Origin of the sequence: Citrobacter tructae (genome assembly GCF_004684345.1) — a bacterium.
Classification (GTDB): domain Bacteria; phylum Pseudomonadota; class Gammaproteobacteria; order Enterobacterales; family Enterobacteriaceae; genus Citrobacter; species Citrobacter tructae.
Genome location: NZ_CP038469.1, coordinates 2524563 through 2582233 on the forward strand (window position 1 = coordinate 2524563; position 57671 = coordinate 2582233).

Sequence of the window (57671 nt, forward strand, 5' to 3'; positions counted from 1 at the left end):
ATATCTACCCGCAAGGGACAGATACCCAAACCTATGTAGAAGTTCCTGGGCTATCCACCATGCTGGAAGGCGCAAGCCGTCCTGGACACTTCCGCGGTGTTGCCACCATCGTCAGCAAACTGTTCAACCTGATCCAGCCGGATATCGCCTGCTTTGGTGAGAAGGATTTTCAGCAACTGGCACTGATCCGCAAAATGGTTGCCGATCTGGGCTACGACATTGAAATCGTCGGCGTTCCGATTATCCGCGCTAAAGACGGTTTAGCCCTCAGCTCACGTAACGGATACCTAACGGCAGAACAGCGTAAAATCGCCCCTGGCTTATTCAGCGTCATGAGCAGCATGGGTGAAAAATTACAGGCTGGTGAGCGTGACCAGGAAGAAATAATTGCCATTGCCGAGCAAGAACTGAATGAAAAAGGTTTCCGTGCCGACGATATTCAGATTCGCGACGCCGATACGCTGCTCGCTCTGACCGACACCAGCAAACGCGCAGTGATTCTGGTTGCCGCATGGCTGGGCCAGGCGCGTCTGATCGACAATAAAAGCGTTGAGCTTGCCTGATATTTTAAGCAATACCGGCAAATGCCGGTATTCATCATCAGCATCCTCCGCCCCAAAAAACATTCAAAATATCTATATTTTTATTTTTTCTACATTGTAAATTAAATTTCAGTGTCAGCACTTTTATTGCTCAAAACATATTTAAATGATATATTTTTAAGCTAAATATAATATTATATTGCCACAGCTATTTTCATTATTACTCAATACCTTTTTATTATTACACCCGCTATCAAGGATATATTAAGATGGATACGCAAAGAATAAAATTAGGACTTCTCTCTTCTGCAATTGGATTACTATTATCAGCACAGGCTTTCGCAGCCGATGTTGTCGTCACCGATGCAGGAAAGGTGCACTTTAAAGGCAATGTTGTTGACTCTCCTTGCGTTGTTTCTGCTGGCGATCAAGGTGCGGATTTAACCGTGATGCTGTCAGATGTCGCATTAACCCAATTCTATGGTGCCAGTTCTTCAACCAGCGCAGGTGTTGCAGGAAACCATAAAGAAACGTTTACCATTAATATGGAAAAGTGCAGCTCTGCTGACGTACAAAATATTACCTTTACCTTTAAAGGCACGCCAGATACTAAGGACCCCACCGTACTGAAAAACACCAGCATCGCGACACCTGCGGCGGTTGATGTGGGCATTGCCATCTTTGACGGCGCAACCAAACTCTCTCTCGGCACAGCCAGCGGTGTGCTGACTATTCCAGCTGGGGAAACCACAGGCCATAAAGATTTTCAGGCCGATTATTACACCACTGGAACTGGCGTGACTAAAGGGGCGGTTGACGCCGTAGCCACATTCGACGTCACATTCAGCTAATACAACCAAGCGAGATATACGTATTTATGCCAATTTTCCGGTAGTGCGATGTTTATTTACCAACATGGACAGGTAAGAAACATTTTTATATTCCGAAACAATTGTATAACAGCGCTATATCTCGTTTACTCACTGTCTATGGAATGGACATCCTATGATGCGGCAATTTTTAGACTTTATAACAAAAATATTTCTTAACGTTACATTACTTATTCTCGTAATATCTTTTTATTGTACCCAAGCCTACGCCGAAAACGGCGGCGTAGGTTTAAGCCACTCCCGAATCATTTTCTCTATCAATGAGAAGCAAGCAACGCTGGGAGTGCATAATAGTCATCAGAAAAGCCATTTTCTTGTTCAGTCATGGGTGGAAAATTTTCAACAAAAAAAGGTCAACGATTTCATCGTTACGCCACCGCTGTTTGTGATCAAACCGAAAAGCGAAAATACGCTACGCATCGTGCCAACGAGCAATGCTCTGCCGACCGATAGAGAGACATTGTATTGGCTCAACGTAAAAGCAATTCCGTCTTCTGAAGAAGATAAAAGTAGTAATACGTTAAAGATTGCGATCCAAAACCGCATTCGCCTGCTGGTTCGACCGGCGGACCTTCCCGTCACTCCCGGTGCAGCACCCAAAATGATGCGCTTTAAACGCGTGGGAAACTCGTTGGTTATCACCAACCCCAGCCCTTATTACATTAGCCTGGTCAACATTCAGGTCGGCACGACCAAGCTGGATAATCTGACCATTGCGCCAAAACAGGACACCGCTATCCCACTTCCAGCCAATGCTCAGGGAAATTTGTCACTGCAAACCGTTGATGATTACGGCTCGCAGATGCCAGTCATCCGGGGCGATCTATGAATCATTCGAAGGGGATCAGGCGTGATTATCTCTGCGAAGCAGCACGCCAGTCACTTTCCTTTTTTTTGCTGGCGTACTGCGCTATTCCAGCAGCAAGCCAGGCGGAGTCGCTGCACTTCGATCCTGCATTTTTATCTGACGATCCCTCTGCCGTCGCCGCGCTGGATCAGTTCGAAAAAGGCATTAGCCAACCACCGGGGCGCTATCGGGTCGACTTGTGGCTCAACAGTCAGCGTATCGATACCCGCGACGTGGTTTTCGTACTGCGCCAGGATGCGTTAGCCCCCTGCTTTACCGAATTACAACTGAGCGAAATGGGTGTTAATGTCGGGCAACTCAGTGCATTTCACGCCAGCGAAAAAACCGGCGAATGCCTTGCCCTGACGGATGCCGTGGCGGATTCCGTTGCTGATTACAACGTCAATCAACAGACGTTGAAAATCACCATTCCACAGGCGCTGATTAAACCCAACGCCCGTGGCTATATCGCCCCGGAAAAATGGGACAACGGTATTCCCGCTTTTTTGCTTAACTATCAATATCACGGAAGTTCAGGCTACGGTGCCTGGGCGGGCGATGATGGGTTTCTTAATATACAAAGCGGGCTGAATCTTGGCCCCTGGCGTTTGCGCGATTACAGCACTTATACCTACCAGCACGGCAATGACAGCGAATCACAAGCCGACTGGCAGCATATCAGCACCGCCATCACCCGCCCCATTATTGCACTACGCAGTGCATTAACCCTTGGCGATACCTATACCGACGGTCAGATTTTTGAGAGCGTGAACCTGCGTGGCGCGCAGCTTAGCTCTGATGACAGCATGTACCCGGACAGCCAGCGCGGCTTTGCGCCAACGGTTCACGGCGTCGCGAAAAGCAATGCGCAGGTGACGGTTCGCCAGAATAGCTATGTAATTTACCAAACGTATGTCCCTGCGGGAGCGTTCGTCATTGACGACCTCTACCCAACCTCTTCCAGCGGTGACCTGGAGGTGACGGTAAAAGAGGCCGATGGCAGTGAGAATCAGTACATCGTCCCCTACGCTGCGGTGCCATATTTGCAGCGCGAAGGTCATCTGCAATACAACATGGCGGTCGGGAAATACAACAGCAACGACAGCCAGCAGGAAACGCCAACCATCGCACAAGGGCAATTTTTCTGGGGGATGCCGCTCAATACCACGCTGTACGGTGGCGCGCAGTGGAGCGAAAATTATCGCGCAGAAGCCCTTGGCTTCGGTTTTAACCTGGGAATGCTCGGCGCAATTTCGCTGGATGCCATTCATGCCGACAGCATATTGCCCGACGATTCAAAACACAGCGGAGAGTCGTACCGTTTTCTGTATTCCAAAACGCTGGAGGCAACCAACACCCATTTCCAGTTGGCAGGCTACCGCTACTCTACGAAAAATTATTACACGCTCGAAGATACCACCTGGCGTCATATGAAAGGCGACAGAAGTTCGTTTAATGAAGACGACGATGACATCCGCACACTGCAGAATACCTACGATCTGTATCAAAACCAACGCGCGCAGGTACAGCTAAATATTTCACAGTCGTTTGATGAATACGGCTCGCTCTATCTCAATGCCAACCGTCAGGATTACTGGAACAGCGATGAGAAAAATACCAGCATCCAGTTGGGCTACAGCAGTTCGCTAAAATCCATCAACTACAGCCTGAACTACAGCTATTCCCATACCAGCGGTGCAGAAGATGACCGCATTTTGTCGTTAAATATCTCCATCCCGTTGAGCCAACTCCTGGCCGGCGATACACGCTATGACCGACGTAGCAACAGCGCCTGGCTCGGCTTTAACAACAGCTCAGATAACTCGGGTCGCGTCACCAATGCCATGACGCTTTCCGGCAATCTGCTGGACGATCATACCCTGAACTACAGTCTGCAACAGGGCATCGTTAACCAGGGCGTTGGCTACAGCGGCAACGCCAGCCTCAGCTATCGCGCCGCCAAAGCACAGGCCAACGTCGCCTACAGCTATGACCGAAACAGCCAACGCGTTAACTACGGCCTACAGGGAAGTTTGCTGGCGCACGCCAACGGTATCACCCTAAGCCAATCGCTGGGCGACACCAACGTGCTGGTAAAAGCCCCAGGTGCAGAAGGCGTGGCGCTGGAAAATGCGACCGGTATTCGTACCGATAGCCGTGGCTATGCGGTGATTCCGTGGGCCACCGCCTACCGTGAGAACCGGGTTGCCCTGCGTGCGACCGATCTGGGCGATAACATCGAGGTCGACAACAACATCGCCTATGTTGTCCCGACCAAAGGGGCCATTGTACGGGCAGAATTTACCGCGCGCGTCGGCTGGCGCGGTTTAATTACGTTAATCCACGATGGCCGTTCCGTACCGTTTGGTGCGACGGTGACTCTGGATAATGACGCAGGAACCAGCATTGTCGGCGACGAGGGGCAAGTTTTTCTCGGCGGCTTGCCCGCGACAGGACAACTGCTGGCGCGATGGGGAAACGATGCAAACCAACAGTGCAAAGCCACATTCACCTTACCCATAGATAACGCTGTTCCGGTTATACAAACGCAAGCGGAGTGCCTGTAATGTCACGCCTGATACCGACCACCCTATTATTTTTCACCGCGCTAATGATGACCTGCACAGCACAGGCCTATACCGGCTGGTGTACGTCAGTAAATGGCCCAACGGATTACGATTTTTACGTCGATGTCACACTACATAGCATTAATGACACCCATGTTAACGATACCTTTTCACGCTCCTGGAATAGCAGCACCACTTACCCCGCCATGTGCGATACCACACCGGGTAGAGGTTCAGATACCGTATTTAAAGCAGATCCAGGCCCAGCCAATATTGATCTGGGTATGGCGGGGAATGAACATTATTATCTGCTGGCCAATACCGATGGATTTCTGGCCATCACAACAAATATTGCTATTGTCGATGCGGACTCAGGGTCAGGCATGTCAACTTACAACGTGCCATTTAAAGATAAAAGCAATCACATGATATCCGTCCACCAGCCGGTCAGCGGAAAAATTGAGGATTGCCCGAACTGCCAACACTGGGGTTCAGGATCAGAAGGCAATATCAAGCTTCGCGTCGAGAAACGTATTACCGCCCCACTCATTGCCATTCCTGCTGGCACACTTATCGCGACTCTGTATGCCTCACACACAGACGGTTCATACGGGCCAGACCCTATCTCTTACGTCACCATTGGCGGCACCATTTCCGTGCCACAAGGCTGCGAGCTGAACGTGGGCGATACCATCACCATTAACCTTCCCGATGCCTGGGCCAACGATTTCAAAACCGTCGGGCAAATACCAGTGAACTACACCCCCGTGGCAAAAGATATCGAAATCCACTGTTCCAACGTCGAGATGACGCAAGAGTTACAGCTAGGCTTACGCGCTACCCCCTCAACCAGCCTGCCGGATGCCATTCAATCCAGTAACGACAATATTGGCGTGATGCTCAGCGTTCAGTCCGCCAGCGCACCGGAACACATAATCAGACCGAACGATAGCACTTCGCGCATTCCGTTTTACCTGGATAAAGATAACGGCTTCGCCCACGTCATGTTGCAGGCCTGGCCGGTAAAAACCAAAGACGTTGTTCCTGCGCCGGGGCTGTTTACCGCCCGCGCCACACTTGATGTGTATTACCCGTAAGGAGGAGCAAAATGCACCATCTCTTTATCGGCATCAGCCTGATACTAGTTTCACTTTTTAGCCATGCCGAGATACTGGAAGGCAGCGTAGATATCGAAATCAGCGGCAATATTCTGGCCCGTACCTGCGATATTGCCACGGCCGATGCGACAAAAAATGTCGATCTCCACGAGCACGATCGCCGGGCATTCAGCCAGGTCGGCGATACCTCCCCCACGGAATCTTTCACTATCCAGCTTGAAAACTGCGTGGTGAAACCGAACGACACCAACAGTGTGTATATGACCTTTTCCGGGCAGCCCGCCAGCGACGCGGAACTCTTAGCCCTGAGTCACGCCGGAAACGACGGCGTGGCGGGAGGCATTGCCGTGGAGATCCTCAATAGCGGTAATCAACGCATTCCACTCAATAGCGAGCAAACCTACCCTATCAGCGCCGGAGACAATCTCTATACATTCGGGCTGCGCTATTCCGCCATCGCCGTACCGGTCACCGCCGGGGACGCCAACGCGGTACTGTATATCGACTTACGCTATGAGTAAGACCATGCCCAAAAGATTATGGCTATATCTCAGTGTTATTCTGCCGCTCAACCTGTATGCGCATGATATCGAAGTACAAATTAGCGGCAAAATTAAGGACAGCACCTGCGATATTGTGCAAACTGACCGCGATAAAGAGGTGCAGATGGGCGATTATCGCCTGCAGGATTTACTGACAACGGGCATATCAACCAACCCGATCGGTTTTACCATTGGCCTCGAAAACTGCGGCCCGGAGACCAACAACGTCAAGATTGCCTTTACCGGTAACGCCCCCACCGCCAAACCGGAACTGCTGGCGCTCGATAGCGGTTCGGTGGCGCAGTTAGGCATCCGTCTTCTCGATAAAAACAAAAACGCACTGGCGCTCAATAACACCCAGGACGGCGGCGTGTCTTATCCGCTTCAGCCGGGGCAAGCGGCTTATTCACTACAATTTTATGCACAATACGTTGTGCTCACCACGCCAGTTCCCGCTGGCCCCGCCAACGCCACAGCGAACCTGATTTTGACATGGCCATGATGCGCAACCTGATTTTACTGCTCGCCGCACTGATACTCCCCGTTACCGCCACAGCGGGCGTGGTGGTCGGCGGGTTACGCTTTATCTACCCACAAAGGGCAAAAAGCCTGAGCGTATCATTACGCAATACCGCCAACGCACCGTATCTGGTACAAAGCAAAATTCTGCCGGACGACGCGCAGGACAGCCCCGGATTACTCACTTCCACGCCCAAACTGGCAAAAGTGCCCTTTATCGTAACGCCGCCGCTGTTCCTGATGCCTGGGCAAAACGAACATCAGCTCCGCATTATCGCCACGGGAAACATCCCGCAAGACCGGGAAAGCCTATTCTGGCTGAGCGTTTCGGCGATTCCATCGGTAAACGATGCAGAAAAATCCAGGGTGTTAATCGCCTTTCGCCAGCAGGTCAAACTGATCTGGCGGCCTGATGCACTGGCGGAAAAACAAGGGGAATTACGCTGGCAGCGTCACCAGCGTGACGTCATCGTCAGCAACGACAGCGCCTGGTATGTCACGCTGGCGGGAATGCAAATCAACGGCAAAGCGCTGACGGGCGGGATGGTTCCTCCATTTTCTCGTCGGCAACAGCCCTGGTGCCCAGCCACAGGGAAATGCACGATATCCTGGCAAGATATGGATGATATGGGGCAAAAAAAAACCGCGCGAGCATGTCACCTTATAAAGCACGTTCTCATATGGACAGGTTAGATAAATCGGGCAATACTGCCTGCGAAATTTCTCAAAGCAGGCCGCGTTGCCTGCGTCGTTATCGTAAAGGTTTAAAGGTAGACGTTATGATTCGCACCATGCTGCAAGGCAAGCTTCACCGCGTGAAGGTCACGCAGGCGGACCTGCATTACGAAGGCTCCTGTGCCATTGACCAAGACTTTCTCGATGCTTCCGGTATTCTGGAAAACGAAGCTATTGATATCTGGAACGTGACTAACGGTAAACGTTTCTCGACCTACGCAATTGCGGCTGAACGCGGCTCGAAAATTATCTCAGTGAACGGTGCTGCAGCGCACTGCGCTGAGGTTGGCGATATCGTGATTATCGCCAGCTTCGTGACCATGTCTGACGAAGAAGCTCGCAACTGGCGCCCGAAAGTGGCCTACTTTGAGGGTGACAATGAAATGAAACGTACCGCGAAGGCCATTCCTGTACAGGTTGCCTGATTTTGTGTACAGAACTATCCCTGCGGCTGGTTGCTGACCAGCCGCGACATGGTTTCCAACGAATCCGTCCTCAGTATATACAGCCGTTTTAGCAACATCGGATTATCTCCCGGCTTCACTTTCCCTTTCACCGTGGTTACAGCCATGTGGAATCCTGCATCATTCGCCGCCTTCACCGCCATGGCGTTATAACCACCAAACGGGTAAGAAAGGTACAACACATGCGGATTAAACTGGGTCAATGCCCGACGCGAACGCTGAAAATCAAACAGAATATTATGATAACTACGGCTGAGCAGAATGGGCCGGTGATGACCATCTACTCGATGTAAAAAATGGGTATGAGACTGGAAGTCAAACACATCCCTGACCTCATTCAGTTCAGAGATACTCATAAACTGTAGAGATTTCGGGTCCCACTTCTGTGGATGGCCCTTAATGCGTGACGAGATAATAAATGCTGTCGCTTTCATACCATACTGTTTCAGTACCGGATACGCATAGCGGTTCACCGACTTCAGACCATCATCAAAAGTGATCACTACCGCCCGCGCAGGCAAATTAGCGCGGTTATGTATGTAGTCTTCTAATTGGTACATCGTCAGCGTGGTATAGCCCCTATCCCGCAGCCAGGTCATCTGGTTACTGAAGGCTCGTACGGAAGTGGTGGTCGAGGTATGACGAAAACGAGTGTTCTCTTCATCACGCAGAATGTGGTGATACGTTAGCACCGGGATCCCGTTATCGGTCTGAGCATCTAAGGCACTGATATAAGCCAGTCGGTCGCCAATACGGATTTGAAACCAAGTCTGGTTCAGCCTGTCTTTCAACTTGTTAATAATGGGATAGCGCAGATTGTCCGCCAGGACACCAAACGGCGCGCTTCCGGCATCAGGGGCGTTGTAGACAGGCGTATCTTTCCAGGTCATCAGATTCTGATTACTCAGCGGCTTATTGAGATCGCCCAACCCATCTTCGACCTTCTGCCGTCCCTGCACGCGCTCCAGATGGCCTTTATCGATAAACCCCTTACCGAAGCCAAAGGTAAACGCGTAATAATCTTCACCACCTGGGAGAACCGAGAGGATCTGGCCCGCGCGAATATTTCCTACCGTCACCATTTTATTGCCAATCTGCGCCCAAACGGCAGCATCTTCGGTGGTTTGCATATAACGCGCAGGCAAAGCTGCAGCAGCAAAACCAGAAAACAGGAACAACAGAATGAGCAGAACACGCATAACCATATGGGATAACCGAGGTGAAAAACCTCGGCTATTGTAGCAAAAGCATCATCAATACCAATGCCTAATACTCATACAAATCATGCTTCAACACAAAGGGGGGATTTTTCTGTTGTTGATGCCAGAGGCTGGTGACATCGGGGCCTCCGAGGGAAACAATCCGATCGCGAAACGCCGTACTGCTCATCGATTCTCGCGACAAAAGCATTCGCTCAAGCAATGGATAAGTCACGCCGGAGATCACTTCACATTGAGAATGTTTATGGCTCATCAGCGACGCGACGCGGTATGGCGCAGAACCAGAAATATCCGTCAGGAATATCACGCCATCACCAGAATCTGTCGAGTGCAGAGCATCACACATCATCCGGCTTAACATATTCGCGCTTAGCCCACGCCAAAAACTTACCGCCCGACATTGCGCCTGCGGGCCGAACTTTTTTTCCAGACGATGCAGCATATCCTGTGCCGTATCGTCATGACAGGTAATCACCCAACCTAACATTGCCTACCTCCTTAGCAGGCAAGTAGTTTATCAATGTGATAAATACATAACGGTGATAAACATCAAAAGTCTTCCTCTCCCGGCCAGGAAGAGGAAGCAATAATCAGCTGCGTAATCCACGTCCGCGCTGAATCAGATACCAGCACAGTAAATAAAATGCAGCAATAAACACCACCAGCACACCAAACGTCGTGATCAGCGGCACATCATGAATGCCGAGGAAGCCGTAGCGGAAGCCGCTGATCATGTAGACAATCGGGTTCAGGTGCGACAGTCCCTGCCAGAACGGCGGCAGCAGCGTTAACGAATAGAAAACGCCACCCAGGTAGGTCAGCGGCGTCAGCACAAAGGTCGGGATCAGGCTGATATCGTCAAAGGTTTTGGCAAAGACGGCATTCAACAACCCAGCCAGCGAGAACAGAACCGATGTCAGCACCAGCGTGAGCGCCACAAAGACCCACGAGTGCACCTGAAACGGAACAAAAAACAGTGAGATAGCAGTCACCAGTATGCCTACGCATAGCCCGCGTGCGACGCCACCACCGACAAAGCCGGTAATAATGACGTGCGTGGGTACCGGTGCAACCAGCAGTTCTTCAATGTTGCGTTGAAACTTGGCGCTGAAGAATGACGACGCCACGTTGGCGTAGGAGTTAGTGATTACCGCCATCATAATCAGCCCCGGCACGATAAACTGCATGTAGCTAAATCCGTGCATTTCACCGATACGCGAGCCAATCAAATTACCGAAGATAATAAAATACAGCGTCATGGTAATAACTGGAGGGACCAGAGTCTGGACCCAAATACGCATAAAGCGGTGGATCTCTTTCGCCCAGATGCTTTTCAGCGCCACCCAATAAAGCTGCATCATGCGCGATCTCCTTGTTTTTCATGCACCAGAGAAACAAACAGCTCCTCAAGTCGGTTCGCCTTGTTACGCATACTCAATACTTGAATCCCCTGGGCACTTAGCTGGGAAAACACGCTGTTCACCCCCTGTTCACGCAGCACTTCAACTTCCAGCGTGGAGGTATCAACCAGACGGTATTGATAGCCTTCCAGTTTGGGCAGCGGGCTTTTCGCCGCCAGATCGAGAATGAAAGTTTCGGATTTCAGTTTGGAGAGCAGATTTTTCATCGACGTATTTTCCACCAGCTCACCGTGCTGGATGATGCCGATATTACGGCACAGCATTTCTGCTTCTTCCAGATAGTGGGTGGTCAGAATAATCGTCGTGCCTTTGTCGTTTAAATCCTTTAAAAAGCCCCACATTGAACGACGCAGTTCGATATCCACGCCTGCCGTCGGTTCATCAAGGATCAGCAGCTTCGGCTCATGCATCAAGGCGCGCGCGATCATCAAACGGCGCTTCATGCCGCCGGACAACATACGGGCGCGTTCATTGCGTTTTTCCCACAGATCGAGCTGTTTTAAATAAATTTCACTGCGTTTTACCGCCTCTTTATGCTCAACGCCGTAATAGCCCGCCTGGTTCACCACGATCTGCTGCACGGTTTCAAACGGGTTAAAGTTAAACTCCTGCGGTACTAACCCAAGCTGGCGTTTAGCGTTAACTGTATCTTTTTCAAGATCGTATCCAAAGACGCTAACCCGCCCAGAGGATTTATTCACTAGAGAACTAATAATGCCGATGGTGGTGGACTTACCTGCGCCGTTAGGACCTAAGAGCGCATAAAAATCTCCCGCTTCGACTTGTAAATCTATGCCGCGTAGCGCCTGAACGCCACCGGGATAGGTTTTTTTAAGTTGTTGAAGTTCCAGAGCAATGGTCATGGTTTTTTACTTACCTTACGTTCTGACATTTTATATATAGTTTAATTAATGCTGGAGTTACCCTATATTAGCCCCTCGCATTTATCTGGCTTCGGGTCATAAAACTCCATGAAAGACATAGATACACTCATCAGCAACAATGCACTATGGTCAAAGATGCTGGTAGAAGAGGATCCCGGATTTTTTGAAACACTGACGCATACGCAGAATCCGCGCTTTCTATGGATTGGATGCTCCGATAGCCGCGTTCCCGCCGAACGATTAACCGGTCTTGAACCGGGCGAATTATTTGTTCACCGTAATGTCGCCAATCTGGTTATTCACACCGATCTGAACTGCCTCTCAGTGGTTCAGTATGCGGTTGATGTGCTGGAAGTGGAACACATTATTATTTGTGGGCACTACGGATGCGGTGGCGTACAGGCTGCCATTGAAAATACGGAACTGGGGCTGATCGATAACTGGTTGCTGCATATCCGCGATATCTGGTTTAAACACAGTTCTCTACTGGGTGAGATGCCACCGGAGCGCCGTATGGATACGCTGTGCGAACTCAATGTGATGGAGCAGGTCTATAACCTGGGTCACTCAACAATCATGCGCTCAGCCTGGAAGCGCGGCCAGAAAGTCACGATTCACGGATGGGCCTACGGTATTCATGATGGCCTGTTGCGCGATCTGGACGTTACCGCCACCAGTCGTGAATCACTGGAGCAGCGCTACCGACAGGGTCTGTCAAACCTCAGCCAGAAACATACTAATCACAAGCAAACGCCGATGAGTGGAAGCGACGCGTAAACAGTATATTCGGTCTGCCGGTTAGAAACGTGCAGACCGAATAAGCGAAGCGCCATCAGGCACCTCTGCAATTACTCGTCCAACAGTACCACTTTGCCAACATACGGCAGATGACGATAACGCTGGGCATAGTCAATGCCGTAACCGACAACAAATTCGTCAGGAATGGAAAAGCCGATAAATTCGACCGGGACATTCACTTCACGACGAGATGGTTTGTCCAGCAGCGTACAGATCGCCAGAGATTTCGGCTCGCGCAGGCTAAGGATTTCACGCACTTTTGACAGCGTGTTGCCGGAGTCGATGATGTCTTCGACAATCAGTACATCTTTACCACGAATGTCTTCATCCAGATCTTTGAGGATTTTAACATCACGTGTGGTAGACATGCCGCTGCCGTAGCTGGAGGCGGTCATGAAATCGACTTCGTGGGAGACATGCACTTCACGGCACAGATCTGCCATAAACATAAATGAGCCGCGTAACAGACCAACCAGCACCATGTCGCTGCCGCTGTCCTTGTAACGTTCGTTAATTTGACGTCCCAGCTCAGCAATACGCGCTTTGATCTCCGCTTCCGGGATCATGACTTCTACAGTATGTTTCATAAACTATATAACTCACTGATTTTTATCAGTTAACACATCATGCAAATCGAAAGCTCGCGCTAACCACTACACTCGCGACAGCATACAAATAATTCAGTGGATGAAGTATACCAGTAAAGAAGCCGTGTTCCTCTGATAGTTAGCAGGATTGTCGGTAAGTTAAACGCCGGATGACAATTTCATCCGGCAATAAAGTGGTTAAACAGTAAAGCCGAGCATCATGCCGGTATCTTCATGCTCTAACAAATGGCAGTGCGCCATATAGGCATGTTCTTTTGGTGCATCGTGGTCAAACTTCACCAGCACTTCGCTGACGCCGCCTTCGACACGAACCGTATCTTTCCAGCCCGCACGGTGCGCGACAGGCGCTTTGCCATTCTCAGAGAGAATACGGAACTGGGTGCCGTGAATGTGGAACGGATGCAGCATCATGTCGCCCTGACCGGAAATCACCCAGCGTTCATGCTGACCTTTCGTCGCGGCAAACATCGGTTTATTCATATCAAATGCCAGACCGTTAATCCGGTTAGCGTTATGGAAATCAAACTTCCCGCCGTGGTCCATGCTGCCCATTTTGCCGTGATTCATGTTGCCATGATTCATTTTGCCGTGGCCCATCTCGCCATTATTCATATGCCCCATCATCTGCCCGCGCCCCATGCCAGCCATGGCCTGGTCGCCATACTTCTGCATCAGCATTTGCATACCCATCATGTCGAGCATCGGGTCCATTGACAATTGCAGCCTGCGCACCGTCAGTCCTTCCAGCGAAGGCAAGGCTGGCATGGTAGTCAGCGTGTCCGGCAGCGTACCGGAAGCGGTAATACGCAACGGCTGAATACGCATCACCGGATGCGGCTTATCAAAAGGCGCAATCGCCATGCCCATCTGACTCACCGGCAGAGTGACCAGATCGAAGGCGTTGCCGTCGCTGATATCCACCAGCACTTCAAAACGTTCGCCCATCAGCATAGGAAGTTCGGTGACTTTCACCGGCTCCGCCAATAGCCCGCCATCGCTGGCAATGACGTACAGCGGCCGGTTGTCGCTGGCCGCTACGTTAAGTGAACGGGCGTTACAGCCATTTAGCAAGCGCAGACGCAGCCAACCTCGCGGCGCGGCATGCTGCGGATACATCGCCCCGTTGGTCAGCAGCGTATCGCCAAACCAACCGACGGCGGCGGTCATGGTGTCCAGCTGATAATTAATTTGTCCGTCGGCAGAGAACTGTTTGTCCTGGATAATCACCGGAACATCATCAATACCCCACTGCTTCGGCAGCATCAGCTTGCGAATATCCTCATCTTCAATCAGCACCAGCCCGGCCAGCCCCATCGCCACCTGGCGACCGGTTTTGCCGTGCTGATGTGGATGGAACCAGCAGGTCGCTGCCCGTTGATCCGGTGTGAAGGTCACGGAACGTTTACCGCCCGCCGGGATAATGCCCTGCGGCCCGCCGTCAACTTCTCCAGGTATTTCCAGCCCGTGCCAGTGCAATGTCGTCTCTTCGGCCAGCTGATTATAGATATCAACGGTGACTGCTTTACCTTTCTGCAGCTTTACCGCAGGCCCGAGCAAATTACCGTTATACCCCCAGGTCGCGGCGGTTTTACCGGCAAAGGTCGACTGTCCGGCTTTAACGATCAGCTGTATGCGATCGGCGGCATCCGCCGTTAACAGATCGGGAATGGGTAACGCAGGACGCTCGGCGGCAAAAACAGTACGGCTCCAGAGAGGTAACGCTGATGCGACGCCCAGCGCCACGGAATACTTCAAAAAGTCACGACGTTGCATAATCACTTCCTTATATTCAGCAGCTTAAGCAGGCTATCTTTTAAGCATAAGCCCTCCCCTTACGGGAAGGTCAAGTGAACGGCTAATAATAAAGGTCGTCGCTTCGCTCGCAGTGTGCTAACGTTTAAATTCCGTGATGCAGTGGTAGAAGCAATGAAGACGTTTTTCAGAACAATTTTGTTCGGCAGCCTGATGACCGTATGCGCAAACAGCTACGCGCTTAGTGAGTCCGAAGCCGAAGATATGGCCGATTTAACGGCAGTTTTTGTCTTTCTGAAAAATGACTGTGGATACCAGAATTTGCCGAATGGGCAGATCCGTCGCGCACTGGTCTTTTTTGCCCAACAGAACCAGTGGGACCTCAGTAATTACGACACCTTCGACATGAAATCACTCGGTGAAGACAGCTACCGCGATTTAAGCGGCATTGGGATCCCGGTCGCCAAAAAGTGCAAAGCGCTGGCGCGTGATTCCCTGAGCCTGTTGGCCTACGTTAAGTAATGTAATGCCGGATGGCACTGACGCTTATCCGGCTTATAAAGACGCATCCGGCGGTATAATTATCTCTGCTGAACGAATTCGCGGTATGCCGCCACCACCTGAAGGAAATCCTCGACGCCGCACAGAGACAAACTCTCTTCGTCGTAGTAGTTCATCCCTTCTTCCATTTCGTCGCCCGTAAACTCCAGTTGATTGGCGCGCACCATCACTTCTTCGCCATCCAGCCAGAGCGTATACTCATGCCCTGCCCGCTGCCAGGAACGCTCACTGCCTTTTACCGCACGCGCTGCCTGTTCCACTTCATCAAGTAAAGCCAGGTTCTCTTTCACTTCTTCATTAAACCAGTGCCCTACCACTTCGTGGCCCATGGACATACGCACCTTTACCACTCCGGTAATATCGCGCAGAAATTCGTAATCCATAATGTGTTCCTCTGCTCCCGGCAATGCGCCAATACCGCACTGCACCTTGCTGTAATTATCGCAGCAGCGCGGCAGAAAAAAAGCGTAGCGGGTATAAGGAATAGAAATAAAAATGCCCGAAGAAGCTGACCTCTCCGGGCATTGATGCGTTTTTACACAAAACGCGCTAGCGAATTATACCGCCGTCTGGAAAATCACACCTTCCGCTTTCTCGGTGTACTGAGAGAGCTGGTCAAAGTTCAGATAACGGTAGGTATCCACAGCCGTTTTATCTACCTGTGCCACATAGGTCTGATACTCTTCCGCCGTCGGCAGTTTGCCGATCAGTGCCGCCACTGCCGCCAGTTCCGCCGAGGCCAGATAGACGTTCGCGCCGGTACCTAAACGGTTCGGGAAGTTACGGGTAGAGGTCGAAACCACCGTCGCTCCGTCAGCCACACGCGCCTGGTTACCCATGCACAGTGAACAACCAGGGATTTCGATACGCGCCCCGCTCTTGCCAAAGACGCTGTAATAGCCCTCTTCGGTCAGCTGTGCAGCATCCATACGGGTCGGCGGCGCCACCCACAGACGAGCCGGCAACTGCCCTTTATGCGCATCCAGCAGCTTACCCGCCGCACGGAAGTGACCGATGTTAGTCATGCAGGAACCGATGAACACTTCGTCGATCTTCTCACCCTGCACGTCAGACAGCAAACGCGCATCATCAGGATCATTCGGCGCACACAGGATTGGCTCTTTGATATCCGCCAGATCGATGTCGATCACCGCCGCATAGTCTGCGTCAGCATCGGCTTCCAGCAACTGCGGATCCGCCAGCCATTTTTCCATACCCTGCACACGACGCTCCAGCGTACGACGATCGCCGTAACCTTCGGCAATCATCCACTTCAGCAGGACGATGTTGGAAGTCAGGTACTCAATGATCGGCTCTTTGTTCAGCTTGATGGTACAACCAGCAGCAGAACGCTCAGCAGACGCATCGGTCAGTTCGAATGCCTGCTCGACTTTCAGATCCGGCAGACCTTCGATTTCCAGGATGCGACCAGAGAAAATGTTTTTCTTCCCTTTCTTCTCAACGGTCAGCAGGCCCTGTTTGATCGCGTATAGCGGAATAGCGTGTACCAGATCGCGCAGAGTGATGCCCGGCTGCATTTTGCCTTTGAAGCGCACCAGAACGGATTCCGGCATATCCAGCGGCATCACGCCGGTCGCAGCAGCAAACGCCACCAGACCCGAGCCCGCCGGGAAGGAAATACCGATAGGGAAACGAGTATGGGAGTCACCACCGGTACCGACGGTGTCCGGCAGCAGCATGCGGTTCAGCCAGGAGTGGATAACGCCATCACCCGGACGCAGCGACACGCCGCCACGGTTCATGATGAAGTCCGGCAACGTGTGGTGCGTGGTCACGTCAACCGGCTTCGGATACGCGGCGGTATGACAGAACGACTGCATCACCAGGTCTGCAGAGAAGCCCAGACAGGCCAGGTCTTTCAGTTCATCACGGGTCATCGGGCCGGTGGTGTCCTGAGAGCCGACGGAGGTCATCTTCGGTTCGCAGTAAGCGCCCGGACGAATGCCAGTTACGCCGCATGCGCGGCCCACCATTTTCTGCGCCAGGGAGTAACCGCGGCTGCTCTCCGCCACGTCTTTCGCCTGACGGAATACATCGCTGTGCGGTAGCCCCAGCGCTTCACGCGCTTTGGTGGTAAGGCCACGACCGATGATCAGCGGAATACGGCCACCGGCGCGTACTTCATCAATCAGTACATCGGTTTTCAGTTCAAAGGTCGCCAGCAGTTCGTTGGTTTCGTGGTTACGCACTTCACCTTTGTGTGGGTAAACGTCAATCACGTCGCCCATATTCATGTTCGACACGTCCACTTCGACTGGCAGTGCGCCCGCATCTTCCATGGTGTTGAAGAAGATAGGTGCGATTTTGCCGCCGAGGCACAGACCACCGCCGCGCTTGTTCGGCACGTTTGGAATGTCGTCGCCCATGAACCACAGCACGGAGTTGGTGGCAGATTTACGCGAAGAACCGGTACCGACAACGTCGCCAACGTAGGCCAGCGGGTAACCTTTTTTCTGCAGTTCTTCAATCTGTTTGATCGGGCCGACTGCACCCGGCTGATCTGGCTCAATGCCTTCGCGGGCGTTTTTCAACATGGCCAGCGCGTGCAGTGGGATATCCGGACGCGACCATGCATCCGGTGCCGGAGACAGGTCGTCGGTATTGGTTTCACCCGTCACTTTGAACACGGTAACGGTCATTTTTTCCGCCAGCGGCGGGCGGCTCTGGAACCATTCGGCATCAGCCCAGGACTGCATCACCTGCTTCGCGTATGCGTTGCCTGCTTTGGCTTTTTCTTCTACGTCATAGAAATTATCAAACATCAGCAGCGTATGAGACAGCGCTTTGGCGGCAATCGGCGCCAGTTTTGCATCGTCCAGCGCGTCAATCAGCGGATGAATGTTGTAACCGCCCTGCATGGTGCCCAGCAGTTCAATGGCTTTCTCTGGTGTCACCAGTGGGGACGTTGTGTCGCCTTTTGCGACGGCAGCAAGAAAACCCGCTTTGACATAAGCGGCTTCATCTACGCCAGGAGGAACACGGTTGATCAACAGGTCTAACAGGAAATCTTCTTCGCCCACAGGCGGGGTCTTCAGCAGCTCGACAAGTGCGGCCATTTGGGTTGCGTCTAACGGTTTTGGCACAATCCCTAAGGCGGCACGCTCAGCTACGTGCTTACGGTATTCTTCTAGCACGACGGTATCTCCTCGCTCTCATTGTCATATGCGGTAGGCGATTCTCTTCACGCTCCTGTGAGACAGCAGTTTGTAGGGTAAATGCCCGGTACCGCATAAGGCACAATAACAGGATTTTCACTAAGTGTTAATCCGTTTACAAAAAAGCAACATAAAAAATTGGCTGAATCGTTAAGAATGGTATAGCGAGGGGACGAGCAAATTTCAGGTCCCCACAAACCGCCTCAAAGCGGTTGATTTACCACTGCGGGATTCTGAATATTCCAACGACTTTTCAGCCATCAGATATAATTGTGTAATAAATGTTCACACTCTTTTCCCGGACATATCGGGCTGTTCCCCAATAAAAGTCAAAACTGTAAAACACGGGTGAATAATACTCGCGGCAACAGAAACGCCTCACGGCACAGCGCTTGTCTCGTTGGAGTCATTTTATGAAGTTGCCCCTTAAGCCACATCTGCTCGTCCTTCTGTGCAGTGCCGGGCTACTCGCCGCCTCTGGCGTGATGTTCGTCAAAAGCCGCACCACGGAGCCTGCTGCTCCGGCCCCTGTCGCACAGCAACCTTCTGTTCCGGCTCCGACTCCGGCTCCCGTAGCCGCTCCCGCACCGGTCACACCACCCGCTCCTGCCGTTGCGCCGACATACACTGCCGCACAAATCGACCAGTGGATTGCGCCCATCGCGCTCTATCCGGATGCCTTGCTGTCACAAATATTGATGGCATCGACCTATCCGGCCAACGTTATCCAGGCCGCGCAGTGGTCAAAAGACAACCCTAAAATGCAGGGTGACGCCGCTATTCAGGCCGTTGCCGGGCAACCCTGGGACCCAAGCGTGAAATCGCTGGTCGCGTTTCCTCAACTGATGTCGCTGTTAGGTGAAAACCCGCCGTGGGTACAAAATCTGGGTGATGCTTTCCTCGCGCAGCCGCAAGATGTCATGGATTCCGTGCAACGCCTGCGTGCGCTGGCGCAACAAACCGGCGCGTTGCAATCGACGCCACAGCAGACGGTCACCACCGTGGCAAAAACGGCACCGGCTAAAACCGTCACCAGCGAGTCGAAAACCAGTTCAACCACTACTACCGCCACAACAAGCCCAACGGTTATCAAGATTGAATCCGCCGATCCGCAGGTGGTGTACGTCCCCACCTATAACCCGAATACGGTTTACGGAACCTGGCCAAACACCGCCTATCCGCCAACCTATCTGCCGCCAACGCCCGGCGAGCAGTTTGGCAACAGCTTTGTTAACGGTTTAGGCTTCAGCCTGGGTGTGGCGACAACCTATGCTATTTTCAGCAACATCGACTGGGACGACGATGACGACTGGGACCACCATCATAATGATGACTGGGATAATCACGGCGGCTATAACCGCAACGGTGATAACAACATCAATATCAACGTTGATAACTTCAATAAAATCAGCGGTCAGCGTCTGACGGATGCCAACCGTACCTGGCAGCATAACCCGGCCTATCGTGAGGGTGTGCCCTATCCGAATAACCAGCTCAATAATCATTTCCACTCCACAAACACCGCAACGGGGCTCAGCGCGACCCAGCAAAACCCGCAAAGATCGGCCAACCGCGATAGCCAGCGTCAGGCGGCCATGAACCAGATGGAGAAATCAACGGGAAAAACGTTCCCTCAGACAGCGCGTCCGGGAACAAAAGATGCTCAGCGCCAGGCGTCAAATCAGCAGTTGAAGCAGATCTCCCAACGCAACAACTACCGCGGCTACGACACTAAACCACAAACCACGAAGCGGGCAAGCACCCAGCAGCGTGAGAACCGCCAGGCGACGGCGCAAAGGCAGGAGAAACGGGTTTCGCAACCAGTGCAGCAACGCAATGTGCAACAGCGGAATACTACTCAGCAGCGGCCGCGCGCCAACGCGCTGAGCGGCAACGACAGCCGCTCAGGCAGCTGGCAAGCACAGCAGCAGCGAGGTGCCCAGAGCCGGCAGGTCGCCCGCAATCAGCCATCGCGTCAGCCATCTGGCGGTCGTGCTGAGCACCGTGAATTCCGTCATCGTTAAGGGAACCGACATGAAAAATAAACTACTCAGTGGAATGGTGTTGTTCATGGTTTCGACCACCGCGATGGCACAACAATCCTTCAGTACACCAGACCAGGCAACCGATGCGCTGACAAACGCGATCGGTAAGCAAAATGAAAGTGCGATGAACAACCTGCTCGGGGAAAACTGGCGCGATTTCCTGCCGCCAGAAGGCGTCGATCCTGATGCCGTCGACCGCTTCCTGCGCGACTGGAAGGTCCATCATAGCACCGTCATCGATGGTGATACGGCACATCTTGTTGTCGGAGACAGCAACTGGCAGTTGCCTATCCCGGTTGTCAAAACAACCTCCGGCTGGCAATTTGATATGCACGAAGCCGCCGAAGAGATTCAGACCCGTGAGATTGGGCGTAACGAACTCGCCGCTATCGAAGCATTACATGCCTATGTAGATGCTCAGCAGAGCTATTTTGCGATGAACCAAAAGTATGCGCAGAAGATTGTCAGCTCTGAAGGGAAAAAGGACGGTCTGTACTGGCCCGTCGCCCCAGGCGAAGCGCCAAGCCCTCTGGGACCGGCCTTCAGCCCGCAAGAACCCGGCATGGGCTATCACGGTTATCGTTTCCGTATCCTTCCCGACACAGCCAGCGGCTTTGCGATGGTAGCCTGGCCCGTCAGTTACGGTCACACTGGCATAATGAGCTTTATGATTAGCGGGGATGACACGGTCTACCAGGCGGATCTTGGAGGAACATCGCAGCATAAAGCGCAGGCGATGACCGCCTACGCCCCGGATAAAACCTGGCAGCCCGTCGCGCAGTAAAGCGGCGCAAACCGTAGGCCGGGTCAACGTTGAGCGACCCGGCTTCTTTTTTACAGAATGTTAGCCACTGACTTCGCCAGTTGTGCTTCCAGCACAGGTTTAGCTTCTTCGAACTTCAGGTTAACTTTGTTAGCGTTAGAGACCACGCGGGTCTGGTATTTCGCGCGGTCACCCTTCTCGCTGCTGGTTTGCAGTTTGATGCCCGAGGTCCCCTGACGCAGGGCTGCGACGTTATCCGTGGTCACTTTCGCTTTGCTGCGTTCGGAGATTTGCAGGTCGGTAACCATGGTGTAGTTCACGTCTTCAACCATCGCATCTGCCGCCATACCGATCAGACCCGCTGCCAGGCCAACACCTAGTGCCGCGCCGGAAGAGTTGCTGTTATACGCCGTAATTCCCGCGCCTAAAGCCGCGCCCATCGCCGCCCCTTCATAGCCGGTCTTCAGGAATCCCTGCGACTCACGCAGATCCATTTTGTCCGCTTTCAGCACGTTTGCCTGTACCCAGTAGTAGGCGCTGTCCGGAGAACTGGTCACTTTGTACCCTTTCGCTGACAGGTCATTGGCTAACAGCATCTGCAGGTTACTCATATCTTTATCAGACGTGTTTTTTACCTGAATGTAGACGGTCTTTTCGCTGGAAGGCTCCAGCCAGATGGTTTCACTCATCTGCGTTTTCACTTCAAGGTTACGTTTTTTCACGGCGGTAGTCATTGCACCGCACCCGCTCAGCGTCATTGCCGCGACAACCATGCCAACAACCGCGATTTTTTTTAAAGACATGTTTTTTCCTTTTTTCGTGTAATAAAGAGTCCAGAACCCCTAAACCGCGCGGCCAGTAGCCACACAATGGTGAAAAAAGTATCGGCAGTTGAAAGGAAATTTTTAGCGGAAATATCAATAAGATGACTACCAGAACAGGTAGTTACAGACAAAAAAAACGCCTCCGAAGAGGCGTTTTCACAAAAGCGGCAAGATTACTTCTTCTTCGCTTTCGGGTTCGGCAGGTCGGTAATGCTACCTTCAAACACTTCTGCCGCCAGGCCCACGGACTCGTGCAGAGTCGGGTGCGCATGGATGGTCAGCGCGATGTCTTCAGCATCACAGCCCATTTCGATCGCCAGACCGATTTCGCCCAGCAGCTCGCCGCCGTTGGTACCGACAATTGCACCACCGATAACACGGTGAGATTCTTTGTCGAAAATCAGTTTGGTCATACCGTCTGCGCAGTCGGAAGCGATAGCACGGCCAGAAGCAGCCCACGGGAAGGTGGCGGTTTCGTAGCTGATGCCTTTCTCTTTCGCTTCTTTCTCAGTCAGACCGACCCAGGCAACTTCTGGTTCGGTGTAGGCGATGGATGGGATAACTTTCGGATCGAAGTAGTGTTTCTTACCAGCGATAACTTCAGCGGCAACGTGACCTTCGTGCACACCTTTGTGCGCCAGCATCGGCTGACCGACGATATCGCCGATAGCAAAGATGTGCGGTACGTTGGTACGCAGTTGTTTGTCTACGCGGATGAAGCCACGGTCATCAACTTCAACGCCCGCTTTGCCTGCGTCGAGGTTTTTACCGTTCGGTACACGACCGATAGCGACCAGTACAGCGTCGTAACGCTGTGCTTCAGCAGGCGCTTTTTTGCCTTCCATGGAAACGTAAATACCGTCTTCTTTCGCTTCAACGGCAGTCACTTTAGTTTCCAGCATCAGGTTGAATTTCTTGCTGATGCGTTTGGTGAAGACTTTAACCACGTCTTTATCGGCAGCAGGGATAACCTGGTCGAACATTTCAACCACGTCGATCTCTGAACCCAGCGCATGGTAAACGGTACCCATTTCCAGACCGATGATACCGCCACCCATAACCAGCAGGCGTTTTGGTACGGTTTTCAGTTCCAGCGCGTCGGTGGAATCCCACACGCGCGGATCTTCATGCGGAATAAACGGCAGTTCGATCGGACGGGAACCCGCCGCGATGATCGCGTTGTCGAAGTTGATCACGGTTTTGCCGTTTTCGCCTTCAACTTCCAGGGTGTTCGCCCCGGTAAATTTACCCAGACCGTTTACCACTTTCACTTTACGGCCTTTGGCCATGCCAGCCAGACCGCCGGTCAGTTGAGTGATAACTTTTTCTTTCCAGGTACGAATCTTGTCGATATCAGTTTTCGGCTCACCGAAGACGATACCGTGATCGGCCAGCGCTTTCGCTTCTTCGATAACTTTTGCTACGTGCAGCAGCGCTTTAGAAGGGATACAGCCGACGTTCAGACAAACACCACCAAGGGTGCTGTAACGTTCTACGATGACGGTCTCCAGACCTAAATCTGCGCAACGGAAGGCAGCAGAGTAACCTGCCGGGCCTGCCCCAAGTACCACGACTTGAGTTTTGATTTCAGTGCTCATCATGACCTCTTAATTTATACCCGTCGTCCACCGGGTCGTTCTATCCGCCGGTATTTTACAAAATTGTTAACAATTTTGAAACAACAAACGGCAACCGATTTGTCTTTCGCACAATAACCTCACTGACATCATGAGATTACCAGAAAAAAGCCGGCCGTCGGGCCGGCTTTTTCGCTTACATCACCAAACGGCGAATGTCAGACAGCGTGTTGTTGATGATGGTAATGAAACGAGCACCATCAGCACCGTCAATCACGCGGTGGTCAAAGGAGAGAGAAATCGGCATCATCAGACGCGGAGTAAACTCTTTACCATTCCACACCGGTTCAATAGCAGACTTGGACACGCCAAGGATAGCCACTTCAGGCGCGTTCACAATCGGTGCGAAGTGGGTAGTCCCCAGGCCGCCGATGCTGGAGATAGTGAAGCAACCGCCCTGCATTTCGCCAGCCGTCAGCTTACCATCACGCGCTTTCTTGGAGATCACCGTCAGTTCACGAGACAGCTCGGTAATGCTCTTCTTGTTCACGTCTTTAAAGACCGGAACAACCAGACCATTTGGCGTATCTACCGCAACACCGATGTTGATGTATTTCTTCAGCGTCAGCTTCTGGCCGTCTTCGGACAGGGAGCTGTTGAAACGTGGCATCTGCTCGAGAGCCGCCGCAACCGCTTTCATGATGAAGACAACCGGGGTGAATTTCACGTCCAGTTTGCGCTTCTCAGCTTCGGCGTTCTGCTGTTTACGGAACGCTTCCAGATCGGTGATATCGGTTTTGTCGAAGTGAGTAACGTGCGGGATCATCACCCAGTTACGGCTCAGGTTAGCACCTGAGATTTTCTGGATACGGCCCAGTTCCACTTCTTCGATTTCACCAAACTTGCTGAAGTCCACTTTCGGCCACGGCAGCATACCCGGGATACCGCCGCCGGTAGCAGCAGCTGGTGCAGCTTCAGCGCGTTTAACCGCGTCTTTCACGTAAGCCTGAACGTCTTCGCGCAGGATACGACCTTTACGGCCAGACCCTTTCACTTTCGCCAGATTCACACCGAATTCGCGCGCCAGGCGACGAATCAGCGGAGTCGCGTGAACGTAAGCGTCGTTTTCAGCGAAGTCAGATTTACCTTCCGCTTTAGCAGCCGGAGCCGGTGCTGCGGCAGGTGCAGGTGCTGCGGTCTGAGCCGGAGCAGCAGCTTGTGCAGGGGCAGCAGCCGGTGCAGCGCCTTCAACTTCGAAAACCATAATCAGAGAACCGGTTTTCACTTTGTCGCCGGTGCTGATTTTGATTTCTTTCACGGTACCTGCGAACGGCGCCGGAACTTCCATCGATGCTTTGTCGCCTTCAACGGTGATCAGTGATTGCTCAGCGGCAATTTTATCGCCCACTTTGACCATCACTTCAGTGACTTCAACTTCGTCACCGCCGATGTCCGGTACGTTAACTTCTTTAGAGCCAGAAGCCGCCGGAGCCGCTGCTGCTGGAGCTGCAGCCTGAGCCGGAGCAGCAGCAGGCGCTGCGCCCGCTACTTCGAAGACCATGATCAGGGAGCCGGTAGACACTTTGTCGCCGGTGCTGATTTTGATCTCTTTCACGGTGCCCGCGAACGGTGCCGGTACTTCCATAGAGGCTTTATCGCCTTCTACAGTAATCAGAGACTGTTCAGCCGCAACGGTGTCGCCCACTTTGACCATGATCTCAGTGACTTCAACTTCGTCACCGCCGATGTCCGGTACGTGTACGTCTTTCGCTGCCGCAGCAGCCGGTGCAGCGGCCGGAGCGGCTGCTTTCTTCTCTTCTGCCGGAGCAGGTGCAGCAGCTGCTGCACCGTCGGCGGAATCGAAAATCATGATCAGTTTGCCGGTCTCAGTTTTATCGCCAACAGAGACTTTAATCTCTTTAACGATACCCGCCTGAGGGGACGGAACTTCCATAGAGGCTTTGTCGCCTTCTACGGTGATCAGCGACTGTTCAGCTTCAACTTTGTCGCCCACTTTGACCAGGATCTCGGTGATTTCAACTTCATCAGCCCCGATGTCCGGTACATTGATTTCGATAGCCATTATTCTTTTACCTCTTACGCCAGACGCGGGTTAACTTTATCTGCATCGATATTGAATTTGGTGATAGCGTCAGCAACCACTTTCTTATCGATTTCGCCACGTTTAGCCAGTTCGCCCAGTGCCGCTACAACCACATAAGAAGCGTCAACTTCGAAGTGGTGACGCAGATTTTCACGGCTGTCAGAGCGACCGAAGCCGTCAGTACCCAGTACACGGTAATCATCAGCCGGTACGTAAGTACGAACCTGTTCGGCAAACAGTTTCATATAGTCAGTAGATGCTACAGCCGGCGCGTCGTTCATCACCTGAGCAATGTACGGAACGCGTGGGGTTTCCAGCGGGTGCAGCATGTTCCAGCGCTCACAATCCTGGCCATCACGCGCCAGTTCAGTGAAGGAAGTGACGCTATACACGTCAGAACCTACGCCGTAGTCGTTCGCCAGGATCTGCGCTGCTTCACGTACGTGACGTAGAATAGAACCGGAGCCCAGCAGCTGAACTTTACCTTTGCTACCTTCGAGGGTTTCGAGTTTGTAGATACCTTTACGGATACCTTCCTCAGCACCTGCTGGCATTGCCGGCATGTGGTAGTTTTCGTTCAGCGTGGTGATGTAGTAGTAAACGTTCTCTTGTTTCTCACCGTACATACGCTCCAGACCATCATGCATGATGACCGCAACTTCGTACGCGTAAGACGGATCGTAAGAGATACAGTTCGGGATAGTCAGAGACTGAATATGGCTGTGACCATCTTCGTGCTGCAGACCTTCGCCGTTCAGCGTTGTACGACCGGAAGTACCACCGATCAGGAAGCCGCGTGCCTGCTGATCGCCCGCCTGCCAGCACAGGTCACCGATACGCTGGAACCCGAACATGGAGTAGTAGATGTAGAACGGGATCATTGGCAGATCGTTGGTGCTGTATGAGGTCGCAGCTGCCAACCAGGACGCGCCAGCACCCAGTTCGTTGATACCTTCCTGCAGGATCTGACCTTTCTCGTCTTCTTTGTAGTAAGCAACCTGCTCACGGTCCTGCGGGGTGTACTGCTGGCCGTTCGGGCTGTAAATACCGATCTGACGGAACAGACCTTCCATACCGAAAGTACGCGCTTCGTCGGCGATGATCGGCACCAGACGATCTTTGATCGACTTGTTCTTCAGCATCACGTTCAGGGCACGAACGAAAGCGATAGTGGTGGAGATTTCTTTGTTCTGCTCTTCCAGCAGCGCACCGAAGTCTTCCAGAGCCGGCAGCTCCAGCTTCTCGGTGAAGTTCGGCTGACGAGCCGGCAGGTAACCGTGCAGTTTCTGACGCTGAGCGTGCAGATAGGTATGCTCTTCAGAACCTTCCGGGAAGGTAATGTAAGACAGATTTTCAACCTGCTCATCGGTTACAGGAACGTTGAAACGGTCGCGGATGTAACGCACGCCGTCCATGTTCATTTTCTTAACCTGGTGCGCGATGTTTTTACCTTCAGCGGTGTCACCCATGCCGTAACCTTTGATGGTATGGGCGAGGATTACAGTTGCTTTGCCTTTGGTTTCCTGCGCTTTTTTCAATGCAGCGTAGACTTTCTTCGGATCGTGACCACCACGGTTCAGAGCCCAGATCTGCTCGTCAGTCCAGTCAGCAACCAGTGCTGCGGTTTCCGGGTATTTACCGAAGAAGTGCTCACGAACATATGCGCCATCTTTGGATTTGAAGGTCTGGTAGTCGCCATCAACGGTTTCGTTCATCAGCTGGATCAGTTTACCGCTGGTGTCTTTACGCAGCAGCTCATCCCAACGACCGCCCCACATGACTTTGATAACGTTCCAGCCAGCGCCCGCGAAGATACCTTCCAGTTCGTTAACAATCTTGCCGTTACCGGTGACCGGGCCGTCAAGACGCTGCAGGTTACAGTTGATAACAAAGACCAGGTTGTCCAGTTTTTCACGGGTCGCGATGGTGATCGCACCTTTAGATTCTGGCTCATCCATCTCGCCGTCGCCCAGGAAGGCGTAAACGGTTTGTTTAGAGGTATCTTTCAGGCCACGGTGTTCCAGATACTTCAGGAACTTAGCCTGGTAGATAGCACCGATTGGACCCAGACCCATAGAAACGGTCGGGAACTGCCAGAATTCTGGCATCAGTTTCGGGTGCGGGTAGGAAGACAGGCCTTTGCCATGAACTTCCTGACGGAAGTTGTTCATCTGCTCTTCAGTCAGACGACCTTCCAGGAATGCACGTGCATAGATGCCTGGAGAGATGTGGCCCTGGAAGTAAATCAGGTCGCCGCCATCCTGCTCGTTGCGTGCGCGGAAGAAATGGTTGAAGCAAACATCATATACCGTTGCGGAGGACTGGAAGGATGCCATGTGGCCACCCAGCTCGAGGTCCTTTTTAGACGCACGCAGTACGGTCATGATGGCGTTCCAGCGGATAGCAGAACGAATACGACGCTCCAGCTCCAGATTGCCCGGGTATTCCGGTTCATCTTCAACGGCAATAGTGTTTACATAATTGCTTGCCCCTGTACCTGCCGCTACTTTCACGCCGCCTTTGCGGGCTTCTGAAAGCAGTTGGTCGATCAGATACTGAGCACGCTCAACACCTTCTTCACGGATGACCGATTCGATCGCCTGTAGCCAGTCGCGAGTTTCGATCGGATCCACGTCATTTGGGAAACGTTCTGACATGGGGGTATTCCTTATCTATCTAGTACGTTGAGTTATCTGGAACCTGTCCCATTGTGTTCTTGCTCGCAAGAGCACAATAAGACAGGTTCTGCGTTTAGTTGCCGCGCACTTTAATTGGCGCTTGATTTACAACATCTTCTGGTTAATTTTCTGCCAGAAAAATCACTAATTCTTTCGTTGCTCCAGACGGCGTAAGGCGCGTTCACGACGGCTTTCCTCACGGCTTCTGTCCAGGAGAATTTCTTCAATAAACGCCAAGTGACGGTGGGACGCTTCGCGTGCCTCTTCCGGCTTCCCGGCGATAATCGCTTCAAAAATACGCGTACGGTGACTGCTTACCAGCGGCAGCATATCCCGACGCGAATACAGCAATTCAAAGTTTTGACGGACGTTCTGCGCCAACATCGGCTCCATACAGCGGAGCAAATGGAGCAGCACCACATTATGCGCCGCTTCGGTGACAGCAATTTGATACTGCAGTACCGCATCAGATTCGCCGTCAAGATCGCCGGACTGTTGAGCAAGCTCGATCGCATGGTGGAGTTCACGGATACGCGTTTTATCTTCATCCGTGCTGCGTAGCGCGGCGTAATAAGCGGCAATACCTTCCAGCGCATGGCGCGTCTCAAGCAGGTCAAACTGGGATTCAGGATGGTCGGAGAGCAGCTCTACCAGTGGGTCGCTAAAGCTCTGCCACAGGCTACTCTGAACAAAAGTGCCACCACCCTGACGACGAAGCAGCAACCCCTTCGCTTCGAGACGTTGGATCGCCTCGCGCAAGGAGGGGCGGGAGACGTCGAACTGTTTTGCCAGTTCGCGTTCCGGTGGGAGTTTTTCTCCAGGGCGAAGTGTCCCCTCAAGAATTAAAAACTCCAGCTGCTGCTCAATCACATCGGAGAGTTTTGGTTGGCGGATTTTGCTGTAGGCCATGATTTCCTGTCTTAAGCCATTTGCCCGGAGTCAATTGGTCTTACCAATTTCATGTTCTTGACGCTAAAGTAACAAAGTATTCACCTTCTGTCCATACAGGTTTTGATTGAAATCAGTAAAGGAGGCATATTTTAACAACATTACAGAAATAACGTTTCAAACATGTAACTATGCACAAATGTTAAATTTACCCCTCACTGGGTAGTTTTAACGTAATTGAAACGAAAAACTATCCCATCTGAACCGATTCACCTGCTTATTTATCGATATTTGAAGCAAAATTAACGAATAAAAATTCAAATGTTCAATTTTGCGGTAGAAAAACGCGTGTTTACAAATGGTTTCTTTTTATTCAACTCGTCATCCTCCCTTCATAAAGCAGGTGCATTCGCGCTCGCATAACATTATTCTGATCAAGACAAAAGTATTTAGGCAACATTTTACCGACCATTGCCGTAAACAAATTAATACAACAAACGGAATTGCAAACTTACACACGCGTCACTGCGTGGTTCAAAATATAAGTACTCGAAAGATGAAGAGTAAAACCACACACGAGGTTTAATGATGGAAAGTCAACAGCATGGCGATCAGCTAAAGCGCGGTCTTAAAAACCGTCATATACAGCTTATCGCGCTGGGTGGCGCGATAGGCACCGGGTTATTCCTCGGCAGCGCGTCCGTTATCCAGTCTGCAGGGCCGGGTATTATTCTGGGTTACGCTATCGCCGGTTTTATCGCCTTTTTAATTATGCGCCAGTTAGGTGAAATGGTCGTTGAAGAGCCGGTTGCAGGTTCCTTCAGCCACTTTGCCTATAAGTACTGGGGCGGTTTCGCCGGTTTCTCCTCCGGCTGGAACTACTGGGTTCTGTACGTTTTAGTTGCCATGGCTGAGCTGACCGCCGTCGGGAAATACATCCAGTTCTGGTATCCGGAGATCCCTACCTGGGTGTCTGCGGCCGTCTTTTTCGTGGCCATCAACGCCATCAACCTGACCAACGTGAAAGTGTTCGGTGAGATGGAATTCTGGTTTGCCATTATTAAGGTCATTGCGGTCGTGGCGATGATTCTGTTCGGCGGCTGGCTGCTGTTTAGCGGCAACGGTGGCCCGCAGGCCAGCGTTAGCAACCTGTGGGATCAAGGTGGCTTCCTGCCGCACGGCTTCACCGGTCTGGTGATGATGATGGCGATTATCATGTTCTCCTTCGGCGGTTTGGAGCTGGTTGGTATTACCGCAGCAGAAGCGGATAATCCGGAGCAGAGCATTCCGAAGGCCACCAACCAGGTCATCTACCGTATCCTGATTTTCTATGTCGGTTCGCTGGCTGTACTGCTTTCCCTGATGCCATGGACGCGCGTGACGGCAGATACCAGTCCGTTCGTACTGATCTTCCACGAGCTGGGCGACACGTTTGTGGCTAACGCGCTGAACGTCGTGGTACTGACCGCCGCCCTTTCTGTCTATAACAGCTGCGTGTATTGCAACAGCCGTATGCTGTTCGGTCTGGCTCAGCAGGGTAACGCGCCGAAAGCGCTGATGAGCGTGGATAAACGCGGCGTACCGGTCAATACCATCCTGGTCTCCGCGCTGGTCACCGCGCTGTGCGTCCTCATCAACTATCTGGCACCGGAATCTGCATTTGGCTTACTGATGGCACTGGTGGTCTCCGCACTGGTGATCAACTGGGCGATGATTAGCCTCGCGCACATCAAGTTCCGCAAAGCGAAACAGCAGCAGGGCGTTGCCAGTCGCTTCCCGGCGCTGTTCTACCCGCTGGGCAACTGGGTCTGCCTGATTTTCATGGCGGCAGTGCTGGTGATTATGCTGATGACGCCAGGCATGGCGATTTCCGTTTACCTGATCCCGGTGTGGATTGCCATTCTTGGCGTCGGTTATCTGTGTAAGCAGAAAACGGCCAAAGCAGTTAAAGCACATTAATTCTCACCCCCTACCTGCAAAGGTAGGGGGTGTTACCTGCCTCACACTTTCCCGCAAATAACTGTTTCATCCATATCAGTGGCGTTATCCTGCAACGCAAAAACACCTTCACCAGACAATAATTCTCTCCATATCTTATTTATGGAGCGCAGTTGATGGAAACCAGTAAACTGTCGGTGAAAGAAAAGATCGGCTATGGCATGGGCGACGCCGGATGCAACATCATATTTGGCGCCATCATGTTGTTTGTTAATTATTTTTATACAGACATATTTGGTCTTGCACCTGCTTTGGTCGGCGTTTTACTGCTCTCAGTACGCGTTATTGATGCCGTAACGGACCCTATTATGGGCGCAATGGCCGATCGCACACGCAGTAAATATGGTCGATTTCGTCCATGGTTATTGTGGATTGCCTTCCCGTACGCATTATTCAGCGTCCTGATGTTTACCACCCCAGAGTGGAGTTATAACAGCAAAGTTATCTATGCGTTTGTCACCTACTTCCTGCTGTCTATTACCTACACTGCGATCAACATACCCTATTGCTCACTCGGCAGCGTCATCACCAACGACCCGAAAGAGCGCGTCGCCTGTCAATCTTATCGCTTTGTGCTGGTAGGCATTGCCACCCTGCTGCTTTCCCTCACCTTACTGCCGATGGCTGACTGGTTTGGTGGCGAAGACAAAGCTAAAGGCTATCAGATGGCGATGGCCGTGCTGGCCTTTATTGGTATGTGCATGTTCCTGTTTTGCTTCACGACAGTACGCGAACGCGTACAACCTGCCGTCCAGACAAACGACGATTTAAAAGCCGACCTGAAAGATGTCTGGAAGAACGATCAATGGGTAAAAATCTTGCTGTTAACTTTGTGCAACGTCTGCCCGGGTTTTATTCGCATGGCCGCCACCATGTACTACGTCACCTGGGTGATGCAGCAAAGCACGCAGTTCGCGACGTTGTTTATTAGCCTTGGTGTTGTCGGCATGATGATCGGCAGTATGCTGGCGAAGGTCTTAACCGATCGCTGGTGCAAACTGAAAGTGTTCTTCTGGACCAATATCATCCTGGCGATTTTCTCCGCCGCGTTTTACTTCTTCGATCCGAAAGCCACCATGATGATTATGGTGCTCTACTTCCTGCTCAACATCCTGCATCAGATCCCTTCCCCACTGCACTGGTCACTGATGGCCGATGTCGATGACTACGGCGAATGGAAAACCGGGAAACGCATCACCGGGATCAGCTTCTCCGGCAACCTGTTCTTCCTCAAGCTGGGCCTGGCGATTGCCGGAGCGATGGTTGGCTTCCTGCTCTCCTGGTACGGTTACGACGCTGGTGCTAAAGCACAAAGCGAATCCGCTATTAACGGTATTATGCTGCTGTTTTCCATTATTCCGGGCGTAGGTTATCTGATTACCGCAGGCGTGGTTCGTCTGCTAAAAGTTGACCGCGTGTTTATGCAGCAAATCCAGTCAGACCTGGAAAAACGCCGCGCCAACTACCGTGAATTGAATGAATACCATGACGTTAAATCGACTGAACACGTAAGGAAAGCCTGATGAATCAGTGGCCAAATCCCTTTATCGAACAGCGTGCCGATCCGTTTATTCTCCATGACGGCAGCCACTATTATTTCATTGCTTCGGTGCCTGAATACGACCGCCTGGAGATCCGTCGGGCTGACTCACTGGAAGGACTACGCTCCGCCACTCCGGTGGTCATCTGGCGCAAACCAGAAAGCGGCCCGATGAGCGAGCTGATCTGGGCGCCAGAAATCCATCATCTTGCCGGCAAGTGGTACATCTATTTTGCCGCCACCCACACTCAGGCGCTCGACAAGATGGGGATGTTCCAGCACCGTATGTTTGCCCTCGAGTGCACAGATGCCGATCCGCTGACAGGAAAATGGACAGAGAAAGGCCAGATTAAAACGCAGTTTGATACCTTCGCACTTGATGCCACCACCTTTAACCACCAGGGAAAACAGTGGTACCTGTGGGCGCAGAAATCTCCCGATATCGCCGGGAACTCCAATATCTATCTCGCAGAGCTGGAAAATCCGTGGACGATTAAAGGCGAGCCGGTGATGCTCAGTCATCCTGAGTATGACTGGGAGTGCCGTGGCTTTTGGGTTAACGAAGGTCCCGCCGTGATGGTGCACGGCGACAAGCTGTTTGTCAGCTATTCCGCCAGCGCCACCGACGAAAACTACTGTATGGGGCTACTGTGGATTGATCTCAGTGCCGACCCGCTAAACCCGGAAAACTGGCATAAATCACCGCGCCCGGTCTTTACCACCAGCTATGAAAATCGTCAATACGGACCAGGGCACAACAGCTTTACGCAAACGCAGGAAGGGGAAGATGTGCTGGTATATCACGCGAGAAACTACACCGAAATCGAGGGCGATCCGCTGTACGACCCCAACCGCCATACACGTTTGAAGCTTGTTCGCTGGGACGAAAACGGAATGCCAGATTTTGGCATCCCGCCTGCTGATACGATTTGAATGATTGCCCGGAAGCATACAGCAACCGGGCAACGCCTTGTCGTAGGTCAGATCAACAACCTAAATTAACGCGCCATAGATGGTTAACACGGCAATCACCACCACCACCGCAAACGACGTTTTCTTCGCCAACGCCACGGCTGCTTTTGGGGTTTCGACTTTATCGGCGTGCGGTTCACGTGCCAGTGAGAACTGTGCCAGGCGCGTTAATACCTGATACTGCGAGGTATGCAGATCCGCCAGCGAGGCAAACCACGCGGGCAGCGCCTTCTCACCATGCCCCAGCAGCGCATAAACTACACCAGCCAGACGCACTGGGATCCAGTCCAACACATGCAGAATCGCATCAATACCCGATTGTAAACGCTGATGCGGGGTCAAATACCGTGCCAGCCAGGACTGCCACGCGCGTAAGAAGGCATAGCCGACCAGCGTCACCGGCCCCCACGCGCCCCCCACGATCAACCAGAACAGCGGAGCCAGATAAAAACGAAAGTTATTCCACAACAACGCATTTTGCAGCTCACGCAAATACTCCCGCTCATTACATTCCGGCGGTACACCATGGATAAGCGTTAATTCGCTGGCCATCGCTTCACGGGCGTGGGCATCGTTGCGGGATGCTGCATTCAGGTACGCATGATAATGCAAACGTATCTTGCCAGCCCCGATACACAGCACGCCAATTAAGATCCACGCCACCAGTAAAGGCGCGTTAAACAGCAGTCCATGGAGTGCACGCAGCAGCAGGAATGTCACGCCCATCGCAATCATCGTCATGCCGAGGGTGCGAATCATAGAAAAATGCTTAATCCGGCGGAAAAAGGCTTCAACCCGATGATCAAGCTGCCAGTGCTCACCCAGCTTAAACAGGCGCTCGACAATCAGCACCAGTAATGTTGTAAACAGCGTCATGTCATCTCCTTGTGTGACGAGGGGGTGACCAGGGCGCGAAACCTTTCCCAGTCAAAAGACGGTCCCGGATCGGTCTTGCGCTCGGGCGCAATATTGCAATGCCCGGTCATGTTATTGGCAATCGCCGGATAACGCTGAATCAGTACCTGCGTTATGGCCGCCAACTTCTGGTACTGTGCATCGGTATAAGCCAACGCATCCGTCCCTTCCAGCTCAATACCAATCGAAAAATCATTACAACGTTCGCGGCCCTGATAGTTCGACACGCCCGCATGCCAGGCGCGTTTATCAAAAGGGACATACTGTACTATCTCGCCATCACGGCGAATCAGACAATGAGCAGAAACGCGTAAATGGGCGATCTCGGCAAAAAAAGGATGAGCGTTGGGATCAATTGTGCCCGTGAATAAGGCGTCGATCCACGGACCGCCAAACTCACCGGGTGGCAGGCTGATATTATGCACCACCAGCAAAGAAGGGTTTTCGTCATCCGGGCGGCAATCGTAATGGGGAGAGGGAACGCGTCGCGCCTCTGTCAGCCAGCCCTTGTCTAACAACATGCAGAATCTCCTTATTGGTGGTGCTCATATCAGGTTCAGGGTAGCATGTTTCTATCTTATGATTCGTTAGCTATTTGGAGTTTTATCATGCCGCCTCGCCGCTATAACCCTGACTCCCGACGTGACGCGCTGTTGGAACGCATCAACCTCGATATTCCCGCCTCTGTTGCTCAAGCACTGCGTGAAGATTTAGGTGGCGAAGTTGATGCCCGGAACGATATCACCGCACAGCTTTTGCCAGAGGATATGCGCTCTCACGCTATCGTGATCACCCGCGAAGATGGCGTTTTTTGTGGGAAACGTTGGGTGGAAGAGGTCTTTATTCAACTTGCTGGCGATGATGTGAAGATCACCTGGCACATTGAAGATGGCGACAGCATTAAAGCGAATCAGCCATTGTTTGAACTGGATGGTCCCTCCCGCGTATTACTCACCGGCGAACGTACCGCGCTTAATTTTGTGCAGACGCTTTCGGGTGTGGCGAGCGAGGTGCGTAAATACGTCGACCTGCTGGCGGGGACAAAAACCCAGTTGCTGGATACGCGTAAAACCCTGCCAGGACTGCGTACCGCGCTGAAATATGCCGTATTATGCGGCGGCGGTGCGAATCACCGTCTGGGGCTTTCTGACGCCTTCCTGATTAAAGAAAACCACATTATTGCTTCCGGTTCGGTGCGTCAAGCCGTTGAAAAAGCCTTCTGGCTGCACCCGGACGTTCCGGTAGAGGTTGAAGTGGAAAGTCTTGATGAACTGGACGACGCGCTGAAGGCCGGGGCGGACATCATCATGCTCGATAATTTCGAAACCGACCAAATGCGCGAAGCGGTAAAACGCACCAACGGCCAGGCGCGTCTGGAGGTTTCAGGGAATGTCACCCATGAAACGCTGCGCGAATTTGCTGAAACCGGCGTGGATTTCATCTCTGTAGGCGCGCTGACCAAGCACGTGCGTGCGCTCGATCTCTCCATGCGTTTTCGTTAGTTGCTGAATGTATTGCCCGATGGCACTTCGCTTATCGGGTCTTCAGCCTGATCCCTCTCGACGGCTATCCGGCGTTTTCTTCGAGCCCCTTCGCAAGAACATTGTTTGATCCTGTAAGCGCAATAAAATCCTCCGAACCAGCCTTCCCGTTCTGTTTTTTGCCCCTCGCCTAAGCGACCTCCTGTTTGCCACAGTAGCGCCAGCTAACTCAAGGAGCGAACAATGGACAAGCAACGAGGCTTCACACTTATCGAATTAATGGTGGTCATTGGCATCATTGCCATTCTCAGCGCCATAGGGATTCCGGCTTATCAAAACTATCTGCGCAAGGCAGCACTGACAGACATGCTGCAGACTTTTGTCCCCTATCGCACGGCGGTCGAGCTCTGCGCGCTGGAGCATGGTGGCACAGCCACCTGCGATGCCGGGACCAACGGAATTCCCTCTCCTGCCACCACTCGCTATGTCTCCGGCATGAGCGTCGAAAAAGGCATCGTCAACCTCACCGGGCAGGAAAGCCTCAACGGTTTGAGCGTGACCATGACGCCAAACTGGGACAATGCCAACGGCATTACCGGCTGGATCCGTAGCTGTAACATCCAAAATGACAGTGCTTTGCAGCAGGCCTGTGAAGACGTTTTCCGCTTTGATGCCAACTAAGGAACAGAGATGAATACCACACAACTTACTGCGCTGTGCCAACGTCATCAGGGAATATTATTGGATGCCGACAATGAAGTGGTCCATATCGCCGTTGTGGATGCCCCTTCTCACGAACTGCTGGATGCGCTGCATTTTGCCACCACCAGACGCATCGATATCGTGTGCTGGACTCGTCAGCAAATGGAAGGACATGCACACAAACCACGGCAAATGCTGCCAGCTGTCATCCCTGAAGGCAGTGCGACCGCAGCAGAACTACTGACGCAGACGTTGCAATCCGCCCTGACTAAACGTGCGTCTGATATTCACATTGAGCCTGCGCAAAATCGCTATCGGATACGACTACGCGTAGACGGCGTACTGCACACGTTGCCGGAGGTGCTGACGGATATGGGGATTGCCTTCACCGCAAGGTTGAAAGTGCTGGCCAGTCTGGACATTGCCGAGCACCGGCTACCACAGGATGGACAGTTTACCGTTGAAATATCAGGCGCCCCCATCTCGTTTCGCATTGCAACACTCCCCTGTCGCTACGGAGAGAAAGTCGTGTTACGCCTGCTGCATCAGGTTGAGCAGGCGCTGGAAATTAACGCGCTGGGCATGCAAGACGCGCAGCTGGCCGCTTTTTCGCAAGCCTTGCAGCAGCCTCAGGGGCTGATTCTGGTAACCGGTCCTACCGGGAGCGGAAAAACGGTCACGCTTTACAGCGCGCTTCAAACCCGAAATACCCCGGATGTGAACCTGTGTAGCGTAGAAGATCCGGTAGAGATCCCGATTGAAGGGTTAAACCAAACGCAAATTAACCCGCGTGCTGGCCTGACTTTTCAGGGCGTATTACGCGCACTGCTGCGACAGGATCCCGACATTATCATGGTGGGTGAAATCCGCGACGGCGAAACGGCAGAAATCGCTCTTAAAGCCGCGCAAACCGGTCACCTGGTTCTTTCCACGCTGCATACCAATTCAACCAGTGAAACGCTGATACGCCTGCAACAAATGGGCGTCGCCCGTTGGATGATCGCCTCCGCGCTGACGCTGGTGATTGCCCAGCGATTAGTCAGAAAGCTGTGCCCCCATTGTCGGCAACGTCTTGATGTCCCAGTCACTCTGCCGCCATCGCTATGGCCCACGCCGCTCCCGCGTTGGCAGGCGTCAGGCTGCGAACACTGCTATCAGGGATATTATGGCCGTACGGCGTTGTTTGAAGTTCTGCCCGTCACGCCCGCATTACGCCAGCTTATTGCCAGTGGTACCACTGCTGACGTGGTGGAGTCCGATGCCCAGCAGGCGGGGATGCACTCACTTTTCGAGAGCGGATATCTGGCGGTCGAACGCGGGTTAACGACATTTGAAGAGCTTATCCGCGTGCTGGGAATACCTCATGTCCACTAAGCAACTCTGGCGATGGCAAGGCATAAACTGTCAGGGCCAGCCAGCGGAAGGGGTGCTATGGGCAGACGATCGACCTTCACTGGTCTTTGCTCTGCAACAACTGCACGTTACGCCAATTCGCACTAAGCGTATGCGTGTTAAAACCTCGCACTGGAGTAGAGAGCGATGTATCGAAGTCATACACCAGTTGGCCACATTGCTTAAAGCAGGGTTGACACTTTCCGACGGATTAGCCCTGCTTGCCGAACAGCATCCCAGCAGCCAGTGGCAGGCGCTGCTGCGCACGCTGGCTTACGATATGGAACAGGGCATTTCACTTTCCACCTCACTGTCACGTTGGCAACACATTTTTCCGCCGCTTTACCAGGCAATGATCCGCACCGGAGAGCTAACCGGTAAACTGGATGTCTGCTGTTTTGAACTGGCCGGCCAGCAGAAAGAACAGCAGCACCTTACGGATAAAGTTAAAAAAGCGCTGCGTTACCCGGTAATTATCCTCACCATGGCGGTGATGGTCGTCTTCGCGATGCTGCACTTTGTACTGCCTGAATTTGCCGCCATCTATCGTACGTTCAACACCCCGCTCCCGACGTTAACGCAGGGGATTATGACCGTTGCCTATTACAGCAGTCGATGGGGATGGCTGATGGGATTACTCGGCCTGATACTGGGTGGAACATATGGTCTGATAAAGCAAAAACCATCCTGGCTTATTCTGCGTCAGCGGCTTTTGTTACGTTGCCCTGTTATAGGGCCGCTGATCAGGGGCCAAAAACTCACGCAGATCTTCACCGTCCTGGCGTTGACGCAAAGTGCAGGTATCCCCTTTCTACAAGGTCTGGAGAGCGTAGTTGAAACGCTCTCCTGCCCTTTCTGGTCACAACGATTAACCCAAGTACACCACGACATCAGTGCCGGAAAGCCTGTCTGGCAGGCGCTGCAAAATGCCGAAGAATTTAGTCCATTGTGTTTACAGCTGGTGAGAACCGGTGAAGCCTCCGGCTCGCTGGATGCGATGCTGCATAATCTTGCCCGACATCATAGCGAAAACACGATGTCTCAGGCCGAGAATCTGGCTGCGCTACTTGAGCCTGCATTACTTGTAATTACGGGGTTAATTATCGGAACGCTGGTGGTTGCGATGTACTTACCGATTTTTCATCTGGGGGATGCGATGAGCGGAATGGGATAAAGCTGGCGCATTATGCTGCGCCAGCTAACGTGTTACAGGCTATTGAAAACGCGGTTTTCTTGTTCCTGTACTCGAATAAAGGTTGTGCGCTTGGTCAACTCTTTCAAACGAGATGCACCCACGTAGGTGCAGGCGGAACGCAGACCGCCGAGGATATCGCGTGCGGTATAGTCAACCGGACCACGCAATGGAAGCTTAACGGTCTTACCTTCCGCAGCGCGGTATTGAGCAACACCACCAACGTGACGCGTCATAGCGGATTCAGAACTCATTCCGTAGAACAGCATGAATTTCTCGCCGTTCTCCTCAACCACTTTACCGCCGCTTTCTTCATGACCGGCCAGCATACCGCCGAGCATGACAAAGTCCGCACCGCCGCCAAATGCTTTTGCTACGTCACCCGGCATTGTGCAGCCACCATCGCTGACAATCATACCGCCCAGACCGTGTGCGGCATCAGCACATTCGATAACCGCAGAAAGCTGCGGATAGCCAACGCCAGTTTTTACACGCGTGGTACAAACAGAACCCGGACCAATACCTACTTTGACGATATCTGCACCAGAAAGCACCAGCTCTTCACACATTTCACCGGTAACCACGTTACCCGCGCAGATTGTTTTCGTCGGCCATGCTTCGCGCGCTTTCGACACAAACTGAACGAAATGTTCTGAGTAACCATTCGCCACATCAATGCAAATGAAGTTCAGCGCAGGATTCAGCGCCAGAATCTGTTTAGTTTTTTCGAAATCGGTGTCAGACGTCCCGGTAGAAACCATCACGTGTTTGAGTACATCGGCAGATGCATTCGCAATGAAAGCAGACCAGTCTTCAACAGAATAGTGTTTATGCACAGCAGTCAGGATATCGAAAGAGGCAAGCGCTGTTGCCATAGCAAACGTCCCGACGGTGTCCATATTTGCGGCGATGATTGGCACGCCGGACCATGTCTGACCTGAATGTTTAAAGGTAAATTGACGTTCCAGCTCAACATCGGAACGGCTTTTGAGAGTAGAACGCTTAGGGCGGATAAGAACGTCTTTGAAACCTAACTTCAGATCTTCTTCGATACGCATGTGCGGATTCCTGGGGTTAATGGCGAAAAATCGAAACTCACAACTCCAGTGACGCTATCATACGCACTAATCAATACCGCGCAAGACTGCGAAATTCTCTTTTTTTACGCTACAATCCCATAAATTTACCTGGTGCATTGTAGGTTAATCCTGCAGCCGCCTCACCTTCGCATGCTTAACTTTTAACTGTTTGATAATCAAACTTAAACTCCAGGATCCGAGTCTATGAGGTATACGGTAGCCTTAACTGGCGGCATTGGCAGCGGTAAAAGTACCGTTGCAAATGCATTCGCTGACCTCGGAATAAACGTGATTGACGCCGATATTATTGCGCGTCAGGTCGTTGAGCCCGGTACACCTGCCCTTAACGCGATTGTCGAACATTTTGGTAGTGAACTCATCGCCGCAGATGGAACGTTACAACGGCGAATTTTACGCGAACGTATTTTTTCTCATCCTGATGAAAAATCTTGGCTAAACGCCCTGCTTCATCCACTTATTCAACAGGAAACTCAGCGCCAGTTTCAGCAAGCGACGTCCCCTTATTTGTTATGGGTCGTCCCGCTGCTCGTTGAAAACTCGCTGTACAAAAAGGCCAATCGCGTACTCGTGGTCGATGTTACTCCCGAGACCCAGCTCAGACGAACCATGCAGCGTGATGATGTCACACGCGAACATGTTGAACAAATTTTGGCTGCCCAGGCAACACGTGAAGCGCGTCTTGCCGTGGCAGACGATGTTATTGATAATAATGGCGCACCGGATGCCATCGCCTCGGATGTCGCCCGCCTGCACGCGCGTTATTTGCACTGCGCGTCGCAGTTTGTCTCACAGGAAAAACCGTAATGCACACCCAGGTCCTTTTTGAACACCCTCTCAATGAGAAGATGCGCACATGGCTGCGCATTGAGTTTCTGACCCAGCAACTCTCCGTTAACTTACCCGTTGCCGATTATGCAGGCGCATTGCATTTTTTTAGAAATATTGGGGATTTACTGGATGTATTTGAACGTGGTGAAGTACGCACCGAACTCCTCAAAGAGTTGGAACGACAACAACGTAAACTTCAGGCCTGGGTTGAAGTTCCCGGCGTCGACCAAAGCAGAATAGATGCCCTGCGCCAGCAGTTAAAAAACGCGGGCAGCATTTTAATTTCGGCGCCGCGCATTGGACAAACACTGCGTGAAGATCGCCTAATTGGCTTGGTACGCCAGCGTTTAAGTATTCCTGGTGGATGCTGCAGCTTTGATTTGCCCACTCTGCATATCTGGCTGCATCTGCCTCAGGCACAGCGCGATGTCCAGATCGAAACCTGGCTTGCCAGCCTGAATCCACTGACACAGGCACTGACGCTGGTTCTTGATTTAATCCGTAACTCTGCGCCGTTACGTAAGCAAACCAGCCTGAACGGTTTCTACCAGGACAACGGTGAAGATGCGGATTTGCTGCGTTTGCATCTGCCGCTTAATTCACAGCTCTACCCGCAGATATCGGGTCATAAGAGCCGTTTTGCCATTCGTTTTATGCCGCTGGATAGCGAAAATGGTCAGGTGCCGGAACGCCTCGATTTTGAGCTGGCATGCTGTTAAGGAGTGAATATGTCTGAACAAACCATCGTCAACTGCCCAACCTGTGGTAAGCCAGTCGTCTGGGGAGAAGTGAGCCCGTTTCGCCCATTTTGCTGTAAACGCTGTCAGTTAATCGATTTGGGCGAGTGGGCCGCAGAAGAGAAGCGTATCCCCAGCTCCGGCGATCTGTCAGAAAATGATGACTGGAGCGAAGAGCAAAAGTAATTCAGCGCAAACGTAAGGCGGGTAAGCGCAGCGCCCCCGCCCATCATGTGCCGGATAGCGGCGTTGCCTTATCCGGCCTACGAAAAACGTTACCCTACAATCAGCTTTTTGATCACCGGTTCATTGGCTGGCGGGAAATCATCAACATTCAGCGCACTCTGCGCAATCCACTGAGCGGGTTGCCCCTCTTTTCCCCACGGTTCACCTTCCCAGCTTTCAACCAGCCAGAACCATAGGGTGATGTGTCGGTCCGGAAACTGATATTCCAACTTTTCGAACAGAGTACTGTGAATTGGCGTAATCCCCACCTCTTCCTGTAACTCTCGAACCAGCGCCTGCTCTGGGGTTTCGCCAGCTTCAATTTTGCCACCGGGGAATTCCAGCTTATTCGCCATATGGGCGTCCGCAGCGCGCTGAGTAATAAAAATTTCGTTCTGCTGATTACGAATAATCCCGACGGCGATTTGCAGTATTTTCATTTTTATCGTCCATAAAAAAGGCGCAGAATTCTGCGCCTTTTCAGTAAGTTATTTTTTAGCTCAGACGGCCATGACACTGTTTGTATTTTTTACCGGAACCGCAAGGGCACGGATCGTTACGACCCACTTTACGATCGCCGGTCTGCGCGGCCAGCTCTTCTGCCACGGCAGATTCGTCATCTTTATGGCTCAATTGCTGCATCTGCGCTAAACGTTCAGCTTCTTCGCGACGCTGCTGCTCCATTGCTTCGACTTCTTCAGGCATACGCACCTGAACTTTGCTCAGGGTGCTGATCACTTCATATTTCAGTGATTCCAGCATCGAAGCGAACATAGAGAAGGACTCGCGTTTGTATTCCTGCTTCGGATCTTTCTGCGCATAACCACGCAGGTGAATACCCTGGCGCAGATAATCCATCGCCGCCAGATGCTCTTTCCACAGGGAGTCGAGAGTTTGCAGCATCACGCCTTTTTCGAAGTGGCGCATCATTTCTGCACCCACAACCTCTTCTTTACGCTGATACACTTCAATGGCATTAGCCAGAATACGCTCACGCAGCGTCTCTTCATGCAGCTCAGGTTCTTTGTCCAGCCACTCTGAAATCGGCATGTCGAGATCGAAGTCGTTTTTCAAACGTTCCTGCAAGCCAGGAATATCCCACATTTCTTCCAGCGACTGAGGCGGAATATAGGCATCAATAGTTGCTTTGAAGACATCCTCGCGGATGCTGTTGATGGTTTCGCTAACGTCAGACACGTCCAGCAGTTCGTTACGCTGACTGTAGATTGCGCGACGCTGATCGTTGGCAACGTCATCGTATTCCAGCAGCTGCTTACGAATATCGAAGTTGCGACTTTCTACTTTACGCTGCGCGTTGGCAATCGCTTTAGTGACCCATGGATGCTCGATCGCTTCGCCCGGCTTCATACCCAGTTTACGCATCATGCCAGATACGCGGTCAGAGGCAAAAATGCGCATCAACGCATCTTCCATCGACAGATAGAAACGAGAAGAACCCGCATCACCCTGACGACCGGAACGACCGCGCAGCTGGTTATCGATACGACGAGATTCGTGACGTTCGGTACCAATGATGTGTAAACCACCGGAGGCTAATACCGCGTCGTGACGCACCTGCCAGTCAGCTTTAATCTGCGCGATTTGTTCTTCTGTCGGGTTTTCCAGCTCGGCAACTTCTGCCTGCCAGCTACCGCCCAGCACGATATCCGTACCACGACCCGCCATGTTAGTTGCGATGGTCACGGCTGACGGATAACCCGCCTGTGCGACGATCGCCGCTTCGTTAGCGTGGAACTTGGCGTTCAGAACGTTGTGTTTGATACCTGCTTTGGTCAGTTCGTTAGAGACCACTTCAGATTTCTCAATGGAGATAGTCCCTACCAGTACCGGCTGACCGTTAGCGGTACGTTCTTTAATATCTTCAATGATCGCCTGAATTTTTTCCGCTTCGGTCATGTACACCAGATCCGGCAAATCCTTACGGATCATCGGACGGTTGGTCGGGACGACTACGGTATCCAGTTTGTAGATAGAGCTAAATTCAAACGCTTCCGTATCTGCTGTACCGGTCATACCGGCCAGTTTTTCGTACAAACGGAAGTAGTTCTGGAAGGTGATAGATGCCAGCGTCTGGTTTTCGTTCTGGATATCCACGCCTTCTTTCGCTTCAACAGCCTGGTGCAGACCATCGGACCAGCGACGCCCCTGCATGGTACGTCCTGTGTGTTCGTCGACGATAATAACTTCACCGTCTTTCACAATGTAATCGACATCGCGGGTGAACAGAACGTGCGCGCGCAGTGCGGCAGTCACGTGATGCATCAGCATGATGTTGCCCGGAGAGTACAGTGACTCGCCTTCATCCATAATGCCTTCATTTACCAGCAGTTCTTCAATCAGTACCAGACCACGTTCGGTCAGGTTCACCTGACGCGCTTTCTCATCAACAGAGAAGTGGCCTTCGCCCTGGAAGGAGTCAGAATCTTCTTTTTCCTGGCGCACCAGATGCGGGATGATTTTGTTCACTTTCTTATACATTTCCGAGCTGTCTTCAGCCGGGCCGGAAATGATCAGCGGCGTACGCGCTTCATCGATCAGGATGGAGTCGACTTCATCGACCAGCGCATAGTGCAGTTTACGCTGAACGCGCTCTTCTGGACTAAACGCCATGTTGTCACGCAGGTAGTCAAAACCGTATTCGTTGTTGGTACCGTAGGTGATATCGGCGGCATAGGCTTCACGCTTAGCTGGTGCCGGCAGGCCAGACATGTTGATACCCACGGTCATACCGAGGAATTCAAACAGCGGACGGTTATTTTCGGCATCACGCTGTGCCAGATAGTCGTTGACGGTAACCACGTGTACGCCTTTGCCGCTTAATGCGTTCAGGTAAGCAGGCAGCGTTGCAGTCAGGGTTTTACCTTCACCGGTACGCATCTCTGCGATGCAGCGCTCGTTGAGCACCATACCGCCCAGCAGCTGCACGTCGAAGTGGCGCATGCCAAACACGCGTTTACTCGCTTCACGTACCACCGCGAACGCTTCAGGGATCAGGCTCTCAACGGTCGCGCCTTTTTCCAGGCGCGCACGGAACTCAGTGGTCTTCGCCTTCAGTTCGTCATCGGAGAGTTTTTCCATCGCCGGTTCCATGGCATTGATGACATTGACCACTTTACGCATACGACGCAGCGTACGTTCGTTACGGCTACCGAATACTTTCGTTAATAATTTGATTAGCATAATAAAATCTCAAACGCCCCGCAGCGCGGAGTCAAAATTTATAAGTTGGAAGGTTCTTTTTTTAGCTGAGGCGTTGAGGGCCAGCGCGGATCCCCTGCAGCTGGCTTATCCAGACAGGAATGCTAAACGCGGCTTGAGAGGTAAAATGTGCATACGTTACACGACTTGCGATCGCAGGCGGATTGCCTTCCTGCGTCAGCATCGCGCTGAGCGTATTCAGTAAAGCAAGATGATGCGCCTGGTTCGGCAACGGCTCTTCGGCAACGGGTAGCGCCTGAGGAGCCATGGCAAAGGAGAGATGACGAATAACCGTACGAATAGCATGCTGATGCCAGTAATCGACGGTAAAATTTGGGCGGCGATTGGTCGCCTCCAGCAGAGCCAACTGGCTAAAGTTTACCTTAGCAGATTGATCGTGATTGCTGGCGGTTGCCTTTGCGGGGGTATTTGGCTCAGCGGCATTACCGATCGCGGGCAGGCCAAAACTCGCCGCGACCATCCCCAATAAGAGATGCGGCCAGAAGTACCGTCTGCCTAACTGTCGCCAGCGCGTCAGTATTCCACTCACGTTTTTGCCACCTGATATACCCTGCGTTTGGGGTTACGAATGCAAAACATTTTTTTGCGCACAAATCTTATCATTAAAGCGACCACTCCACAGCAGTAATGACAACCCGCCATGGGAATATATGCTCAAGAAAGCAGCGATCGCACACTATTTTAACGTAGCGACAGAGAAAAGTTTGCGTTGGGAAAGGCTGCATTGATGAGTACATAAAAAAAACGACTGGCTCACCTGGCCGGAGAGAGTGCCAGATTTACCAGTCGAATTTATGCGACAACGAGTGTCGTTACGCCAGTACGGTCGAAGGTGCTTTGAATGCCAGCGGCAGTTCTGCATCGTCCTGGAAGGTCACAAATTCCCAAGCTTCCTGTTTTGCCAGGACAGCCTGCAACAATTTGTTATTTAATGCATGACCGGATTTGTACGCGGTGAATGCACCAATAATATTGTGACCACACATGAACAAGTCACCAATCGCGTCGAGCATTTTGTGACGAACGAATTCATCTTCAAAACGCAGGCCGTCTTCGTTCAATACGCGATAATCGTCAACAACGATGGCACAATCGAAGCTACCGCCCAAGGCCAGGCCACGGGACTGCAGATATTCGATATCACGCATGAAGCCGAAAGTACGCGCACGGCTGATCTGGCGCATGAACGCATCCGCCGAGAAGTTCATCGCATAGCGCTGGGTACTGGCATCAATCGCCGGATGGTTAAAGTCGATGGTGAAATCCAGCGAAAAACCATTGAACGGCTTGAATTCAGCCCATTTGTCGCCATCTTCGACACGAACAGTCTCTTTGATGCGTACAAATTTTTTGGCGCTGTTCAATTCTTCAATACCTGCATCAAGCAGCAGGTAAACGAACGGAGCAGCACTGCCATCCATGATCGGGATTTCCGGGGCATTAACCTCAATAACGATGTTATCGATACCTAAGCCCGCCAGAGCAGCATTAAGGTGCTCAACGGTTGAAATCCGTACATCATGCTCATTGACCAGACACGTACAGAGCATGGTATCACGCACAGATTTGGCATCGGCCGGGAAATCTACCGGAGGATTCAAGTCGGTGCGACGATAGATGACCCCGGTGTTGGCCGGCGCAGGGCGTAATGTCAGGGTGACTTTTTTGCCGGTATGCAAACCGACGCCAGTCGCCTGAACGATACGTTTAAGAGTCCTTTGTTTGATCATCGTATAATCTCGCCAAATTACCTATCCAACCGAAGTGTACTATACATTCGGTGGGCCAGTTTAGCACAAAGAGGCACAATTCCCAAATTCCAGCTAATTCTTAATCAGCTTGCTTACGCAGGAATGCGGGGATATCCAGATAATCCGGCTCTTTGGTGGTCTGCGGCGTATTGTCGTTTACCACTTTTGCTACCGGTTTCTGCTCTTGCGTCAACGGCGCCATACCGTGCTGCTGGTAACGATCCATTACCGGCTGCTGTACCTGCTTGTTGGTCACCAGGGTGATTTCCGGACGCTTGTCCATACCAATTCCAGTGGCAACCACGGTGACGCGCAGTTCGTCGTTCATATCCGGGTCCAGAGAAGTACCGATAACCACAGTCGCATTATCCGATGCAAATGCACGGATGGTGTTGCCCACAGTTTCGAACTCATCCAGACGCAGGTCGAAGCCCGCAGTGATGTTGACAAGTACGCCGCGTGCGCCAGACAGATCGATGTCTTCCAGCAGCGGAGAAGAGATAGCCATTTCAGCTGCTTCTTCTGCACGGTCTTCACCGCTCGCAACGCCAGAGCCCATCATCGCATAGCCCATTTCGGACATCACGGTGCGCACGTCTGCAAAGTCAACGTTCATCAGACCCGGACGGGTGATCAGCTCAGCGATACCCTGAACCGCGCCTTTCAGCACGTCGTTCGCTGCGCCAAACGCGTCCAGCAGGGAAATACCACGACCCAGGACTTTCAGCAGTTTGTCGTTCGGGATAGTGATCAGAGAGTCCACATGTTTGGACAGCTCGGTGATACCCTGCTCCGCGAATGCCATACGTTTTTTGCCTTCAAAGTTGAAAGGCTTAGTCACGACAGCAACGGTCAGAATACCTAAATCTTTTGCTACTTCAGCAACCACTGGCGCTGCACCGGTACCGGTACCGCCGCCCATGCCTGCTGCGATGAACACCATGTCTGCGCCGTCAAGCGCTGCACGCAGAGCTTCACGATCTTCATCAGCCGCATTGCGACCGACTTCCGGGTTTGCACCCGCGCCCAGACCTTTGGTAATGCCGCTACCAATCTGAATGGTCTGTCCAACCGCCGTTTTACGCAACGCCTGAGCGTCGGTATTCACCGCGAAGAATTCAACACCTTCGATGCGCTCGCGCACCATGTGTTCAACGGCATTACCGCCGCCGCCGCCGACGCCGATGACTTTAATCACCGCGTCGTTGGTCAGTTCCATAGGTTCAAACATAGTTTCTCTCTCCGTTGTGCCTGTCGCCTGAGACCGTAATTGTTGCCGGTCTCATAAAAATTAAAACTCTTTTCGCAGCCAGCTGTTGAGTCGTTTGATCCACGAACCAACCGATGCTGTTACACGTTTTTCAACTTCAGCCTCACCACTCAAATGGGATTCTTTCCCGTAGTGAAGCAACCCCACCGCCGTTGAATAGTACGGCTCTTGGGCATAATCTGTCAGACCGGTAATGTTAAGCGGTGCACCAATTCGCACCTGCGTGTGGAACACGCGCTGAGCGCATGCCGCAAGGCCTTCAATTTGTGCAGCGCCACCGGTTAATACAATCCCCGCCGCCAGATGATGTTTCACACCTTGCTGGCGAAGCTGTTCCTGTAATTGCAAAATCTCTTCGTTGACCAGGTTGAGCAGCTCGGTATAACGCGGCTCGATCACCTCTGCCAGTGTCTGACGTTGCAGACTACGCGGCGGACGACCGCCCACGCTTGGCACCTCAACGCTTTCATCTTTACCGACGATAGATCCCAGCGCACAGCCATGACGAACTTTGATGGCTTCGGCATCGCTAGGCGGTGTACCAAAGGCATACGCGATATCGCTGGTTACCACATTCCCTGCATAAGGGATCACTTTGGTATGGCGCAACGCCCCGCCAGTATAAACGGCGATATCCATTGTACCACCACCAATATCGACCACGCAGACACCCAGCTCACGTTCGTCTTCCGTCAACACGGAATAACTGGCTGCCAACCCGGCAAATATGAGTTGGTCAACTTTCAGACCACAACGTTCAACGGCTTTAACAATATTCTTCGCCATGTCGTTGTGGCAGGTGATCAGGTGTACTTTGGCCTGCATGCGTACACCGGAAAGCCCTACCGGATTTTTAATGCCTTCCTGGTAGTCAATGGCGTATTCCTGTGGAATGACATGCAGAACACGATGCTCATCGCGCACGCGTACGGATTTCGCCGTATGTACCACGTTTTCCACATCTTCCTGCGTCACTTCCTCTTCGGAAATGGGCACCATACCAATTTCATTCTGACAGCTAATATGTTTACCGGAAAGCGCCAGATACACCGAGGAAATCTGGCAATCTGCCATCAGCTCAGCCTGGTCAATGGCGCGCTGTACGCACTTCACCACTGACTCAAGATCATTCACCCCGCCTTTATCCATACCTCGCGATGGGCAACTGCCCACGCCAATGATATTGACCATACCGTCGGGCAGAACTTCCCCTACTAAAGCGGCTACCTTCGCGGTGCCAATCTCCAGTCCAACTACCAGTTTTCTGTCCGTCGCCTTGATCATTGTTGTTCTGCCTGTGCCTGATTCTGTTGCTGATTAGATTCCTCAGGAGGCAAGGGAACCCAGCCTACTGCCGCTCCTGAGTCATAACGCAAATCAACGTAGCTAATCCGTTTGCCATCGGTTTGCGCCTGCTGCTGTAAAACCGGGTAGAGTTCCACAAAGCGAGCCAAACGTTTTATCGTATCGCCCCTGCCCAGATTGAGCTTAATATCGTTATTCAGCGTCAACTGCCAGGAACGACGAGCGGTCATCGCCGCTTCCTTCAGGGTGAATCTATCCTTAGCCAGCACCTGCCCCATATCGCGGAACCCTTGCAGCACTTCACTTGCGCTGCCTTCCGGGCCATACAACATCGGTAATACCTGCTTGTTGGATCGACCCGTCGGTATGCTAAACGTATTTCCGTCAGCATCGACCATATGTTGATCATTCCAACGCGCTATTGGCACATATTCAACCAGATGAATCTTCAATTCATCAGGCCATTGCTTTCTGACGCTCGCCTGTTTAATCCAAGGGAGGCGTTCAATCTGGCTCTGGATGATGTTGACATCCTGAGTCATAAAGGTTCCCGGTGCGCCCAGCGCCAGGATGGACTGACGAATATCATCATTGCGCGTGTAGTGACGCTCACCGGTCAAAACCAGTTTTGACAACGGCAAACGCTGCGCATCTTCCATCCATCCCAACACTACCCAGCCGCTCACAAACACGGTGCACAGCACTGTCAGCAGGAAGATAATTCCTGCAAGACGCGTTCCATTGTTGCGGCGTGAGGAGAGAAGTTCTTCTTCATCACCGTTTCGCGTGTTCAGCGCAGCCTGCGACATATCAGTCCGCCAACTCCAGAATTCGTACCACCAACTGCGAGAAGCTCAGGCCCGCCTGACGTGCCGCCATTGGCACCAGACTGTGGCTGGTCATACCCGGAGAGGTATTCGCTTCCAGCAGATAAAACTGGTCATCGCTGTCCAGCATAACGTCGATGCGACCCCACCCCTTACAGCCCAGCACGGTCCATGCTTTCAGGACTAACGCCTGTAAAGCGGCCTCTTGTTCAACTTCCAGACCAGCAGGACAGAAATATTGTGTCTCATCAGACAGATACTTCGCCTCATAATCATAGAAGGTTCCCGCCGGTTGGATACGTATTGACGGTAAAATTTCTTCGCCAAGTATCGCAACGGTAAATTCCGGGCCACTCAGCCATTTCTCAATCAGTACTTCTTCATCATGCTGAAAAGCCAATGCTAATGCACCCTGCAAAGCATTTTCTTCTTCAACTTTTGACATTCCGACGCTGGAGCCTTCACGGCTTGGCTTCACGATCAACGGTAAGCCTAACGCAGAAATTTTCGTAACCACGTTATCGCTAAGCCCTTTTTCGAACTCAGCACGAGTCAACGCCACCCACGGCGCAACCGGTAAACCTGCACCCTGCCACAGCAATTTGCTGCGCAGTTTGTCCATTGAGATAGCGGAAGCCATCACACCACTGCCGGTATAGGGCAGGCCAATCAGATCCAACATGCCCTGCAAGGTACCATCTTCACCACCTCGGCCGTGCAGCGCAATAAACACCTTCTGAAAACCCATTGATTTCAGAAGCGTGACATCGACCTCTTTTGGATCAACCGGGTGTGCATTCACACCGCCTTCGCGTAAACCGGCCATCACCGCTGCACCTGAATTCAACGACACTTCTCGTTCTGCGGAGGTTCCCCCCAACAGGACTGCGATTTTATCAGCCATGTTGTTCTTCCTCCGGGTTTTGCGGCTTCAGTTTGATTTCAGCTAAGGAACGCGCGATTTTGCCGATATTTCCAGCACCCTGCACCAAAATCAGATCGTTGCCGGTTAAGACCGGAGCCAACATTTCTGCCACCTGGGTCGGATCGGACACCAGAATCGGGTCAATCTTACCGCGACCACGAATGGTACGGCACAGCGAACGACTGTCAGCTCCCGGGATCGGTGCTTCACCTGCGGCATACACTTCCAGCATCAGCAGCGTGTCAACCTGAGTCAGCACGTTAGCAAAGTCATCGTACAGATCGCGGGTACGCGTAAAGCGATGCGGCTGGAACAGCATCACCAAATTTTTGTCCGGCCAGCCCGCGCGTGCGGCTTTGATGGTGGCATCCACTTCCGTCGGGTGGTGACCGTAGTCATCCACCAGCATGGCGCTACCTGCTTTACCATTTACCGGTTCCAGCGGGAATTCACCGAGGAAGTCAAAACGGCGTCCAGTACCCTGGAAGCTTTCCAGCGCGCGCAGAATAGCGTCGTCTTCGATTCCCTCTTCGGTCGCTACCGCTACCGCCGCCGCCGCGTTCAGGGCATTGTGACGGCCCGGCGCGTTCAACGTCACACGCAGAGCAGCCATCCCTTGACGCAGCAGCGTGAAGTGCCCCTGTGGGCCAATCTGCAGATAATCTTCCACACGCACGTCGGCGTCATCGCTGAAACCGTAGGTTGTGGTCTGACGACCGACGCGTGGTAACAATTCGCGGATCACCGGATCGTCAACGCACATCACCGCACGACCATAAAACGGCAAGTTATGCAGGAAATTAATAAACGTCTGCTTTAAATTTTCGAAGTCGCCCTGGTAGGTATCCATATGGTCAGCTTCGATATTGGTGACAATCGCCACCATCGGCTGCAAATGCAGGAACGACGCATCGCTCTCATCCGCTTCCGCAATCAGATAGCGGCTATGGCCTAAGCGCGCATGTACGCCCGCAGCCTTCACCAGTCCGCCGTTGACAAAGGTCGGATCCAGTCCCGCTTCCGCGTAAATGCTGGAAACCATCGCGGTGGTCGTAGTTTTACCGTGCGTCCCGGCAATGGCGATGCCGTGACGAAAACGCATTAACTCAGCCAGCATCTCTGCGCGGCGAATCACCGGGATACGCGCTTCATGCGCCGCAACAATTTCCGGGTTATCCGCAGAAATGGCGCTGGACACAACAACCACACTCGCATCGCGCACGTTTTCCGGGCGATGGTTGAAGAAAATTGTCGCGCCCAGGTTGGTCAACTGCTGCGTGACCGGGTTCGGCGCTAAGTCAGAACCGCTGATCTGATAACCTTCATTGGCCAAAACTTCGGCAATACCGCCCATACCCGCACCACCGATGCCGACAAAGTGAATGTGCCGAACGCGACGCATTTCGGGCACGATGGAACGCAGTTTTGCCAATTGTTGTGTATTCATTCTTTAGCCATTAACTTCTCAGTTCATGCGATGCAAAAGGCATCGCCACAATTACGCCCGGACAGCCCGGCTCACTGCATTTGCAACCCACTCTGTAGAGTCCGGTATGGATGCAGCGCGAGCACGTTCTGCCATGGTTAATAAGGTTTCTCGCGACCACCCGGAAAGGGTGCTGGCGACGGCATCCACAGTAAACTGCGGCTGCTCGAAAATTTTGGCGGCACCCGCTTTTTCAAGCGGCAACGCATTCCAGTACTGCTGTCTATCTTTGTGCTGGAACGGCACGAAAATCGCTGGCAGGCCTGCTGCAGCGATCTCGCTCACCGTCAACGCGCCAGATCGACAAACGACGACATCCGCCCACGCGTAGGCTGCAGCCATATCATCGATAAATTCAGTGACCTTATGCTGCGGTTGACCGGCCTCAATGTAAGCCTGCTCTACGGCCTGCTGTGCGCCCTTACCGCTCTGATGCCAGATAGTCACCGCGTCGCCAAGCTTTGCGGCAACCTGCGGCAGCGTCTGGTTCAGCACGCGCGCGCCCTGTGATCCCCCGACAACCAACACGCGAACCGGACCTTCGCGTCCTGCCAGACGCTCTTCAGGTAGCGGCAGCGCCAACACATCGGTACGTACCGGGTTGCCCACCACTTCTGCATCCGGGAAGGCACCAGGAAAGGCTTGCATCACCGTCGTGGCAATCTTTGCCAGCCATTTGTTGGTCAGTCCTGCGATACCGTTCTGCTCGTGCAGCACGACCGGAATGCCTAACGACCAGGCGGCCAGACCACCGGGCCCCGAGACATAACCGCCCATCCCCAGCACCACATCAGGTTTAAACTGCTTCATTATGGCGCGGGCCTGACGCCAGGCATTAAAAATACGCACGGGCGCGGCAAGCAGCGCATTGACGCCTTTGCCACGCAGACCGGAGATGCGAATAAAGTCAATGTCAATGCCGTGCTTCGGCACTAAGTCCGCTTCCATACGATCCGCGGTGCCCAGCCAACGAACCTGCCAGCCTTGGGCCATTAAATGGTGTGCGACCGCCAGTCCCGGAAACACATGTCCGCCGGTACCGCCTGCCATCACCATTAACCGCTTCGGTTGACCACTCATCGTGCACCTCGTGTAAACGCCTGGGCTTTTTCCAGACGCGTTTCATAATCAATTCGTAACAAAAACATGATGGCCGTCGACATGATCAACAAGCTCGAACCACCATAACTGATCAGCGGCAGCGTCAGACCTTTCGTTGGCAACATACCTGCCGCCGCGCCGACGTTAACCAGCGCCTGAAAACTAAACCAAATCCCGATTGAGCAGGCTAAAAAACCTGAAAAACGGTGGTCAATTTCCAGCGCTTTCCGGCCAATCGACATCGCGCGAAAAGCGACGAAGAATACCATTAAAAGTGCCAGTACCACACCGATATAACCCAGTTCTTCCCCAATAATGGCGAAGATAAAGTCGGTGTGCGCTTCCGGCAAATACTCCAGTTTTTGTACCGAATTCCCCAGTCCCTGGCCCCAAACCTCACCGCGACCGAAGGCCATCAGGGATTGTGTCAACTGGTAGCCGCTGCCAAACGGATCTTCCCAGGGGTTCCAGAAAGAGGTTACGCGGCGAATACGATACGGCTCGGCAAGGATCAGCAGCACCACCGCTGAGATCCCCATGCCGATGATGGCGATGAACTGCCACAATTTCGCCCCAGCGAGAAACAGCATCGCCAGCGTGGTAACAAACAGCACCACCACCGTTCCGAGGTCAGGCTGCGCCAGCAGTAACACCGCCAGCACCAGGATCACGCCCATCGGTTTTAAGAAACCGCGCAAGTTGTTACGCACCTCATCCACTTTACGTACCAGGTAGTTGGCGAGATAACAGAACAGCGACAGCTTGGTAAATTCCGCAGGCTGAATACGCAGAGGTCCCAGCGCAATCCAGCGCGATGCCCCGTTAACCGAGCTACCGACCACCAGTACGATCAGCAACATGATGATCGAGGCGATCAGCATCGTGGTGCTGTACTTTTGCCAGAACTCCATCGGCAGACGCAGCGTAACCATCGCCAGACAGAACGCCAGGAAGATATACAGCGCATCACGTTTGGCAAACAGGAACGGATCGCCAGCCAGACGCTGCCCAACGGGCATTGACGCCGATGTCACCATCACAAAACCAATAGCCGCCAGACCAAACGTCAGCCACAGCAGCATGCGGTCGTACATGATCAGGCTGTCTGCGTCTTTATCGCGCGACGCCATCACCCAGCCTTTAAGCGCCGCGAAGATCCACGCCAGGACACCCAATCCCGGTAAGCGCGGCAGTCTCAGACGAGGGAGAGATAAACGCATCAACCCAACTCCTTCGCCAGGCGGGTAAAGACATCGCCACGTTGCTCAAAGTTCTTGAACTGATCGAGGCTGGCGCAGGCTGGCGACAGCAACACCATATCACCCGGTTTAATGCGCGGAGCGAGCAGGCGCATGGCCTGCTCCATGGTTTCAGTTCGCTCAGCAACCTCTGGTCGCAGAGCAGCCAGCTGTGCGCCATCGCGACCAAAGCAGTACAGACGAATACGATCGCCAACCAGGTAGCGGTTTAGCGGGGTGAAATCTGCAGACTTCCCGTCACCACCCAACAGCAGGTGCAACGTGCCATCAACGTGCAAGCCATTCAGCGCCGCTTCGGTGCTGCCGACGTTGGTCGCTTTCGAGTCATTGATCCAACGAACGCCGTTATGTTCCAGCACCACCTGGAAGCGATGCGCCAGGCCGGTAAAGGTGGTCAGCGCTTTCAGGCTCGACGCCCGCGGCAGACCCGCAGCATCCGCCAACGCCAGCGCCGCCAGGGCGTTGGTATAGTTATGCTGACCGGAAAGCGTCATCTCTTTCACATTCAGCACTTTTTCACCTTTCACCCGCAGCCAGGTTTCGCCCTGTTGGCGGTTCAGGTGATAGTCACCCATATTGACGCCAAAGCTCACGCAGCGTTCATCAGCCCCGCGAATCGGCATGGTCAGCGCATCATCGGCGTTGACGACACACACTTTCGCGTTCTCGTAGACACGCAGTTTCGCCGCACGGTACTGCTGCAAACCAAACGGATACCTGTCCATATGATCTTCGGTGACATTCAAAATGGTGGCAGCCACGGCCTGTAAGCTTGACGTGGTCTCCAACTGGAAGCTGGAAAGTTCCAGAACGTAGAGCTCACGCTCTGCGTCCAGCAGCATCAGCGCAGGCAAACCAATGTTTCCGCCGACACCAACATTCACCCCTGCCGCTTTTGCCATTTCACCAACCAGCGTAGTAACGGTGCTTTTACCGTTAGAACCGGTAATTGCCACAATCGGCGCCTGTGCTTCGCGGCAGAACAGCTCGATGTCGCCAACAATTTCAATACCCGCATCAGCGGCGGCGCTCAACGAAGGGTGGGCCAGGGCAATACCTGGGCTGGCGACGATGAGATCGGCAGCCAGCAGCCAGTCATCATTCAGGCTTCCAACATGATGCTCAACCGCTTCCGGTAATTTATCCAGGCCCGGCGGCGTCGCGCGGGTATCCATCACGCGCGGCGTCACGCCACGCGCGAGGAAGAAATCCACACAGGACAGTCCGGTCAAACCCAGACCGATAATGACGACTTTTTTACCCTGGTAATCAGCCATGATTAACGTACCTTCAGCGTTGCCAGGCCAATCAGCACCAGCATCAGCGAAATAATCCAGAAGCGCACGATCACACGCGGCTCCGGCCAGCCTTTCAGTTCATAGTGGTGGTGAATCGGCGCCATACGGAAGATGCGTTGACCGCGCAGCTTGAAGGAGCCCACCTGCAGAATGACCGACAGCGTTTCCACGACAAATACGCCGCCCATGATCACCAACAGGAACTCCTGGCGCAGCAGCACGGCAATAATGCCCAGTGCGCCACCCAGTGCCAACGAGCCGACGTCGCCCATAAAGACCTGTGCTGGATAGGTGTTAAACCACAGGAAACCTAATCCCGCGCCGACAATTGCCGTACAGACGATCACCAGTTCGCCGGCATGGCGTAAATAGGGAATATGCAGATAGCTGGCGAAGTTCATGTTACCGGTTGCCCACGCCACCAGCGCAAAACCCGCAGCCACGAACACGGTTGGCATAATCGCCAGACCATCAAGGCCATCGGTCAGGTTGACCGCATTGCCGGTACCAACAATAACGAAGTAGGCCAGCAGAATATAGAACAGACCCAACTGTGGCATGACGTCTTTAAAGAACGGCACCACAAGCTGCGTCGCTGGCGTAT

Annotated in this window: 52 protein-coding genes (2 of these 52 cut by a window edge); 23 read left to right on the forward strand and 29 right to left on the reverse strand. The window is 52.6% G+C overall.

Annotation, left to right across the window (positions count from 1 at the left end):
- From panC to panD, 9 genes are all read left to right on the forward strand, one after another.
- Positions 1-563: the 3' portion of a pantoate--beta-alanine ligase gene (panC, locus tag E4Z61_RS12890; protein WP_135323115.1), read on the forward strand. It extends 289 nt beyond the left edge of the window; only the last 563 of its 852 coding nucleotides appear in the window; the start codon falls outside the window, past its left edge; the stop codon is at positions 561-563.
- 248 nt (positions 564-811) lie between these two features.
- The gene (locus E4Z61_RS12895; protein WP_135323116.1) at positions 812-1393 is read left to right on the forward strand and encodes a fimbrial protein; all 582 of its coding nucleotides are present in this window, start codon (positions 812-814) and stop codon (positions 1391-1393) included.
- Between the two features lie 154 nt (positions 1394-1547).
- A complete protein-coding gene (locus E4Z61_RS12900) occupies positions 1548-2261 on the forward strand; it encodes a fimbria/pilus periplasmic chaperone (RefSeq protein WP_240703823.1) in 714 nt (237 codons plus the stop codon).
- Positions 2258-4846 (forward strand): fimbrial biogenesis usher protein, encoded by a 2589-nt coding sequence (locus tag E4Z61_RS12905; protein ID WP_135323117.1) that lies wholly within the window; start codon positions 2258-2260, stop codon positions 4844-4846. Before E4Z61_RS12900 ends, E4Z61_RS12905 begins: the two co-directional genes overlap by 4 nt.
- A complete protein-coding gene (locus E4Z61_RS12910) occupies positions 4846-5943 on the forward strand; it encodes a fimbrial protein (RefSeq protein WP_135323118.1) in 1098 nt (365 codons plus the stop codon). The genes E4Z61_RS12905 and E4Z61_RS12910 overlap by 1 nt, the downstream gene beginning before the upstream one ends.
- Before the next feature lie 11 nt (positions 5944-5954).
- Positions 5955-6485, forward strand: a complete 531-nt coding sequence (locus E4Z61_RS12915) for a fimbrial protein (RefSeq protein WP_135323119.1) — start codon at positions 5955-5957, stop codon at positions 6483-6485.
- A gap of 4 nt (positions 6486-6489) precedes the next feature.
- On the forward strand, positions 6490-7008 hold the full coding sequence (locus tag E4Z61_RS12920) for a fimbrial protein (RefSeq protein WP_167817554.1): 519 nt from the start codon (positions 6490-6492) through the stop codon (positions 7006-7008).
- Positions 6999-7718 carry a fimbrial biogenesis chaperone gene (locus E4Z61_RS12925; RefSeq protein ID WP_135323121.1) on the forward strand — a complete coding sequence of 240 codons (720 nt, stop codon included), beginning with the start codon at positions 6999-7001 and terminating at the stop codon, positions 7716-7718. Before E4Z61_RS12920 ends, E4Z61_RS12925 begins: the two co-directional genes overlap by 10 nt.
- 86 nt (positions 7719-7804) lie before the next feature.
- A complete protein-coding gene (gene panD, locus E4Z61_RS12930; protein ID WP_135323122.1) occupies positions 7805-8185 on the forward strand; it encodes an aspartate 1-decarboxylase in 381 nt (126 codons plus the stop codon).
- Between the two features lie 14 nt (positions 8186-8199).
- Here the strand turns inward: panD and E4Z61_RS12935 are convergent, their stop codons facing one another.
- From E4Z61_RS12935 to E4Z61_RS12950, 4 genes are all read right to left on the reverse strand, one after another.
- Positions 8200-9429 (reverse strand): polysaccharide deacetylase family protein, encoded by a 1230-nt coding sequence (locus E4Z61_RS12935; protein WP_135323123.1) that lies wholly within the window; start codon positions 9427-9429, stop codon positions 8200-8202.
- Positions 9430-9490: 61 nt separating this feature from the next.
- Positions 9491-9931 carry a PTS sugar transporter subunit IIA gene (locus E4Z61_RS12940; RefSeq protein ID WP_135323124.1) on the reverse strand — a complete coding sequence of 147 codons (441 nt, stop codon included), beginning with the start codon at positions 9929-9931 and terminating at the stop codon, positions 9491-9493.
- A gap of 103 nt (positions 9932-10034) precedes the next feature.
- On the reverse strand, positions 10035-10805 hold the full coding sequence (locus tag E4Z61_RS12945; RefSeq protein WP_135323125.1) for an ABC transporter permease: 771 nt from the start codon (positions 10803-10805) through the stop codon (positions 10035-10037).
- The gene (locus tag E4Z61_RS12950) at positions 10802-11728 is read right to left on the reverse strand and encodes an ABC transporter ATP-binding protein (RefSeq protein ID WP_135323126.1); all 927 of its coding nucleotides are present in this window, start codon (positions 11726-11728) and stop codon (positions 10802-10804) included. Before E4Z61_RS12950 ends, E4Z61_RS12945 begins: the two co-directional genes overlap by 4 nt.
- Positions 11729-11836: 108 nt before the next feature.
- Between E4Z61_RS12950 and can the strand changes: the two genes are divergently transcribed.
- The gene (can, locus tag E4Z61_RS12955; protein WP_135323127.1) at positions 11837-12526 is read left to right on the forward strand and encodes a carbonate dehydratase; all 690 of its coding nucleotides are present in this window, start codon (positions 11837-11839) and stop codon (positions 12524-12526) included.
- Positions 12527-12597: 71 nt separating this feature from the next.
- Here can and hpt read toward each other — a convergent pair whose 3' ends face one another.
- Positions 12598-13134 (reverse strand): hypoxanthine phosphoribosyltransferase, encoded by a 537-nt coding sequence (gene hpt, locus E4Z61_RS12960; RefSeq protein ID WP_003018658.1) that lies wholly within the window; start codon positions 13132-13134, stop codon positions 12598-12600.
- 198 nt (positions 13135-13332) lie between these two features.
- Entirely contained in the window at positions 13333-14928 is a 1596-nt protein-coding gene (gene cueO, locus E4Z61_RS12965; protein WP_135323128.1) for a multicopper oxidase CueO, read from the reverse strand.
- A 153-nt stretch (positions 14929-15081) separates the two neighbouring features.
- Between cueO and E4Z61_RS12970 the strand changes: the two genes are divergently transcribed.
- A complete protein-coding gene (locus E4Z61_RS12970; protein ID WP_135323129.1) occupies positions 15082-15429 on the forward strand; it encodes a YacC family pilotin-like protein in 348 nt (115 codons plus the stop codon).
- Positions 15430-15488: 59 nt separating this feature from the next.
- On the opposite strand, the gene yacL is transcribed toward E4Z61_RS12970, so the two are convergent.
- Both yacL and acnB read right to left on the reverse strand, forming a co-directional pair.
- Entirely contained in the window at positions 15489-15851 is a 363-nt protein-coding gene (gene yacL, locus E4Z61_RS12975) for a protein YacL (protein ID WP_135323130.1), read from the reverse strand.
- Positions 15852-16025: 174 nt separating this feature from the next.
- Positions 16026-18623: a bifunctional aconitate hydratase 2/2-methylisocitrate dehydratase gene (acnB, locus tag E4Z61_RS12980; RefSeq protein ID WP_135323131.1), complete on the reverse strand. Its 2598-nt coding sequence runs from the start codon at positions 18621-18623 to the stop codon at positions 16026-16028.
- 434 nt (positions 18624-19057) lie between these two features.
- On the opposite strand from acnB, the gene E4Z61_RS12985 reads away from it, so the two are divergent.
- A complete protein-coding gene (locus E4Z61_RS12985) occupies positions 19058-20668 on the forward strand; it encodes a DUF3300 domain-containing protein (protein ID WP_135323132.1) in 1611 nt (536 codons plus the stop codon).
- Positions 20669-20678: 10 nt separating this feature from the next.
- Positions 20679-21473, forward strand: a complete 795-nt coding sequence (locus E4Z61_RS12990) for a DUF2950 family protein (protein WP_135323133.1) — start codon at positions 20679-20681, stop codon at positions 21471-21473.
- A 50-nt stretch (positions 21474-21523) separates the two neighbouring features.
- On the opposite strand, the gene traT is transcribed toward E4Z61_RS12990, so the two are convergent.
- From traT to pdhR, 5 genes are all read right to left on the reverse strand, one after another.
- The gene (traT, locus tag E4Z61_RS12995) at positions 21524-22255 is read right to left on the reverse strand and encodes a conjugal transfer complement resistance protein TraT (protein ID WP_135323134.1); all 732 of its coding nucleotides are present in this window, start codon (positions 22253-22255) and stop codon (positions 21524-21526) included.
- A 194-nt stretch (positions 22256-22449) separates the two neighbouring features.
- Positions 22450-23874 (reverse strand): dihydrolipoyl dehydrogenase, encoded by a 1425-nt coding sequence (gene lpdA, locus E4Z61_RS13000; protein WP_135323135.1) that lies wholly within the window; start codon positions 23872-23874, stop codon positions 22450-22452.
- A 175-nt stretch (positions 23875-24049) separates the two neighbouring features.
- Positions 24050-25936: a pyruvate dehydrogenase complex dihydrolipoyllysine-residue acetyltransferase gene (aceF, locus tag E4Z61_RS13005; RefSeq protein ID WP_135323136.1), complete on the reverse strand. Its 1887-nt coding sequence runs from the start codon at positions 25934-25936 to the stop codon at positions 24050-24052.
- Between the two features lie 14 nt (positions 25937-25950).
- Positions 25951-28614 carry a pyruvate dehydrogenase (acetyl-transferring), homodimeric type gene (gene aceE, locus E4Z61_RS13010; protein WP_135323137.1) on the reverse strand — a complete coding sequence of 888 codons (2664 nt, stop codon included), beginning with the start codon at positions 28612-28614 and terminating at the stop codon, positions 25951-25953.
- Positions 28615-28779: 165 nt separating this feature from the next.
- Positions 28780-29544, reverse strand: a complete 765-nt coding sequence (pdhR, locus tag E4Z61_RS13015) for a pyruvate dehydrogenase complex transcriptional repressor PdhR (RefSeq protein ID WP_096758283.1) — start codon at positions 29542-29544, stop codon at positions 28780-28782.
- A 564-nt stretch (positions 29545-30108) separates the two neighbouring features.
- Between pdhR and aroP the strand changes: the two genes are divergently transcribed.
- The 3 genes from aroP (at position 30109) to E4Z61_RS13030 (ending at position 33994) form a co-directional block, all read left to right on the forward strand.
- Positions 30109-31482 carry an aromatic amino acid transporter AroP gene (aroP, locus tag E4Z61_RS13020; protein ID WP_167817555.1) on the forward strand — a complete coding sequence of 458 codons (1374 nt, stop codon included), beginning with the start codon at positions 30109-30111 and terminating at the stop codon, positions 31480-31482.
- A 155-nt stretch (positions 31483-31637) separates the two neighbouring features.
- Positions 31638-33044, forward strand: a complete 1407-nt coding sequence (locus tag E4Z61_RS13025) for a glycoside-pentoside-hexuronide (GPH):cation symporter (protein ID WP_135323138.1) — start codon at positions 31638-31640, stop codon at positions 33042-33044.
- Entirely contained in the window at positions 33044-33994 is a 951-nt protein-coding gene (locus E4Z61_RS13030) for a glycoside hydrolase family 43 protein (RefSeq protein ID WP_135323139.1), read from the forward strand. The genes E4Z61_RS13025 and E4Z61_RS13030 overlap by 1 nt, the downstream gene beginning before the upstream one ends.
- 60 nt (positions 33995-34054) lie before the next feature.
- Here the strand turns inward: E4Z61_RS13030 and ampE are convergent, their stop codons facing one another.
- Together ampE and ampD are read right to left on the reverse strand one after the other, a co-directional pair.
- On the reverse strand, positions 34055-34909 hold the full coding sequence (gene ampE, locus E4Z61_RS13035) for a beta-lactamase regulator AmpE (RefSeq protein WP_135323140.1): 855 nt from the start codon (positions 34907-34909) through the stop codon (positions 34055-34057).
- A complete protein-coding gene (gene ampD, locus E4Z61_RS13040; RefSeq protein WP_135323141.1) occupies positions 34906-35469 on the reverse strand; it encodes a 1,6-anhydro-N-acetylmuramyl-L-alanine amidase AmpD in 564 nt (187 codons plus the stop codon). The genes ampE and ampD overlap by 4 nt, the downstream gene beginning before the upstream one ends.
- Before the next feature lie 87 nt (positions 35470-35556).
- Here ampD and nadC point away from each other — a divergent pair, with 87 nt between their 5' ends.
- The 4 genes from nadC to hofC all read left to right on the forward strand — a co-directional run bounded on the left by nadC (position 35557) and on the right by hofC (position 39697).
- Positions 35557-36450, forward strand: a complete 894-nt coding sequence (nadC, locus tag E4Z61_RS13045) for a carboxylating nicotinate-nucleotide diphosphorylase (protein ID WP_135323142.1) — start codon at positions 35557-35559, stop codon at positions 36448-36450.
- Positions 36451-36672: 222 nt separating this feature from the next.
- Positions 36673-37110 carry a prepilin peptidase-dependent pilin gene (ppdD, locus tag E4Z61_RS13050; protein WP_135323143.1) on the forward strand — a complete coding sequence of 146 codons (438 nt, stop codon included), beginning with the start codon at positions 36673-36675 and terminating at the stop codon, positions 37108-37110.
- A gap of 9 nt (positions 37111-37119) precedes the next feature.
- Positions 37120-38505: a type II secretion system protein GspE gene (gene gspE / locus E4Z61_RS13055; protein WP_135323144.1), complete on the forward strand. Its 1386-nt coding sequence runs from the start codon at positions 37120-37122 to the stop codon at positions 38503-38505.
- On the forward strand, positions 38495-39697 hold the full coding sequence (hofC, locus tag E4Z61_RS13060) for a protein transport protein HofC (RefSeq protein ID WP_135323145.1): 1203 nt from the start codon (positions 38495-38497) through the stop codon (positions 39695-39697). The genes gspE and hofC overlap by 11 nt, the downstream gene beginning before the upstream one ends.
- Before the next feature lie 32 nt (positions 39698-39729).
- Here hofC and E4Z61_RS13065 read toward each other — a convergent pair whose 3' ends face one another.
- On the reverse strand, positions 39730-40773 hold the full coding sequence (locus E4Z61_RS13065; RefSeq protein WP_135323146.1) for a GMP reductase: 1044 nt from the start codon (positions 40771-40773) through the stop codon (positions 39730-39732).
- 225 nt (positions 40774-40998) lie between these two features.
- On the opposite strand from E4Z61_RS13065, the gene coaE reads away from it, so the two are divergent.
- The 3 genes from coaE to yacG are packed head-to-tail and all read left to right on the forward strand — an operon-like array spanning position 40999 to position 42566.
- Positions 40999-41619 (forward strand): dephospho-CoA kinase, encoded by a 621-nt coding sequence (gene coaE / locus E4Z61_RS13070; protein WP_135323147.1) that lies wholly within the window; start codon positions 40999-41001, stop codon positions 41617-41619.
- The gene (gene zapD, locus E4Z61_RS13075) at positions 41619-42362 is read left to right on the forward strand and encodes a cell division protein ZapD (protein WP_135323148.1); all 744 of its coding nucleotides are present in this window, start codon (positions 41619-41621) and stop codon (positions 42360-42362) included. The genes coaE and zapD overlap by 1 nt, the downstream gene beginning before the upstream one ends.
- A 9-nt stretch (positions 42363-42371) precedes the next feature.
- Positions 42372-42566, forward strand: a complete 195-nt coding sequence (gene yacG, locus E4Z61_RS13080; RefSeq protein WP_135323149.1) for a DNA gyrase inhibitor YacG — start codon at positions 42372-42374, stop codon at positions 42564-42566.
- 89 nt (positions 42567-42655) lie between these two features.
- Here yacG and mutT read toward each other — a convergent pair whose 3' ends face one another.
- The 13 genes from mutT to mraY form a co-directional block, all read right to left on the reverse strand.
- On the reverse strand, positions 42656-43045 hold the full coding sequence (mutT, locus tag E4Z61_RS13085; protein ID WP_135323150.1) for an 8-oxo-dGTP diphosphatase MutT: 390 nt from the start codon (positions 43043-43045) through the stop codon (positions 42656-42658).
- Positions 43046-43100: 55 nt separating this feature from the next.
- Positions 43101-45806 carry a preprotein translocase subunit SecA gene (gene secA / locus E4Z61_RS13090; protein WP_135323151.1) on the reverse strand — a complete coding sequence of 902 codons (2706 nt, stop codon included), beginning with the start codon at positions 45804-45806 and terminating at the stop codon, positions 43101-43103.
- Positions 45807-45867: 61 nt separating this feature from the next.
- Positions 45868-46374, reverse strand: coding sequence for a secA translation cis-regulator SecM (secM, locus tag E4Z61_RS13095; protein ID WP_135323152.1), 507 nt, complete (start codon positions 46372-46374; stop codon positions 45868-45870).
- Positions 46375-46657: 283 nt separating this feature from the next.
- Positions 46658-47575 (reverse strand): UDP-3-O-acyl-N-acetylglucosamine deacetylase, encoded by a 918-nt coding sequence (gene lpxC, locus E4Z61_RS13100; RefSeq protein ID WP_135323153.1) that lies wholly within the window; start codon positions 47573-47575, stop codon positions 46658-46660.
- Between the two features lie 100 nt (positions 47576-47675).
- Positions 47676-48827: a cell division protein FtsZ gene (gene ftsZ, locus E4Z61_RS13105; RefSeq protein ID WP_003018753.1), complete on the reverse strand. Its 1152-nt coding sequence runs from the start codon at positions 48825-48827 to the stop codon at positions 47676-47678.
- Positions 48828-48887: 60 nt separating this feature from the next.
- The gene (ftsA, locus tag E4Z61_RS13110; RefSeq protein ID WP_003018755.1) at positions 48888-50150 is read right to left on the reverse strand and encodes a cell division protein FtsA; all 1263 of its coding nucleotides are present in this window, start codon (positions 50148-50150) and stop codon (positions 48888-48890) included.
- Entirely contained in the window at positions 50147-50980 is an 834-nt protein-coding gene (gene ftsQ, locus E4Z61_RS13115; RefSeq protein ID WP_135323154.1) for a cell division protein FtsQ, read from the reverse strand. Before ftsQ ends, ftsA begins: the two co-directional genes overlap by 4 nt.
- 1 nt (position 50981) lies before the next feature.
- The gene (locus tag E4Z61_RS13120) at positions 50982-51902 is read right to left on the reverse strand and encodes a D-alanine--D-alanine ligase (RefSeq protein ID WP_135323155.1); all 921 of its coding nucleotides are present in this window, start codon (positions 51900-51902) and stop codon (positions 50982-50984) included.
- The gene (gene murC, locus E4Z61_RS13125) at positions 51895-53370 is read right to left on the reverse strand and encodes a UDP-N-acetylmuramate--L-alanine ligase (RefSeq protein WP_135323156.1); all 1476 of its coding nucleotides are present in this window, start codon (positions 53368-53370) and stop codon (positions 51895-51897) included. The genes E4Z61_RS13120 and murC overlap by 8 nt, the downstream gene beginning before the upstream one ends.
- Positions 53371-53421: 51 nt before the next feature.
- Positions 53422-54489, reverse strand: coding sequence for an undecaprenyldiphospho-muramoylpentapeptide beta-N-acetylglucosaminyltransferase (murG, locus tag E4Z61_RS13130; protein ID WP_135323157.1), 1068 nt, complete (start codon positions 54487-54489; stop codon positions 53422-53424).
- The gene (ftsW, locus tag E4Z61_RS13135; RefSeq protein WP_135323158.1) at positions 54486-55730 is read right to left on the reverse strand and encodes a cell division protein FtsW; all 1245 of its coding nucleotides are present in this window, start codon (positions 55728-55730) and stop codon (positions 54486-54488) included. The genes murG and ftsW overlap by 4 nt, the downstream gene beginning before the upstream one ends.
- Positions 55730-57046: a UDP-N-acetylmuramoyl-L-alanine--D-glutamate ligase gene (gene murD / locus E4Z61_RS13140; protein ID WP_135323159.1), complete on the reverse strand. Its 1317-nt coding sequence runs from the start codon at positions 57044-57046 to the stop codon at positions 55730-55732. Before murD ends, ftsW begins: the two co-directional genes overlap by 1 nt.
- 2 nt (positions 57047-57048) lie before the next feature.
- Positions 57049-57671, reverse strand: partial view of a phospho-N-acetylmuramoyl-pentapeptide-transferase gene (gene mraY, locus E4Z61_RS13145; protein ID WP_135323160.1) — the 3' portion only. The gene runs 460 nt beyond the window's last position; only the last 623 of its 1083 coding nucleotides appear in the window; the start codon falls outside the window, past its right edge; it ends in the stop codon at positions 57049-57051.

Excerpts from the sequence above, each read along its gene's own strand:
- secA (WP_135323151.1), bottom strand. The coding sequence starts at position 45,806 with ATGCTAATCAAATTATTAACGAAAGTATTCGGTAGCCGTAACGAACGT.
- E4Z61_RS12910 (WP_135323118.1), top strand. The coding sequence starts at position 4,846 with ATGTCACGCCTGATACCGACCACCCTATTATTTTTCACCGCGCTAATG.
- E4Z61_RS12935 (WP_135323123.1), bottom strand. The coding sequence starts at position 9,429 with ATGGTTATGCGTGTTCTGCTCATTCTGTTGTTCCTGTTTTCTGGTTTT.
- cueO (WP_135323128.1), bottom strand. The coding sequence starts at position 14,928 with ATGCAACGTCGTGACTTTTTGAAGTATTCCGTGGCGCTGGGCGTCGCA.
- pdhR (WP_096758283.1), bottom strand. The coding sequence starts at position 29,544 with ATGGCCTACAGCAAAATCCGCCAACCAAAACTCTCCGATGTGATTGAG.
- murD (WP_135323159.1), bottom strand. The coding sequence starts at position 57,046 with ATGGCTGATTACCAGGGTAAAAAAGTCGTCATTATCGGTCTGGGTTTG.
- yacG (WP_135323149.1), top strand. The coding sequence starts at position 42,372 with ATGTCTGAACAAACCATCGTCAACTGCCCAACCTGTGGTAAGCCAGTC.
- E4Z61_RS12920 (WP_167817554.1), top strand. The coding sequence starts at position 6,490 with ATGCCCAAAAGATTATGGCTATATCTCAGTGTTATTCTGCCGCTCAAC.
- lpdA (WP_135323135.1), bottom strand. The coding sequence starts at position 23,874 with ATGAGCACTGAAATCAAAACTCAAGTCGTGGTACTTGGGGCAGGCCCG.
- E4Z61_RS13030 (WP_135323139.1), top strand. The coding sequence starts at position 33,044 with ATGAATCAGTGGCCAAATCCCTTTATCGAACAGCGTGCCGATCCGTTT.
- murC (WP_135323156.1), bottom strand. The coding sequence starts at position 53,370 with ATGAATACACAACAATTGGCAAAACTGCGTTCCATCGTGCCCGAAATG.
- E4Z61_RS12940 (WP_135323124.1), bottom strand. The coding sequence starts at position 9,931 with ATGTTAGGTTGGGTGATTACCTGTCATGACGATACGGCACAGGATATG.
- panD (WP_135323122.1), top strand. The coding sequence starts at position 7,805 with ATGATTCGCACCATGCTGCAAGGCAAGCTTCACCGCGTGAAGGTCACG.
- E4Z61_RS12900 (WP_240703823.1), top strand. The coding sequence starts at position 1,548 with ATGATGCGGCAATTTTTAGACTTTATAACAAAAATATTTCTTAACGTT.
- E4Z61_RS12925 (WP_135323121.1), top strand. The coding sequence starts at position 6,999 with ATGGCCATGATGCGCAACCTGATTTTACTGCTCGCCGCACTGATACTC.
- hpt (WP_003018658.1), bottom strand. The coding sequence starts at position 13,134 with ATGAAACATACTGTAGAAGTCATGATCCCGGAAGCGGAGATCAAAGCG.
- ftsZ (WP_003018753.1), bottom strand. The coding sequence starts at position 48,827 with ATGTTTGAACCTATGGAACTGACCAACGACGCGGTGATTAAAGTCATC.
- E4Z61_RS12895 (WP_135323116.1), top strand. The coding sequence starts at position 812 with ATGGATACGCAAAGAATAAAATTAGGACTTCTCTCTTCTGCAATTGGA.
- aceE (WP_135323137.1), bottom strand. The coding sequence starts at position 28,614 with ATGTCAGAACGTTTCCCAAATGACGTGGATCCGATCGAAACTCGCGAC.
- ampD (WP_135323141.1), bottom strand. The coding sequence starts at position 35,469 with ATGTTGTTAGACAAGGGCTGGCTGACAGAGGCGCGACGCGTTCCCTCT.
- E4Z61_RS12905 (WP_135323117.1), top strand. The coding sequence starts at position 2,258 with ATGAATCATTCGAAGGGGATCAGGCGTGATTATCTCTGCGAAGCAGCA.
- E4Z61_RS13065 (WP_135323146.1), bottom strand. The coding sequence starts at position 40,773 with ATGCGTATCGAAGAAGATCTGAAGTTAGGTTTCAAAGACGTTCTTATC.
- coaE (WP_135323147.1), top strand. The coding sequence starts at position 40,999 with ATGAGGTATACGGTAGCCTTAACTGGCGGCATTGGCAGCGGTAAAAGT.
- ftsW (WP_135323158.1), bottom strand. The coding sequence starts at position 55,730 with ATGCGTTTATCTCTCCCTCGTCTGAGACTGCCGCGCTTACCGGGATTG.
- lpxC (WP_135323153.1), bottom strand. The coding sequence starts at position 47,575 with ATGATCAAACAAAGGACTCTTAAACGTATCGTTCAGGCGACTGGCGTC.
- hofC (WP_135323145.1), top strand. The coding sequence starts at position 38,495 with ATGTCCACTAAGCAACTCTGGCGATGGCAAGGCATAAACTGTCAGGGC.
- aceF (WP_135323136.1), bottom strand. The coding sequence starts at position 25,936 with ATGGCTATCGAAATCAATGTACCGGACATCGGGGCTGATGAAGTTGAA.
- murG (WP_135323157.1), bottom strand. The coding sequence starts at position 54,489 with ATGAGTGGTCAACCGAAGCGGTTAATGGTGATGGCAGGCGGTACCGGC.
- nadC (WP_135323142.1), top strand. The coding sequence starts at position 35,557 with ATGCCGCCTCGCCGCTATAACCCTGACTCCCGACGTGACGCGCTGTTG.
- gspE (WP_135323144.1), top strand. The coding sequence starts at position 37,120 with ATGAATACCACACAACTTACTGCGCTGTGCCAACGTCATCAGGGAATA.
- traT (WP_135323134.1), bottom strand. The coding sequence starts at position 22,255 with ATGTCTTTAAAAAAAATCGCGGTTGTTGGCATGGTTGTCGCGGCAATG.
- can (WP_135323127.1), top strand. The coding sequence starts at position 11,837 with ATGAAAGACATAGATACACTCATCAGCAACAATGCACTATGGTCAAAG.
- aroP (WP_167817555.1), top strand. The coding sequence starts at position 30,109 with ATGATGGAAAGTCAACAGCATGGCGATCAGCTAAAGCGCGGTCTTAAA.
- E4Z61_RS13120 (WP_135323155.1), bottom strand. The coding sequence starts at position 51,902 with ATGGCTGATAAAATCGCAGTCCTGTTGGGGGGAACCTCCGCAGAACGA.
- E4Z61_RS13025 (WP_135323138.1), top strand. The coding sequence starts at position 31,638 with ATGGAAACCAGTAAACTGTCGGTGAAAGAAAAGATCGGCTATGGCATG.
- E4Z61_RS12985 (WP_135323132.1), top strand. The coding sequence starts at position 19,058 with ATGAAGTTGCCCCTTAAGCCACATCTGCTCGTCCTTCTGTGCAGTGCC.
- mutT (WP_135323150.1), bottom strand. The coding sequence starts at position 43,045 with ATGAAAATACTGCAAATCGCCGTCGGGATTATTCGTAATCAGCAGAAC.
- ampE (WP_135323140.1), bottom strand. The coding sequence starts at position 34,909 with ATGACGCTGTTTACAACATTACTGGTGCTGATTGTCGAGCGCCTGTTT.
- E4Z61_RS12970 (WP_135323129.1), top strand. The coding sequence starts at position 15,082 with ATGAAGACGTTTTTCAGAACAATTTTGTTCGGCAGCCTGATGACCGTA.
- ppdD (WP_135323143.1), top strand. The coding sequence starts at position 36,673 with ATGGACAAGCAACGAGGCTTCACACTTATCGAATTAATGGTGGTCATT.
- zapD (WP_135323148.1), top strand. The coding sequence starts at position 41,619 with ATGCACACCCAGGTCCTTTTTGAACACCCTCTCAATGAGAAGATGCGC.
- E4Z61_RS12950 (WP_135323126.1), bottom strand. The coding sequence starts at position 11,728 with ATGACCATTGCTCTGGAACTTCAACAACTTAAAAAAACCTATCCCGGT.
- ftsA (WP_003018755.1), bottom strand. The coding sequence starts at position 50,150 with ATGATCAAGGCGACGGACAGAAAACTGGTAGTTGGACTGGAGATTGGC.
- yacL (WP_135323130.1), bottom strand. The coding sequence starts at position 15,851 with ATGGATTACGAATTTCTGCGCGATATTACCGGAGTGGTAAAGGTGCGT.
- ftsQ (WP_135323154.1), bottom strand. The coding sequence starts at position 50,980 with ATGTCGCAGGCTGCGCTGAACACGCGAAACGGTGATGAAGAAGAACTT.
- E4Z61_RS12945 (WP_135323125.1), bottom strand. The coding sequence starts at position 10,805 with ATGATGCAGCTTTATTGGGTGGCGCTGAAAAGCATCTGGGCGAAAGAG.
- E4Z61_RS12915 (WP_135323119.1), top strand. The coding sequence starts at position 5,955 with ATGCACCATCTCTTTATCGGCATCAGCCTGATACTAGTTTCACTTTTT.
- E4Z61_RS12990 (WP_135323133.1), top strand. The coding sequence starts at position 20,679 with ATGAAAAATAAACTACTCAGTGGAATGGTGTTGTTCATGGTTTCGACC.